Origin of the sequence: Caloramator sp. ALD01 (genome assembly GCF_000472625.1) — a bacterium.
In the GTDB taxonomy this organism is placed as follows: domain Bacteria; phylum Bacillota; class Clostridia; order Clostridiales; family Caloramatoraceae; genus Thermobrachium; species Thermobrachium proteoclasticum.
The window spans coordinates 115,344-173,014 of sequence record NZ_AXAA01000001.1; the positions used below are offsets into that span (position 1 = coordinate 115,344).

The 57,671-nt window shown below is 27.5% G+C and carries 65 protein-coding genes and 1 tRNA gene (1 of these 66 only partly in view); 24 read left to right on the forward strand and 42 right to left on the reverse strand.

Annotation, left to right across the window (positions count from 1 at the left end):
* From A3M9_RS0100615 to A3M9_RS0100715, 21 genes are all read left to right on the forward strand, one after another.
* Positions 1 to 29, forward strand: partial view of a pitrilysin family protein gene (locus A3M9_RS0100615; RefSeq protein WP_027307484.1) — the 3' portion only. It extends 1,231 nt beyond the left edge of the window; only the last 29 of its 1,260 coding nucleotides appear in the window; its start codon lies off the left edge, out of view; it ends in the stop codon at positions 27 to 29.
* Positions 30 to 32: 3 nt separating this feature from the next.
* Positions 33 to 473, forward strand: coding sequence for a dUTP diphosphatase (dut, locus tag A3M9_RS0100620; RefSeq protein WP_027307485.1), 441 nt, complete (start codon positions 33 to 35; stop codon positions 471 to 473).
* 44 nt (positions 474 to 517) lie between these two features.
* Positions 518 to 766, forward strand: a complete 249-nt coding sequence (locus A3M9_RS12875) for a YlmC/YmxH family sporulation protein (protein WP_035165593.1) — start codon at positions 518 to 520, stop codon at positions 764 to 766.
* 66 nt (positions 767 to 832) lie between these two features.
* A complete protein-coding gene (dapG, locus tag A3M9_RS0100630; protein WP_027307486.1) occupies positions 833 to 2,020 on the forward strand; it encodes an aspartate kinase in 1,188 nt (395 codons plus the stop codon).
* 216 nt (positions 2,021 to 2,236) lie between these two features.
* Positions 2,237 to 2,944 (forward strand): ClpP family protease, encoded by a 708-nt coding sequence (locus A3M9_RS0100635; protein ID WP_035165594.1) that lies wholly within the window; start codon positions 2,237 to 2,239, stop codon positions 2,942 to 2,944.
* Between the two features lie 68 nt (positions 2,945 to 3,012).
* Positions 3,013 to 5,241, forward strand: coding sequence for a DNA translocase FtsK (locus tag A3M9_RS0100640; RefSeq protein WP_027307488.1), 2,229 nt, complete (start codon positions 3,013 to 3,015; stop codon positions 5,239 to 5,241).
* A 176-nt stretch (positions 5,242 to 5,417) separates the two neighbouring features.
* A complete protein-coding gene (gene rimO / locus A3M9_RS0100645; RefSeq protein WP_341465366.1) occupies positions 5,418 to 6,761 on the forward strand; it encodes a 30S ribosomal protein S12 methylthiotransferase RimO in 1,344 nt (447 codons plus the stop codon).
* Complete coding sequence (gene pgsA / locus A3M9_RS0100650; RefSeq protein ID WP_027307490.1) at positions 6,745 to 7,278, forward strand: CDP-diacylglycerol--glycerol-3-phosphate 3-phosphatidyltransferase; 534 nt, start codon at positions 6,745 to 6,747, stop codon at positions 7,276 to 7,278. The genes rimO and pgsA overlap by 17 nt, the downstream gene beginning before the upstream one ends.
* 160 nt (positions 7,279 to 7,438) lie before the next feature.
* Positions 7,439 to 8,473 carry a recombinase RecA gene (gene recA / locus A3M9_RS0100655; protein WP_027307491.1) on the forward strand — a complete coding sequence of 345 codons (1,035 nt, stop codon included), beginning with the start codon at positions 7,439 to 7,441 and terminating at the stop codon, positions 8,471 to 8,473.
* Between the two features lie 57 nt (positions 8,474 to 8,530).
* Positions 8,531 to 9,154, forward strand: coding sequence for a regulatory protein RecX (locus A3M9_RS0100660; RefSeq protein WP_027307492.1), 624 nt, complete (start codon positions 8,531 to 8,533; stop codon positions 9,152 to 9,154).
* A 6-nt stretch (positions 9,155 to 9,160) separates the two neighbouring features.
* The gene (locus A3M9_RS0100665; RefSeq protein WP_027307493.1) at positions 9,161 to 10,144 is read left to right on the forward strand and encodes a metallophosphoesterase; all 984 of its coding nucleotides are present in this window, start codon (positions 9,161 to 9,163) and stop codon (positions 10,142 to 10,144) included.
* Positions 10,141 to 11,580: an AAA family ATPase gene (locus tag A3M9_RS0100670; protein ID WP_027307494.1), complete on the forward strand. Its 1,440-nt coding sequence runs from the start codon at positions 10,141 to 10,143 to the stop codon at positions 11,578 to 11,580. Before A3M9_RS0100665 ends, A3M9_RS0100670 begins: the two co-directional genes overlap by 4 nt.
* Before the next feature lie 3 nt (positions 11,581 to 11,583).
* Positions 11,584 to 11,823, forward strand: a complete 240-nt coding sequence (locus A3M9_RS0100675; protein WP_027307495.1) for a hypothetical protein — start codon at positions 11,584 to 11,586, stop codon at positions 11,821 to 11,823.
* Positions 11,824 to 11,832: 9 nt separating this feature from the next.
* The gene (locus A3M9_RS0100680; protein WP_027307496.1) at positions 11,833 to 12,489 is read left to right on the forward strand and encodes an ATPase; all 657 of its coding nucleotides are present in this window, start codon (positions 11,833 to 11,835) and stop codon (positions 12,487 to 12,489) included.
* Positions 12,490 to 12,662: 173 nt separating this feature from the next.
* Positions 12,663 to 14,204 (forward strand): ribonuclease Y, encoded by a 1,542-nt coding sequence (gene rny / locus A3M9_RS0100685; protein ID WP_035165621.1) that lies wholly within the window; start codon positions 12,663 to 12,665, stop codon positions 14,202 to 14,204.
* A 139-nt stretch (positions 14,205 to 14,343) separates the two neighbouring features.
* Positions 14,344 to 14,604: a stage V sporulation protein S gene (locus A3M9_RS0100690; RefSeq protein ID WP_027307498.1), complete on the forward strand. Its 261-nt coding sequence runs from the start codon at positions 14,344 to 14,346 to the stop codon at positions 14,602 to 14,604.
* Between the two features lie 147 nt (positions 14,605 to 14,751).
* Positions 14,752 to 15,123 carry a PadR family transcriptional regulator gene (locus A3M9_RS0100695; RefSeq protein ID WP_027307499.1) on the forward strand — a complete coding sequence of 124 codons (372 nt, stop codon included), beginning with the start codon at positions 14,752 to 14,754 and terminating at the stop codon, positions 15,121 to 15,123.
* Positions 15,124 to 15,139: 16 nt separating this feature from the next.
* Positions 15,140 to 16,333, forward strand: a complete 1,194-nt coding sequence (locus tag A3M9_RS0100700) for a pyridoxal phosphate-dependent aminotransferase (RefSeq protein WP_027307500.1) — start codon at positions 15,140 to 15,142, stop codon at positions 16,331 to 16,333.
* Positions 16,334 to 16,434: 101 nt separating this feature from the next.
* Complete coding sequence (gene purB / locus A3M9_RS0100705; RefSeq protein WP_027307501.1) at positions 16,435 to 17,874, forward strand: adenylosuccinate lyase; 1,440 nt, start codon at positions 16,435 to 16,437, stop codon at positions 17,872 to 17,874.
* A gap of 94 nt (positions 17,875 to 17,968) precedes the next feature.
* Positions 17,969 to 18,757 (forward strand): pyrroline-5-carboxylate reductase, encoded by a 789-nt coding sequence (gene proC / locus A3M9_RS0100710; protein ID WP_035165596.1) that lies wholly within the window; start codon positions 17,969 to 17,971, stop codon positions 18,755 to 18,757.
* 196 nt (positions 18,758 to 18,953) lie between these two features.
* Complete coding sequence (locus A3M9_RS0100715; RefSeq protein WP_035165597.1) at positions 18,954 to 19,943, forward strand: tyrosine recombinase XerC; 990 nt, start codon at positions 18,954 to 18,956, stop codon at positions 19,941 to 19,943.
* Between the two features lie 21 nt (positions 19,944 to 19,964).
* On the opposite strand, the gene A3M9_RS12880 is transcribed toward A3M9_RS0100715, so the two are convergent.
* Complete coding sequence (locus A3M9_RS12880) at positions 19,965 to 20,228, reverse strand: hypothetical protein (protein WP_035165623.1); 264 nt, start codon at positions 20,226 to 20,228, stop codon at positions 19,965 to 19,967.
* 64 nt (positions 20,229 to 20,292) lie between these two features.
* Entirely contained in the window at positions 20,293 to 20,580 is a 288-nt protein-coding gene (locus tag A3M9_RS12885) for a LysM peptidoglycan-binding domain-containing protein (protein WP_035165598.1), read from the reverse strand.
* 143 nt (positions 20,581 to 20,723) lie between these two features.
* Between A3M9_RS12885 and lexA the strand changes: the two genes are divergently transcribed.
* Complete coding sequence (gene lexA, locus A3M9_RS0100730; RefSeq protein ID WP_027307504.1) at positions 20,724 to 21,344, forward strand: transcriptional repressor LexA; 621 nt, start codon at positions 20,724 to 20,726, stop codon at positions 21,342 to 21,344.
* Between the two features lie 18 nt (positions 21,345 to 21,362).
* Here lexA and A3M9_RS0100735 read toward each other — a convergent pair whose 3' ends face one another.
* From A3M9_RS0100735 to miaB, 6 genes are all read right to left on the reverse strand, one after another.
* Positions 21,363 to 22,631, reverse strand: a complete 1,269-nt coding sequence (locus A3M9_RS0100735) for a methionine gamma-lyase family protein (RefSeq protein WP_035165599.1) — start codon at positions 22,629 to 22,631, stop codon at positions 21,363 to 21,365.
* A gap of 125 nt (positions 22,632 to 22,756) precedes the next feature.
* On the reverse strand, positions 22,757 to 23,008 hold the full coding sequence (gene hfq / locus A3M9_RS0100740; RefSeq protein WP_027307506.1) for an RNA chaperone Hfq: 252 nt from the start codon (positions 23,006 to 23,008) through the stop codon (positions 22,757 to 22,759).
* Between the two features lie 36 nt (positions 23,009 to 23,044).
* Positions 23,045 to 23,992, reverse strand: a complete 948-nt coding sequence (gene miaA, locus A3M9_RS0100745; RefSeq protein ID WP_035165600.1) for a tRNA (adenosine(37)-N6)-dimethylallyltransferase MiaA — start codon at positions 23,990 to 23,992, stop codon at positions 23,045 to 23,047.
* Between the two features lie 8 nt (positions 23,993 to 24,000).
* Positions 24,001 to 25,890: a DNA mismatch repair endonuclease MutL gene (mutL, locus tag A3M9_RS0100750; RefSeq protein WP_027307508.1), complete on the reverse strand. Its 1,890-nt coding sequence runs from the start codon at positions 25,888 to 25,890 to the stop codon at positions 24,001 to 24,003.
* A gap of 4 nt (positions 25,891 to 25,894) precedes the next feature.
* A complete protein-coding gene (mutS, locus tag A3M9_RS0100755; protein ID WP_027307509.1) occupies positions 25,895 to 28,507 on the reverse strand; it encodes a DNA mismatch repair protein MutS in 2,613 nt (870 codons plus the stop codon).
* A gap of 50 nt (positions 28,508 to 28,557) precedes the next feature.
* Positions 28,558 to 29,892 (reverse strand): tRNA (N6-isopentenyl adenosine(37)-C2)-methylthiotransferase MiaB, encoded by a 1,335-nt coding sequence (gene miaB, locus A3M9_RS0100760; RefSeq protein ID WP_035165601.1) that lies wholly within the window; start codon positions 29,890 to 29,892, stop codon positions 28,558 to 28,560.
* A gap of 146 nt (positions 29,893 to 30,038) precedes the next feature.
* Between miaB and A3M9_RS14545 the strand changes: the two genes are divergently transcribed.
* Positions 30,039 to 30,194 carry a hypothetical protein gene (locus A3M9_RS14545; RefSeq protein WP_156897850.1) on the forward strand — a complete coding sequence of 52 codons (156 nt, stop codon included), beginning with the start codon at positions 30,039 to 30,041 and terminating at the stop codon, positions 30,192 to 30,194.
* A 74-nt stretch (positions 30,195 to 30,268) separates the two neighbouring features.
* Here A3M9_RS14545 and A3M9_RS0100770 read toward each other — a convergent pair whose 3' ends face one another.
* From A3M9_RS0100770 to A3M9_RS0100780, 3 genes are all read right to left on the reverse strand, one after another.
* On the reverse strand, positions 30,269 to 31,087 hold the full coding sequence (locus A3M9_RS0100770) for a GNAT family N-acetyltransferase (RefSeq protein WP_027307511.1): 819 nt from the start codon (positions 31,085 to 31,087) through the stop codon (positions 30,269 to 30,271).
* An 8-nt stretch (positions 31,088 to 31,095) separates the two neighbouring features.
* A complete protein-coding gene (locus A3M9_RS0100775) occupies positions 31,096 to 31,617 on the reverse strand; it encodes a helix-turn-helix domain-containing protein (RefSeq protein ID WP_027307512.1) in 522 nt (173 codons plus the stop codon).
* A 117-nt stretch (positions 31,618 to 31,734) separates the two neighbouring features.
* Positions 31,735 to 32,793, reverse strand: a complete 1,059-nt coding sequence (locus tag A3M9_RS0100780) for a CotS family spore coat protein (RefSeq protein WP_027307513.1) — start codon at positions 32,791 to 32,793, stop codon at positions 31,735 to 31,737.
* Positions 32,794 to 32,915: 122 nt separating this feature from the next.
* Between A3M9_RS0100780 and A3M9_RS0100785 the strand changes: the two genes are divergently transcribed.
* A tRNA-Ile gene (locus tag A3M9_RS0100785) sits at positions 32,916 to 32,992 on the forward strand.
* A 145-nt stretch (positions 32,993 to 33,137) separates the two neighbouring features.
* On the opposite strand, the gene A3M9_RS0100790 is transcribed toward A3M9_RS0100785, so the two are convergent.
* The 31 genes from A3M9_RS0100790 to flgB all read right to left on the reverse strand — a co-directional run bounded on the left by A3M9_RS0100790 (position 33,138) and on the right by flgB (position 57,417).
* Complete coding sequence (locus tag A3M9_RS0100790) at positions 33,138 to 34,316, reverse strand: M20 family metallopeptidase (protein WP_051350529.1); 1,179 nt, start codon at positions 34,314 to 34,316, stop codon at positions 33,138 to 33,140.
* Complete coding sequence (locus tag A3M9_RS0100795) at positions 34,309 to 35,214, reverse strand: LD-carboxypeptidase (RefSeq protein WP_027307515.1); 906 nt, start codon at positions 35,212 to 35,214, stop codon at positions 34,309 to 34,311. Before A3M9_RS0100795 ends, A3M9_RS0100790 begins: the two co-directional genes overlap by 8 nt.
* Positions 35,189 to 35,578, reverse strand: coding sequence for a CDC27 family protein (locus A3M9_RS12890; RefSeq protein WP_035165602.1), 390 nt, complete (start codon positions 35,576 to 35,578; stop codon positions 35,189 to 35,191). The genes A3M9_RS0100795 and A3M9_RS12890 overlap by 26 nt, the downstream gene beginning before the upstream one ends.
* 57 nt (positions 35,579 to 35,635) lie before the next feature.
* On the reverse strand, positions 35,636 to 36,376 hold the full coding sequence (locus A3M9_RS0100805) for a flagellar hook-basal body protein (protein WP_027307516.1): 741 nt from the start codon (positions 36,374 to 36,376) through the stop codon (positions 35,636 to 35,638).
* A 12-nt stretch (positions 36,377 to 36,388) separates the two neighbouring features.
* A complete protein-coding gene (locus tag A3M9_RS14550; RefSeq protein ID WP_156897851.1) occupies positions 36,389 to 36,625 on the reverse strand; it encodes a flagellar basal body rod C-terminal domain-containing protein in 237 nt (78 codons plus the stop codon).
* Between the two features lie 197 nt (positions 36,626 to 36,822).
* Complete coding sequence (locus A3M9_RS0100815; RefSeq protein WP_027307518.1) at positions 36,823 to 37,140, reverse strand: flagellar hook-basal body complex protein; 318 nt, start codon at positions 37,138 to 37,140, stop codon at positions 36,823 to 36,825.
* A gap of 201 nt (positions 37,141 to 37,341) precedes the next feature.
* Positions 37,342 to 37,779, reverse strand: coding sequence for a DUF6115 domain-containing protein (locus A3M9_RS0100825; RefSeq protein ID WP_027307519.1), 438 nt, complete (start codon positions 37,777 to 37,779; stop codon positions 37,342 to 37,344).
* A gap of 9 nt (positions 37,780 to 37,788) precedes the next feature.
* Positions 37,789 to 38,520, reverse strand: coding sequence for a FliA/WhiG family RNA polymerase sigma factor (locus A3M9_RS0100830; RefSeq protein ID WP_035165603.1), 732 nt, complete (start codon positions 38,518 to 38,520; stop codon positions 37,789 to 37,791).
* 11 nt (positions 38,521 to 38,531) lie between these two features.
* Positions 38,532 to 39,197: a flagellar brake protein gene (locus tag A3M9_RS0100835; RefSeq protein WP_027307521.1), complete on the reverse strand. Its 666-nt coding sequence runs from the start codon at positions 39,195 to 39,197 to the stop codon at positions 38,532 to 38,534.
* Complete coding sequence (locus A3M9_RS0100840; protein WP_035165604.1) at positions 39,194 to 40,063, reverse strand: MinD/ParA family protein; 870 nt, start codon at positions 40,061 to 40,063, stop codon at positions 39,194 to 39,196. The genes A3M9_RS0100835 and A3M9_RS0100840 overlap by 4 nt, the downstream gene beginning before the upstream one ends.
* A gap of 2 nt (positions 40,064 to 40,065) precedes the next feature.
* Positions 40,066 to 41,118, reverse strand: coding sequence for a flagellar biosynthesis protein FlhF (gene flhF / locus A3M9_RS0100845; RefSeq protein ID WP_027307523.1), 1,053 nt, complete (start codon positions 41,116 to 41,118; stop codon positions 40,066 to 40,068).
* Positions 41,115 to 43,181 (reverse strand): flagellar biosynthesis protein FlhA, encoded by a 2,067-nt coding sequence (flhA, locus tag A3M9_RS0100850; RefSeq protein WP_027307524.1) that lies wholly within the window; start codon positions 43,179 to 43,181, stop codon positions 41,115 to 41,117. Before flhA ends, flhF begins: the two co-directional genes overlap by 4 nt.
* 15 nt (positions 43,182 to 43,196) lie before the next feature.
* A complete protein-coding gene (flhB, locus tag A3M9_RS0100855) occupies positions 43,197 to 45,011 on the reverse strand; it encodes a flagellar biosynthesis protein FlhB (RefSeq protein ID WP_027307525.1) in 1,815 nt (604 codons plus the stop codon).
* A gap of 4 nt (positions 45,012 to 45,015) precedes the next feature.
* Positions 45,016 to 45,285 (reverse strand): flagellar biosynthesis protein FliQ, encoded by a 270-nt coding sequence (fliQ, locus tag A3M9_RS0100860; RefSeq protein ID WP_027307526.1) that lies wholly within the window; start codon positions 45,283 to 45,285, stop codon positions 45,016 to 45,018.
* 8 nt (positions 45,286 to 45,293) lie between these two features.
* Positions 45,294 to 46,052 (reverse strand): flagellar type III secretion system pore protein FliP, encoded by a 759-nt coding sequence (gene fliP / locus A3M9_RS0100865; protein ID WP_027307527.1) that lies wholly within the window; start codon positions 46,050 to 46,052, stop codon positions 45,294 to 45,296.
* Entirely contained in the window at positions 46,049 to 46,375 is a 327-nt protein-coding gene (locus A3M9_RS0100870) for a flagellar biosynthetic protein FliO (RefSeq protein WP_027307528.1), read from the reverse strand. Before A3M9_RS0100870 ends, fliP begins: the two co-directional genes overlap by 4 nt.
* Positions 46,376 to 46,384: 9 nt before the next feature.
* A complete protein-coding gene (gene fliL, locus A3M9_RS12895) occupies positions 46,385 to 46,831 on the reverse strand; it encodes a flagellar basal body-associated protein FliL (RefSeq protein WP_051350530.1) in 447 nt (148 codons plus the stop codon).
* A 2-nt stretch (positions 46,832 to 46,833) separates the two neighbouring features.
* Positions 46,834 to 47,568: an OmpA family protein gene (locus A3M9_RS0100880; RefSeq protein ID WP_027307529.1), complete on the reverse strand. Its 735-nt coding sequence runs from the start codon at positions 47,566 to 47,568 to the stop codon at positions 46,834 to 46,836.
* Positions 47,561 to 48,370: a motility protein A gene (locus A3M9_RS0100885; RefSeq protein ID WP_027307530.1), complete on the reverse strand. Its 810-nt coding sequence runs from the start codon at positions 48,368 to 48,370 to the stop codon at positions 47,561 to 47,563. Before A3M9_RS0100885 ends, A3M9_RS0100880 begins: the two co-directional genes overlap by 8 nt.
* Positions 48,367 to 48,570 (reverse strand): flagellar FlbD family protein, encoded by a 204-nt coding sequence (locus tag A3M9_RS0100890; RefSeq protein ID WP_027307531.1) that lies wholly within the window; start codon positions 48,568 to 48,570, stop codon positions 48,367 to 48,369. The genes A3M9_RS0100885 and A3M9_RS0100890 overlap by 4 nt, the downstream gene beginning before the upstream one ends.
* A gap of 13 nt (positions 48,571 to 48,583) precedes the next feature.
* The gene (locus A3M9_RS0100895; protein ID WP_027307532.1) at positions 48,584 to 49,516 is read right to left on the reverse strand and encodes a flagellar hook-basal body complex protein; all 933 of its coding nucleotides are present in this window, start codon (positions 49,514 to 49,516) and stop codon (positions 48,584 to 48,586) included.
* A gap of 11 nt (positions 49,517 to 49,527) precedes the next feature.
* On the reverse strand, positions 49,528 to 49,962 hold the full coding sequence (locus tag A3M9_RS15045) for a flagellar hook assembly protein FlgD (protein ID WP_051350531.1): 435 nt from the start codon (positions 49,960 to 49,962) through the stop codon (positions 49,528 to 49,530).
* 14 nt (positions 49,963 to 49,976) lie between these two features.
* Positions 49,977 to 51,161 carry a flagellar hook-length control protein FliK gene (locus tag A3M9_RS0100905; protein ID WP_027307533.1) on the reverse strand — a complete coding sequence of 395 codons (1,185 nt, stop codon included), beginning with the start codon at positions 51,159 to 51,161 and terminating at the stop codon, positions 49,977 to 49,979.
* Complete coding sequence (gene fliJ / locus A3M9_RS0100910) at positions 51,158 to 51,598, reverse strand: flagellar export protein FliJ (protein WP_027307534.1); 441 nt, start codon at positions 51,596 to 51,598, stop codon at positions 51,158 to 51,160. The genes A3M9_RS0100905 and fliJ overlap by 4 nt, the downstream gene beginning before the upstream one ends.
* A 15-nt stretch (positions 51,599 to 51,613) precedes the next feature.
* Positions 51,614 to 52,924 carry a flagellar protein export ATPase FliI gene (gene fliI / locus A3M9_RS0100915; protein WP_027307535.1) on the reverse strand — a complete coding sequence of 437 codons (1,311 nt, stop codon included), beginning with the start codon at positions 52,922 to 52,924 and terminating at the stop codon, positions 51,614 to 51,616.
* Complete coding sequence (locus A3M9_RS0100920) at positions 52,924 to 53,676, reverse strand: FliH/SctL family protein (protein WP_027307536.1); 753 nt, start codon at positions 53,674 to 53,676, stop codon at positions 52,924 to 52,926. The genes fliI and A3M9_RS0100920 overlap by 1 nt, the downstream gene beginning before the upstream one ends.
* A complete protein-coding gene (gene fliG / locus A3M9_RS0100925) occupies positions 53,660 to 54,676 on the reverse strand; it encodes a flagellar motor switch protein FliG (protein WP_027307537.1) in 1,017 nt (338 codons plus the stop codon). The genes A3M9_RS0100920 and fliG overlap by 17 nt, the downstream gene beginning before the upstream one ends.
* A gap of 5 nt (positions 54,677 to 54,681) precedes the next feature.
* Positions 54,682 to 56,241: a flagellar basal-body MS-ring/collar protein FliF gene (gene fliF, locus A3M9_RS0100930; protein WP_027307538.1), complete on the reverse strand. Its 1,560-nt coding sequence runs from the start codon at positions 56,239 to 56,241 to the stop codon at positions 54,682 to 54,684.
* A 22-nt stretch (positions 56,242 to 56,263) separates the two neighbouring features.
* Positions 56,264 to 56,557 carry a flagellar hook-basal body complex protein FliE gene (fliE, locus tag A3M9_RS0100935; RefSeq protein WP_035165607.1) on the reverse strand — a complete coding sequence of 98 codons (294 nt, stop codon included), beginning with the start codon at positions 56,555 to 56,557 and terminating at the stop codon, positions 56,264 to 56,266.
* 9 nt (positions 56,558 to 56,566) lie between these two features.
* Complete coding sequence (gene flgC, locus A3M9_RS0100940; RefSeq protein WP_027307540.1) at positions 56,567 to 57,001, reverse strand: flagellar basal body rod protein FlgC; 435 nt, start codon at positions 56,999 to 57,001, stop codon at positions 56,567 to 56,569.
* 11 nt (positions 57,002 to 57,012) lie between these two features.
* Positions 57,013 to 57,417, reverse strand: a complete 405-nt coding sequence (gene flgB, locus A3M9_RS0100945) for a flagellar basal body rod protein FlgB (protein ID WP_035165609.1) — start codon at positions 57,415 to 57,417, stop codon at positions 57,013 to 57,015.
* Between the last annotated feature and the right edge of the window lie 254 nt (positions 57,418 to 57,671).

Consider the following 57,671-nt stretch of genomic DNA (forward strand, 5'->3'; position numbering starts at 1 on the left):
AAAAATATAAAAAGTTGATTTGGGGGTAGAAAATGAAGCTTAAGATAAAAAGACTTGAAAATGCTAAAGATTTGCCACTTCCAAAGTTTATGACTGAAGGATCCTGTGGTATGGATTTATATGCAAATGTAGAAGAGGATTTGGTTATTAAGCCTATGGAAATAAATCTTATACCAACAGGAATTTCAATAAGTTTACCAAAGGGATATGAAGCACAAATTAGACCAAGAAGTGGCTTGGCTCTAAAGAATGGTATAGCATTAGTTAATTCACCTGGTACAATTGATAGTGACTATAGAGGCGAAATAGGTGTGATTATAATAAATTTAGGCAGGGAACCCTTTGTAGTAAAAAGGGGAGATAGAATTGCTCAAATGGTAATAAATCAAGTCGTTATTCCAGAGATAGAGGAATTAGAAAATTTAGATTGTACTTTAAGAGGAGAAGATGGTTTTGGATCAACAGGTCTATAAACCATCTTTTTTCATATAATTATATAGTAAAGGGGGATGAGTATATGAGTAAAAGATTTTCAGATTTGATGGAACTTGAAATTATTGATGTATCGGAAGGAAGTAAATTTGGCACAATTGGTGACTGTGATATTGTTTTTAATAGGTTAACAGGTGAGATTGAAAGCTTAATTACAGCATCAAATTTTTCACTATTTTCATTTAAGAATAGAGATTATATGGAGATTCCTTGGAATAAGAGAATAAATGTATTCGCTAAAACAATTCTTTTTGATTTAAAGACTAAATTTTGATAACAGATTTTAAATATAATTAGTATTATATAGTAGTGTTATCAAATGGCTAGAGGAGGCCCTGCTATGAAAATTATTGTTCAAAAGTTTGGAGGCACTTCAGTTTCAACACATCAAAGAAGAGAAATGGTTGCGGACAAAGTATTAGATGCAATAAAAAGGGGGTATAAGCCTGTAGTAGTTGTTTCAGCGATAGGTAGAAAGGGTGATCCCTATGCAACTGATACACTACTATCATTGCTTGATAATGAAAAAACATATTTAGAAAAGAGAGAATATGATATATTGATGTCTTGTGGTGAGATTATTTCTTGCGTTGTGTTATCAGAAGTTTTATCAAAAAGAGGGTTAAAGGTAAGGGTTTTAACTGGGGGACAGGCTGGAATTGTAACAAATGATAACTTTGGAAATGCTGAAATTTTAAGAATAGATACAAATAGAATTATTAACACTATAAATGATGGTTATATTCCTGTTGTGGCTGGTTTTCAAGGTATGACTCAAAGTGGTGAAATTACAACATTGGGTAGAGGAGGTAGTGACATAACAGGTACAGCACTTGGTGCTGCATTAAAAGCTGATTTTGTAGAGATATATACAGATGTAGATGGTATTATGACTGCTGATCCAAGAATAGTTAGCAACGCACATTTAATTGAAACTATGAGCTATAATGAAGTCTTTCAGTTTGCAGATCAAGGAGCTAAAGTTATTCATCCAAGAGCTGTTGAGTATGCTATGAAGTCAAATATACCTGTATATATAAAAAATACGATGAGTGATAGTAGAGGAACCCTAATTACAATTTCACGTGAAAATATTGGAAGAATTATAACTGGCATAACACATATGTCATCAAGAACACAAATTAGTATAGAATATGATGAAAGTTGCCAAAATGCTGATGATATTTTTGAAGTATTGGCAAACAATAAAATAAGTATTGACTTAATAAATGTATTTCCAGATTATAGAGTGTTTACAGTAAATTCAAAACAAGAAGAAAGTGTCATAAAGATATTAGAAATGCTAAAAATAAAATATAAAGTAGTGTCAAATTGTAGTAAAATAGCAGTTATAGGAAATGGAATGCGTGGTACACCTGGAATTATGGCAAAAATACTAAAGGCATTAAAGGAGAGAAATATAAAGGTATTACAAACTGCGGATTCACATACAACTATATGGTGCTTAGTTAAGGAAGAAGATACTGAATCAGCTATAAAAGCTCTACACGAGGCATTTGATTTGTAATAATATTTAAGAGGTCTCTACATTGAATTGTAGGGACCTTTACTATTGTTATTCATTTTTCAGTGAATTTCTTCAAAGCGTATAATTTTTGTATATAAATATTTAGTCAATTTATATTTATTGTCTACTAATAAAAGAGGATAATTTTTATCACTTGTTAGTTTAAAGGATTATAAATTAATTTTATGTTGGTTAGACTAATAAAGAGGTGATGGTATGAGTTTTATAATAAAAAATGAAGAGCCTGATGATAATAAAAACAAAAAGGACGCTAATGAAGTTGAAAATATAAAAGAATTAGGAAATTATCCTCCAGCACCATTTACTTCTGACATTTTTACTATGACGATTATAGGACAGATAGAAGGACATACAGTATTACCTCCTCAAACTAAATCAACAAAATACGAACATATATTTCCTCAACTTGTTAATGTTGAGGAGAACCCTAATATAAAAGGACTTTTGGTTATTTTGAATACTGTGGGAGGGGATGTTGAAGCAGGACTTGCGATAGCTGAAATGATAAACAGTATTACAAAACCAACTGTTTCACTTGTAGTTGGTGGTGGACATAGTATAGGTGTTCCTCTTGCAGTAGCGACCGACTATTCATTTATATCACCAACAGCTACAATGATAATACATCCTATAAGAATGAATGGTTTAGTAATAGGAGTTCCACAAACATTTGCCTATTTTCAAAAAATGCAGGATAGGATATTAAGTTTTATCACAAGAAATAGTAAAGTTTCTAAAGAAAAGTTAAGAGAGTTAATGCTTGAGACAGATGAGCTTTTAAATGATATGGGTACCATACTAATAGGTAATCAGGCAGTTGAATTAGGTTTAATAGATGAAGTTGGTGGAATAGGTGAAGCATATAAAAAACTGAGAGATATGGTTGATAGAGCAAATGCATAAAATAGCATTTGCTTTTTTTTGTTAATATGTTATATTTCTAAATAGGAGAAAGTTTAAGAGGTGATAGGATGGCAAGGAAAAATAAAAGAATGGTAAGCAATAATAACAATAATGTTAAAAAAGAAATATATGGTGTTGTGATTTTTGGTATTTCTTTAATTATTGGCTTAAGCATCTATATTAAACCTTCAGGTATTGCAGGAATAATTATTAGAGATTTTGTATTGGGAATGTTTGGACTTGGTGCCTACATATTTCCGTTATATTTTTTATTTGTAGGCCTTATATTTATAGTAAAGAGGGGTAAGATTAAGGTTAATAACAAATTTTACTATATATCATTATTATTATACATAATAAATGTTATGTTAACAGTACCATATTCTTCAGAAAACACTAATGGGAAGTTTTTAAATAAATTAAAAGATTCATATTTGAACGGAATTGATAATAAAGGTGGCGGAATTATTGGTGAATTATTGGCAACACCGATGATATATGCTTTTGGAAAAGTAGGTACATACATCATATTAGTATGCATATCAATTGTACTTATTTTATTAATAACAGAGAGATCTATATTAATACCTTTAATTACTAATATTAAATTGATGTTTATAAAAATGAAAAATAAAAAAGAAATAGTTATAGATGAAGCTGATAAAAATGAAAATAAAAAATATGATAATAAAGATAGTATTGATGTAAAAGACATTAAAGAAAATATAGAAAAAATTGATAAAAAGATAAAAATAGTTGATTTTTTAAAGGATACTAAAGATTCAAAACAAGAACAAAATGATAAAAAAGAGAAGGAAACAGCAGTCGATAATCTTAATGAAGAAATAAGTAAAGGAAAAAATAATATAATTGATTATAAATTTCCACCATTAGAGCTTCTTTATGAAAATAAATATAAAGGGCAACTACAGGATAAGAAGGAATTATTACAAAATGCAAAACTATTAGAGGATACATTAAATAGCTTTGGAGTTGATGCAAAGGTAATTCAGGTAAATAGAGGACCGTCTGTAACAAGATATGAGATACAACCAAATGCAGGTGTTAAAGTTAGTAGGATAGTAAATTTAGCGGATGATATAGCTTTAAATTTAGCAGCATCATCGGTAAGAATAGAAGCACCTATTCCAGGTAAATCTGCAGTTGGAATAGAAGTTCCTAATAAGGAAGTTGTCCCAGTAACATTACGAGAGGTATTAGAATCAAGGGAATTTATAGAATTTAAATCGAATCTATCTTTTGCATTAGGAAAAGATATAACAGGTAAATGCATCGTAACAGATTTATCTAAGATGCCGCACTTACTGATAGCAGGTGCAACTGGTTCAGGAAAGAGTGTTTGTATAAATACTTTAATTACAAGTATTATATATAAATCATCTCCAAATGATGTAAAGATGTTACTTATTGATCCTAAGGTTGTTGAATTATCAGTTTATAATGGAATACCGCATTTATTGATACCGGTAGTAACAGAACCTAAAAAAGCAGCTTCTGCACTTTACTGGGCAGTAAATGAAATGACCCAGCGATATAAATTGTTTGCTGAAAATAATGTAAGGAATATTGAAGGTTATAATAAACTAATGGAAGATATTGATTCGACTAAAAAGTTACCACAAATTGTTATAATAATTGATGAATTAGCAGATTTAATGATGGTATCCCCTAATGATGTAGAAGACGCAATATGTAGACTGGCTCAAATAGCAAGAGCAGCAGGTATGCATTTAGTAATTGCTACACAAAGACCATCTGTTGATGTAATAACTGGTGTTATTAAAGCCAACATTCCATCAAGAATTGCCTTTGCAGTATCAAGCCAAGTTGATTCAAGAACTATATTAGATATGGCTGGTGCTGAAAAATTATTGGGAAGAGGAGATATGCTCTTTATGCCAATTGGTGAAAGTAAACCAATAAGAATTCAAGGTGCTTTTATTTCTGATAAAGAAGTTGAAAATATTGTATCGTATCTAAAGAATAATAGTAGTACAGACTATAAAGAAGAGATAATAGATGATATTGAAAAAAATATTAATAGTTCATCAGATGGTAATGGAGAATTTGAAGATGAACTTTTAGACGAAGCAATAAATATTGCGGTTGAAAGTGGTCAGGTATCAGCATCAATGTTACAAAGAAGACTTAGAATAGGATTTAATAGAGCAGCAAGGTTAATTGAGGAAATGGAATTGCGGGGAATAATAGGTAAACAAGAAGGAAGTAAACCAAGACAAGTACTAATTTCTAAACAAGATGTAGAAAAATATTAATATATATTGTAAATCAACCTCATATATTATAAAATATATGAGGTTGATTTTTGTCGTATAAAATCAAAATATAATAAAAGAAGTAAAATAAATAAAAATGGAGTAAAAATGAGTAAAAAGGAGATAATATTAAATAATTAGCAATAATTGCCCAGGAAATAGAAAAGGAGTTGATTTTGATGAAATATAAAGTCGGATTGATTTCGTTAGGCTGTGATAAGAATAGAGTTGACGCAGAGGTTATGTTACACGAATTGAAGCAAAATGGATTTGAGATTGTAAATGATGAAAAGATTGCAGATATTATTATAGTAAATACCTGTGGTTTTATAGAATCTGCTAAGATGGAATCAATAGAAACAATATTGGAAATGGCACAAAACAAACAAGAGGGTAATTGTAAAGCTGTTATAGCAACTGGATGTATGGCAGAAAGATATAAGCAAGATTTACTTAATGAAATGCCAGAATTAGATGCTGTGGTTGGTACAGGTAATTATCAAAATATAGTTGAAGTTGTTAATAATATATTAAAAGGAAATAATAAGATTGTAAAAGTAGGAAATATAAATTATAATTTAGAATATAATGAAAGGATTTTATCTACACCTAATCACTATGCATATTTAAAAATTGCTGAAGGATGCAATAATAATTGTAGTTACTGTATAATTCCTCAATTAAGAGGCAGATATAGAAGCAGAAAAATTGAAGATATAATAAAAGAGGCAAAACAATTAGCAAATATAGGTGTTAAGGAACTAATTATAGTTGCACAAGATACAACTATGTATGGAATAGATATATATAAAAAGAAATCATTGTCAATGTTATTAAAGGAAATTGAGAAAATTGAAGGCATAGAATGGATAAGGGTAATGTACTCATATCCAGAGGAGATAGATGATGAACTTATAGAAACTATAAAAAATAGTCAAAAAATATGTAGATATTTTGATATGCCAATACAACATATAAGCGATAAAATATTAAAGTTAATGAATAGAAGGACAACAAAGCAAAAAATATTAAATGTAATAGATAATATAAGAAAAAACATTCCTGATGCAGTAATTAGAACTTCATTGATAGTAGGTTTTCCAAATGAAACTGATGATGATTTTAATGAATTAGTTGAATTTATAAAGGAATATAAATTAGATAGAGTGGGTATTTTTGAATATTCACAGGAAGAAGGTACAAGAGCAGCATTGCTTGATAATCAAATAAGTGATGAAGTTAAAACTTATAGAAAAGAAAAATTAATGAAAATCCAAAGCAAAATTGCTTTAGAGAAAAATATGAAATTAATTGGAAATGAAGTTAATGTAATTATTGATGGTAAAACAAATGAAGGAATGTATTTTGGAAGAACATATGCTGATGCTCCAGAGATTGACCAAACAGTTTATTTTGATGCAAGTAAAGATTATAATAGAGGTGATATTGTTAGTGTAAAAATAACAAAGGCTTATAATTATGATTTATTAGGAGTTGATGTTAATGAATTTAGCAAATAAGATAACAATATCAAGAATATTTTTAGTTCCACTATTTTTATTTTTTCTATTAGTTAAAATACCATATGGTAATTGGATTGCAACAATAATATTTATAATAGCAGCTTTAACTGATAGTTTAGATGGGTATATAGCAAGAAATAGAAATCAAATAACTAAATTTGGAAAATTCTTAGATCCATTAGCTGATAAACTTATAGTTACTGCCGCATTAGTTGCTTTAGTAGAACGTCAGATAATACCGTCATGGCTTGTTGTGATAATTCTTGCTCGTGAATTTGCAATAACAGGATTAAGAGCGGTGGCTGCTTCTGAAGGGAATGTTATTGCTGCAAGCAACTGGGGAAAACTTAAGACTGTCACTCAAATCATAGCAATAATTGCTGCTCTAATTGAGTTAAAATATAAAGAATTTAATATATACATATATTTGATGTATATAGCAACCATTATAACAATTATTTCGGGTATAGATTATATTAAAAAAAATAGAAAATTTATAAATTCAAAGGAATAAGAGTAACCTTATTTTACTCTTATTCCTTTTATTATTAAAATGTTATTATGTAATATATGACAATATCAAAAGTGATAATGAATACAAAAATAATAATATTGACCAGCAGAAAAAAATGTTATATAATAAGAACAGATGTTCGGGAAAGGAAGGATAAAATATGAATGAAAAACAAAAAGCATTGGAATTAGCGTTAAGCCAAATTGAAAAACAATTTGGAAAAGGTTCAATAATGAAGTTAGGTGAAAATTCAAAGTTAAATGTTGAAGCAATTTCAACAGGTTCTCTTGATTTAGATATAGCATTAGGAATTGGAGGAGTTCCAAGAGGAAGAATAGTAGAAATATATGGACCAGAATCATCAGGTAAAACAACAGTAGCTCTTCATATAGTTGCTGAAGCACAAAAAAATGGAGGGACTGCAGCTTTTATAGATGCAGAACACGCATTGGATCCTACATATGCAACAAAGCTTGGTGTAGATGTATCAAATTTAGTGGTATCTCAACCAGATACTGGAGAGCAAGCACTTGAAATAGCTGAAGCATTAGTAAGATCAGGTGCAATTGATGTCATTGTTATTGACTCTGTTGCTGCATTAGTACCAAAGGCAGAGATTGAAGGCGAAATGGGAGATGCCTTTGTAGGATTACAAGCAAGGCTAATGTCACAGGCATTAAGAAAATTAGCGGGGGCAATAAATAAGTCAAAGTGTGTAGCTATTTTTATAAATCAATTAAGAGAAAAAGTAGGTGTAATGTTTGGTAGTCCAGAGACCACTCCAGGAGGTAGAGCACTAAAATTTTATGCATCTGTAAGGTTAGATGTTAGAAAAGTGGATTCAATAAAGCAAGGTGAAGATGTTTTAGGAAGTAGAACAAGAGTTAAGGTTGTAAAAAATAAAGTAGCACCTCCTTTTAAGCAAGCAGAATTTGATATAATGTATGGTGAAGGTATATCAAAAGAAGGAAATATTTTAGATGTGGCAGTAAATAACAACATAATACAAAAGAGTGGTGCTTGGTTCTCGTATAAAGATATAAAGCTTGGTCAAGGAAGAGAAAATGCTAAGAATTATTTAAAGGAAAATCCTCAAGTAGCTTTAGAAATTGAAAATACAATAAGACAAAAATATAATCTACCTTTAGCAAATTCAGCAATTAATTCAAATTTAGATAATAAAAGTGAAGAGTAGTATCTGATAAACATCCCTTTTGGGATGTTTATTTTCGATTATAAAGGAGTTGTTAGAATGCAAATAACAGGGATTGAAAAACAAAAGAAAAATAGTGAAAGATATAATATATACATAGATGGAACATATAGTTTTTCGGCTGAATTGGAGGATATAATAAAGTATGATATAAAAATTGATAGAAACATAAGTGAGAATGAATTATCAATATTAATACAGAAATGTGAAATAAATAAAGGATATAGATATGCTTTAAATTTGTTGAATGTAAAGGATTATTCAAAAAAAGAATTTATTGATAAATTAAAACAAAAAGGGTATAGTGAAAAAAGTATAGATATTATTATTAATAAACTTGAGGAGTATGGGTTGATTGATGATTTTAAATATGCCAATAAATATGTCAGAAAGAAAATAAATATGAATAAGTTAGGTAAATTAAGAATAATAAATGAGTTAAAATTAAAGGGGGTAAATAATAATATAGTTGAAAAGATTAATTTTGATGAAGATAAAATGTTAAACAATGCATATAATTTAGCTATTAAGAAATTAAAAGGAAATAAAAACGAAAATGAAGACTTAACGAAAGTAGCAAGGTTTCTATATTATAAAGGATATACAAATGAAGAAATAAAGAAAGTATTGAAAAAAATAGATAAAGATATAGAATGGGAGTAGATGTTAATGAAGTTTTTGTTTTTTACAGACACACATATAAGGGGAACCAATCCAAGAGCCAGATTAGATGATTTTGAGAAAACTTTATATAATAAGTTTGAGGAATTACTTAGTTATGTTAGATTAAATAATATAGATTATGTTTTATTTGGTGGAGATTTATTAGATAGGCCTGATGTTTCACTTTCTGTTATGCAAAAATTTATAGATGTATTAAATAAATTTCCAAAGCCTATTTATATGGTATTAGGAAATCACGATATATATGGACAAAATCCTAACACTGTAAATAGAACAATTATTGGAATTCTAGAAACTTTAGGTATAGTATGGATTTTAGATGATAAACCCGTGGAATTGAATGATGGTAAAGTAAAGATAAAAATTACTGGTTCAAGCTTTACATATGATATTGATGTAGATTCATCTAAGAGCAAATATATTACTAATAAAGGAGAATGTGATTATCTAATACATATTGCACATGGAATGTTAATGGAAAAACCATTTATAAAGGAAGTTCCCCACACAACAATAGATGAAATTATTCAAAGAACAGAAGCAGATATTACATTATGTGGTCATTATCATACGGGCTATGGAATAATAAAGATTGAAAATAAATATATTGTTAACCCTGGAGCAATTGTTAGAATAAATAATAGTTTAGCAGAAATAAAGAGACAGCCCAGTTTTGCAGTAATAGATATCAATGAAAATATATCCGTATATATTGAAAAATTAAAGTCAGCACCAAGGGGTGAAGATATACTTGATAGAAGTTTTATAAAAATACAGGAACAAAGGGAGATATTGTTCAATAATATAATTCAAACAGTTAATACTTATGGTGAATTTGAAATGTTAAGTATTAATCAGATAGTTGAGGAAGTCGCAAAGAAGGAATCTATTCCTGACGAAATAAAAAAAGAGGTTTTGGATAGATTAACAAGGGCCCATATAATTTTATCAAAAGAGGTGGTAGATTGATTTATATAAAATCAATTGAAATTGAAAATTTTCAATCACATAAGTACTCAAAACTTGATTTAAGTGAGAACCTAAATGTTATTGTAGGTCCTTCTGACAATGGTAAATCAGCTATTATAAGGGCGTTAAAATGGTGCCTTTTTAATGAACCAAAGGGTTCAGAGTTTATAAGATTTGATTCTAATTATTGTAGAGTAACTTTAACTTTATCGGATGGGGTTAAAATAATAAGAGAAAGAACAAAAACTAAAAATTCATATAGATTAATAAAGAACGGAGAAGAATCGGTTTTTGAAGGATTTGGTAATGATATACCATTAGAAATTTTAGAGGCTCATAGGATAAGAAAAATAAAAATTGATAAAGATAACGACTTGTGTTTGAATTTATCAGAACAATTAGAGGGACCATTTTTATTGAGTCAACCTAATTCTTTTAAATCAAAGGCAATAGGTAAGATTGTAGGGCTTAATATAATAGATGAAGCTATTAAAGATATAAATAAAGACATAAATTTAATTCAAAGTGATTCAAAAGTTATAAAGGACAATTTAAGTGAAATTAATAAAAAGATAGATTCTTTAAGTTATGTAAATGAGTTAGAGAGATATATAATTAAAAAAGAAAAAATATTGAACCAATTAAAAGAAAAGGTAGACTTATTAGATAAAATTAAAAAACATTATGAAACATTAAATCAATTAAATATTGAGATTACTGAAGAGAAAAAAATAATTGAAAAACTTAAATTAATAGAAAATTACGATTTAAATCTTTTAGAGAAAAAAATGTCTAATTTTATAAAACTAAAAAATATATATTGTAATATAACCTTAATCAATAATGATATTTTAAAACAACAGGAAATAATACAAAAAACAACTAATATAGATGTAGCAAATTTGCATATAACAAAATTAGTTGAATTAATACAAAAATATGTTGTTTTATATCAGATAAAAGAAAAGACTATTGTATTAAATGATGAAATAAAATTAAATGAGAAAATTGAACTTAATACAAGGAATGTTCCAGTAATAAATGAAATAGTACAAAAAATAGATCATATATTGATTAAATATAATCAAATAACAGATAAGTATAATAAATACAACGCTTGCATGATGTCTATTGCTAAAGGAAATGAATATATGAGAAAGTTTGATAAAATAGATAAATTAAGCGATACTATAAATTATATCGAAGAAAAAATATTAAAATTTAAAAATATTTTAGCATATGGCGAGAATTATAACGCTATTAAAAAAGAAATCATAGATTTATCTTTAGATTATAAAAGATGTAATGTTGAAATTTCAAATTTTATAAATAGTTATAAAAGTATATTAAAAGATATAAATGTTTGTCCTGTGTGTGGAAGTGAAGTTGACGAGTCAAGGATTGATAAAATTTTAAGTATAATTGAGGAGGAATAATATATGCATAACTACGAAGAGAAGTTAAACGATTTAAAACGCAGACTTGAGTATGCGAAAAATAAAAGAATAAAGGCAGAGACAAGATTAGAACAGCTTCAGATACAAAAAAGAGAATTAATGAATGAAATTAAAAAGTTAGGATTTGAACCTGATAATTTAGAACAAGAAATAAAAAACTTAGAAAATGAAATATTAAGTTTAATTAATGAAGCTGAAAGTTTAATGCCAAAGGATATATAGGGTGATAATATGTGGTTACAAAAATTAAATAATTTAGATAAAATGTTCGAAGAAGAGAAAAAAAAATATTATGAACTAAAGGGGCAATTGCAGGCCTTAAATAATGAAAAAAAAGCTTTAGAAGAAAAATTAAAAGTATTGGAAAAACGTGAGCTTACATTATTAGAATCAAGAAGGTTACTTCAAAATGTATCTGAATATGCAAGAAATCAATCCAAACAACAAATAGAATATATTGTTACAAATTGTTTGCAGTATATATTTAATTCAAATATTGAGTTTAAAATAGAGTTAAACGAAAAAGCAAATAGGAATGAAGCAGATTTTTTTGTTGTGACTCCTTTAGAAAATGGACAAAGTGTAACAACTAAGCCTGAGGTATCAAGGGGTGGAGGAGTTGTTGATATAGTTTCTTTGGCACTTAGGATAGCACTATTAGAGGCACATAATCCAAAGATAAATGGGCCATTAATATTGGATGAACCAGCAAAACATGTTAGTGAAGATTATGTAATAAACGTTGCTGAATTTTTAAAACAAGTTTCTAAGATGTTTAATAGGCAAATTATTATGGTAACACACAATACACACCTATTGGAGTCTGCTGATAAGAAATATAGAGTAGAGTTGATAGATACTGTTAGTAGTGTTACCCCTGTAACTTGACATAAAATTAAAACTATAATAAAATAAATACAAATAATGGTTTAATTTTTCGTTAATTCTTGCTTCTATTTTAAATTAATTAAAGAGTCTCTTGTTGATTAAACCTTATTAATTTAAAAATAACTATTTGTTATACAATAAATATTGTTTGACTGTAGAGGGAGGTGTTGTGTATAGATACGCTTGTTTGGCTTTTATTAATTGGGGCTACAGGAGTGATAGCCTTCTTTTTAGGCTATTTTATTAGAAAGAATATATCAGAAAAAAAGATTCAATCAGCTGAGGAATTGGCTAAAAAAATTGTATCAGATGCAGAAAAAGAAGCAGAATCAAAGAAAAAAGAGGCTATGCTTGAAGCAAAAGAAGAAGTTCATAAGTTAAGAAATGAATTTGAAAAAGAAGTAAGAGAAAGAAGAAATGAAATTCAAAGGATGGAAAGAAGATTAATTTTAAGAGAGGAGACTCTCGATAAAAAGGTAGAAACTTTAGAAGCAAGAGAAGAAAGTTTAGTAAAAAAACAACAAGAAATTCAAGAATTACAAGAAGAGATGAATGAAATTTATAAAAAACAAGTTCAAGAACTTGAAAGAATTGCTAATCTAACAACAGAAGAGGCTAAGGAAATAATTCTAAATAATGTTAGAGAAGAAGTTAAACATGATGCAGCAATGTTAATAAAGGAAATAGAAACAAAGGCAAAAGAAGAAGCTGATAAAAAGGCAAGAGAAATAATTGCTTGTGCAATACAACGATGTGCTGCAGATCACGTTGCTGAAACTACTGTTTCAGTTGTAAGTTTACCAAATGATGAAATGAAGGGTAGAATAATTGGAAGAGAAGGTAGAAATATTAGAACATTAGAAACATTAACAGGTATAGACTTGATAATTGACGATACGCCTGAAGCAGTAATATTATCAGGTTTTGACCCAATAAGAAGAGAAGTTGCAAGACTTGCATTAGAAAAACTTATAGCAGATGGTAGAATTCATCCTGCAAGAATTGAAGAGATGGTTGAAAAGGCTAAGAAAGAAGTTGAAAATGATATTCGTGAACAAGGCGAACAAGCTACTTTTGAAACAGGTGTACATGGTTTACATAGTGAATTAATTAGATTGCTTGGTAGACTGAAGTACAGAACAAGCTATGGACAAAATGTTTTAAAACATTCTATAGAGGTTTCTTATTTAGCTGGATTAATGGCTTCTGAACTTGGAGCTGATGTTGCATTAGCAAAGAGAGCTGGTCTATTACATGATATTGGTAAGGCCTTAGATCATGAAATAGAGGGACCACATGCATTGATTGGTGGAGATATATTAAAGAAATATAACGAATCTCCAGCAGTTATACATGCGGTATCCGCACATCATGGTGATTTAGAACCACAGACCATAGAGGCCATATTAGTTCAAGCTGCAGATGCAATTTCAGCAGCAAGACCTGGAGCAAGAAGAGAAACACTTGAGGCATATATAAAGAGATTAGAAAAATTAGAAGAAATAGCAGATTCCTTTGAAGGGGTAGAAAAATCCTATGCTATTCAAGCTGGTAGGGAAATTAGAATTATGGTTAAACCTGAACAAATATCCGATGCTGATGTAATACAGATAGCAAGAGATATTGTAAAGAGGATAGAAAGTGAATTGGAGTATCCAGGTCAAATAAAGGTTAACGTTATAAGAGAAATAAGAGCAATAGAATATGCAAAATAATAAGGATAGTTTTAAACTGTCCTTATTATTTTTTATTTGTAAATAGTAAAATAATTTGTAAATTTAAGAAGGATTTTTTAATTACGTGTAGAATATAGAATATTAGAAAAACAATATGCAACATTAAGGAGGTACTAAAATGGAAGTATTAAAGGTTTCAGCAAAATCAAATCCAAATTCTGTAGCAGGTGCTTTAGCAGGTGTTGTTAGGGAAAAGGGAATTGCTGAAATGCAGGCAATTGGTGCAGGAGCAATTAATCAAGCAATAAAGGCGGTTGCAATTGCAAGAGGATTTGTTGCACCAAGTGGAATTGATTTAATATGTATACCTGCATTTACTGATGTCAATATTGATGGAGAAGAAAGAACAGCAATAAAATTCATAATTCAACCAAGATAATATTTTTAGATGGAGAGTTTAGCTCTCCATTTTTATTTTGTACAAAAAATGAATGAAAAATTGCAAAATTTATAGACAACTTGCGATATTAATGTTATATTTATTATATAGAAAATAGGAATTGTATAATTAAAGAGGTGGAAATTAATGTCTAATGGTCAAGCAAGAAATAGACAGTTACCAAGTAAATTTAATACTACTACTATAGTTAAGTTATTTATCTTGCATTTTTTGAATAATAAAAATTGTTATGGCAATGAACTTATTGATTTAATAGAAAATAGTTTGAATTACATATGGAAGCCAAGTCCAGGGATGATATATCCATTACTTAGAGATATGGAAGAGAATCTATTAATTGAAGGATGGTGGGAGGAGCCTGACAAGAAAACAAAGAGAATTTATAGAATAACTGATAACGGTAAAAAACATTATGAGATTATAAAAAACATAAATAAGCCATTGATTGAAGAGTCAATGTATATTTTAAAATATACATTAAAGACTATATATGAGTGATTTTGGGAGGGATATTATGGAGTTATCAAAAAAAGCAAAACAAATTGCCCCATCTACAACTTTAGCAATTACAGCCAAAGCAAAAAAGATGAAGAGTGAAGGAATAAATGTTATTAGTTTTGGTGCAGGTGAACCAGATTTTGATACACCACAATATATTAAAGATGCAGCAATTGATGCAATTAATAATGGATTAACAAGATATACTCCAGCTTCAGGTATAATAGAATTAAAAGAAGCTATATGCAATAAACTAAGAAAAGAAAACGGATTAGAATATAGTGCTAATGAGATTGTGATTTCTAATGGAGCAAAACATTCAATATATAATGCACTTATGGCTATATGTAATCCTGGAGATGAAGTAATAATACCAGTACCGTATTGGGTAAGTTATCCTGAACTTGCAAAATTGGTTGATGCAATACCTGTTTTTATACATACAGACGAAAAAAATCAGTTTAAAATTAATATTGAAGAATTAAAAAATAAAATAACACCTAAAACTAAAGCAATTATTATAAATAGCCCAAGTAATCCTACTGGAACAGTTTATACAGAAGAAGAACTAAGCAAAATTGCAGAGATAGTAGTCGAAAATGATTTGATAGTTATATCTGATGAAATATATGAGAAGTTAATTTATGATGGATATAAACATATTAGTATTGCTTCTTTAAATAAAGATATAAAAGAAAGAACTATAGTTATTAACGGTATGTCAAAGGCATATGCAATGACAGGATGGAGAATAGGTTATACTGCATCAAATAAGGAAATTGCTTCATTGATGGCTAATATACAAAGTCATGCTACTTCTAATCCAAATACAATAGCTCAGTATGCGAGTGTTGAGGCATTAAGGGGAAATCAAAAAGAAATTGAAATTATGAGAAAAGAATTTGAAAAGAGAAGAAATTTTATGGTTGATAGAATAAACAAAATTTCTGGTTTAACTTGTGTGAATCCATTAGGTGCCTTTTATGTGATGGTTAATATAACGAATTTAAAGGGAAAAATGTTTAATGGTAAAAGTATATTAACATCTTTAGACTTTGCAAATGTATTATTAGAAGAAGAAAAGGTTGCAGTAATTCCTGGTGATGCCTTTGGTGATGATAATTATATCAGATTATCATTTGCAACATCGTTAGAACAAATTAAAGAGGGATTGGATAGGATTGATAGTTTTATTCAAAAAATAAAGTAGGAGAAATACTCCTACTTTTTATATTTTATTAATTATGTTATAATAGAAATACGAAATAAAATATCAATATAAATGATAACATTCGTAAGGAGGCGTAAATTATGGATGAAAGACAGTTATATATTAGTCCTTTAACAAAAAGATATGCAAGTAAAGAAATGTCTTATTTATTTTCAGATGAAAAGAAGTTTAAGACTTGGAGAAAATTATGGGTTGTATTGGCTGAAGCTGAAAAGGAGCTTGGGCTTTCAATTACTCAAGAACAGATAGATGAATTAAAGGCAAATATTGATAATTTAAATTATGAGGTGGCTGAACAGAAGGAAAGAGAAACTAGACATGATGTTATGTCTCATGTATATGCTTATGGGGAGCAATGTCCAAAGGCAAAACCTATAATTCATTTAGGTGCAACAAGTTGTTATGTTGGTGATAATACAGATGTTATAATAATGAAGGAAGCATTGGAGCTTATTAGAAAGAAATTAATTGCCTGTATTAAAAATTTAAAAGAGTTTGCTTTACAATATAAGGGATTACCTACATTGTCATACACTCATTTACAACCAGCACAGCTTTCTACTGTAGGTAAAAGGGCTTGCTTATGGTTACAGGACTTGGTTATGGATTTAGAACAAATAGAGTATTGTATAGAAAATCTTAAACTTTTAGGAGTTAAAGGTACTACTGGAACGCAGGCAAGTTTTTTAAAGTTGTTTAATGGTGATCATAACAAAGTAAAACAACTTGATGAAATATTATGTAAAAAATTGGGTTTTGATAAAAAATATTTTAAGGTAACAGGACAAACTTATCCGAGAAAACAGGATGTTTTTGTTTTAAATGTCTTATCAAGCATAGCACAAAGTGCCTATAAATTTAGTAATGATATACGTATACTTCAAAGTTTTAAAGAGATAGAGGAACCTTTTGAAAAAAATCAAATAGGATCTTCGGCAATGCCATATAAAAGAAATCCAATGAGGTCAGAAAGAATATCAGCATTGGCAAGGTATGTGATAGTTAATTCAACAAATGCTGATATAACAGCATCAACGCAATGGTTTGAAAGAACGTTAGATGATTCAGCAAATAGAAGATTAGTATTAGCAGAATCCTTCTTAGCTGTAGATGGAATATTAAACTTGTATATAAATGTTACTTCTAATTTGGTTGTTAATGAAAAAATAATATTAAAAAGAGTAAGGGAAGAATTGCCGTTTATGGCAACAGAAAATATTTTGATGGAATGTGTTAAAAAAGGAGGAGACAGACAAGAATTGCATGAGAGGATAAGAGTGCATTCTATGGATGCTTCTAAAAATATAAAGACTTATGGTGGAGAGAATGATTTATTAGAGAGGATTATAAATGACCCTGTTTTTAATTTAGATAAAGATGATTTAGACGATATAATGAACGAAAATAACTATATTGGACGTTCTAAAGAACAGGTAGATGAATTTATTTGCGAAGTAGTTGAACCAATAATAAAAAAATATGAAAATATAGAAAAAATAGAGGCGGAAATAACTGTTTAAGCGACTAATAAAGTCGCTTATTTTTATTTCTTTTAATTTGAATTGCTTTTTATTATAATTAAAATAAGAAAGTTTATATATACGGAGGTGTAAAATGATAGGATTTATAGGTTTTGGTAATATGGCGACTGCTATAACTAAAGGTTTGATTAATAAAGATGCAGACATTAATAATAAAATCTACATTTATGATGTAGATAAAACTAAATTGCAAAATGCATACAAAACGTTTAAGGTTAATATATGTGCAGATTATAGTGATTTGTTTAAAAAATGTAAATACATATTTTTGGCCGTTAAACCAAATGTTTATAAAGATATTTATAAAATAATAAAAGAAAATTATTCTGACAATACAATTTTAATTTCAATGGCAGCAGGCGTAACCATTGATGAAATTAATAAAAATACTAATTGTAATAAAATTGTTAGGATAATGCCTAATGTTGTAGCACTTATTAATGAGGGTGTTACTGCAGCAACATTTTTAAACATATGTGAAGATGAAAGAAAAGAAATTATAAATATTTTAAATGCAATTGGTAAGGTTGTAGAAATGGATGAAAAAGATATAAATAAATACTCGGTTTTGTGCGGAAGTGGTCCTGCGTTTGTGGCTGAATTTATTGAAGCTTTAGTTGATGCAGGAGTTTATATTGGTGTTCCTTACAAGGAAGCTTTAAATGCAATTTGTGATACTATCATTGGTACTACAAAAATGTTACAAAATAACGGAATAAATACTTGCGATTTAAAATATATGGTTTGTTCTCCGGGAGGCACTACTATTGAAGGTATTAGAACATTGCAAAATGAAGGTTTTAAATCTGCTGTAATTGAAGCTGTTATAAATACATATAACAAAAATTGCAATTTAAGGTGATGTTATGATTAGAATAATATTATTTATATTATTTATTTTATTTTATTTATGGATTCAAAAGGAATTTATATTAACATTAGGAAAAAAGAATAAGTCTAAAAACAAATAGTTGCTTATTAATAATAAAATCTAAATAACAATTTCGCTAAATTGATATTTAGCGAAATTGTAATAATGTTTTTTGAGGGGGGTTGAAATGAATATTTGGTCAATTTATGATAAAGAATGCCCAATTATTTTGAATGATTTTCTGGCATATTTGATTAATGTTAAGGCAAAATCCTATAATACTGTTTTAGGATATAAAGTAGATTTAAAATTGTTCTTAAAGTATATAAAGTATATTAAAAATATACCAAATAACACTGAAATAACAGTTGATGAAGTTAATATTAATGATATAGATGTTGAATTCATAAAAAGCATAACATTATATGACATATACTCTTTTATTAATTACATAACTTTAGAGAGACAAAATAGCAGCTATGCAAGGGCCAGAAAAACAGCAGCTATTAGAGCTTTTTTTAATTATCTTGAGACCAAGGTTAAATTAATAAGTGAAAATCCTGCAAAGGAGCTTGAAAGCCCTAAGATATCAAAAAGACATCCTGTTTATTTGACTTTAGAACAAAGTAAAAAGTTAATAAACGTTATTGATGGTAAACATAAAGAGAGAGATTATGCAATGATAATGCTATTTTTAAATTGTGGATTAAGATTATCAGAATTGGTTGGAATTGATATTGATAAGATAAAGGGCGATATATTAACTGTTATAGGTAAAGGTAATAAAGAAAGAACAGTTTATCTTAATCAAGCTTGTATAGAAGCTATAAACAGATATTTAGCAGTAAGACCCGTTGATGCTAAAGATGAAAAAGCTTTGTTTTTAAGTGAGAGAAAAACAAGAATAAATAAAAGAACAGTAGAAATTATTGTTAAAAAATATATCGAAAAGGCTGGTTTAGGAAATGAAAAATATACTCCACATAAATTAAGACATACTGCTGCAACCTTAATGTATAAGTATGGTAATGTTGATATAAGGGCACTACAGCAAATATTAGGTCACGAAAGCGTTTCAACAACACAAATATACACACATATAGACGATGAAAAATTAAGGATGGCTGTTAATGCAAATCCTTTGTCAAATATTACGGTTGAAAAAAAGGAAGAGTAAAATTACTCTTCCTTTTTTACTCTATTCTATTTCATCTATGTATATACTGTCTTTTAAAATAGAATAATCATCTTCTTGTTCCAATATTTCTTCATCGTAGATATAATCGTCATAATCCTCTTCTTCAATTATTCCATCAATATGTATCTCCTTGTAATCGTATTTGTTAACATCAAGACACTGCATACAATTATCACAAATTTTATTTGGTGCTAAATCACATATATTACATTCATTGCAGTTTATACATTGTTTACTTTTTTCAATAATACATTTTTTTAGCATAATTGATTAACTCCTTTTTTATAAAAAATATAAAATCTAATTTTATATTTTTATATATAATTATCTATTTGTCAATAGGAACTTTTAATGTTTGCCCAGGGAAAATAATACAATCGTTTAAATTATTAATTTTTCTTATTTCATAAACTGTTTTTCTTACATCTTTATCTTTTGGTGTATATTTAATTGAAATATTCCATATTGTATCGCCTTTTTTAACTACAACTTCTTCGTATGAGATAGTTTTGTTTTGTGTTTTGTTTTTATAATAACTTGAAACCTTTGAAATGGATATTGAAATTATTAAAAGGAATAATAATAAAGATATCGATGTTTTTAAATGTTTTTTCATAAACAACACCCTCCAAACATATGTTCTACATAAATTTTAATACAAACATATGTTCGTTGTCAATATTATCGAACATCAGTTTGAAACTTTTTTGGTTTAATGATATAATAAGATAAAGACAAAATTTAAGGGGTGTAGAATAAATGCTAATTAATGGTTTAAGTGATAAACAGCAAAAGATATTAGAATTTATAAAGCAGGAAATTGCAACAAGAGGATATCCCCCTTCTGTTAGAGAAATTGGCTTAGCAGTTGGATTAAGATCAACTTCTACTGTACATGCACATCTTGAAAAACTTGAAAAAAAAGGACTTATAAGACGTGATCCTACAAAACCAAGAGCTATTGAGATTCTAAATGAAAATCTACTTGAAGATAATAGTGATATAATGAAGGTACCTATAGTTGGTAGTGTATCGGCTGGAAATCCTATATTAGCCTTCGAAGAAGTTGAAGATTATTTTCCATTACCATTAAATTATTTTAATAAAAATACAGAGGTTTTTTTATTAAAAATTGAAGGGGAAAGTATGATTAATGCGGGTATATTAGATGGCGATTATGTTATAGTAGAAAGACAGCCGGTTGCAAAAAATGGAGATATTGTTGTTGCACTAATTGAAGATTCTGCTACTGTTAAAAGATTTTTTAAAGAGGATGGTTATATTAGATTGCAGCCTGAAAATTCACATATGGAGCCAATAATAGTTGATAATTGTACTATTCTTGGTAAGGTAATAGGTGTTTTTAGAAGATATAAATAGGCCAACAAATTTGTTGGCCTATTTATATATATTTGATAATGCCTTCATAACTCCTATTTTTGAGTGTTCGTAAGTTAGTCCACCTTGAACATAAGCAATGTATGGTGGTCTTATAGGTGCATCTGCACTTAATTCAATAGATGAACCTTGTATAAACGCTCCAGCAGCCATTATAACTGGATCTGAATATCCCGGCATATCCCAGGGTTCACATTCTACAAATGAATCAACAGGGGATCCCTTTTGAATACCTTTGCAAAAATTTATTAATAAATTAGCATCATTAAATTTAATAGCCTGAATTATATCGCTTCTTTTTTCGTTATATTTAGGAGAAACTTCATATCCGGCTAATTCCATTAACTTAGAACAAAAAATTGCACCTTTTAAAGCTTCTATTGTTATATGTGGTGCTAAAAATAATCCCTGTAATATTTGTCTAATAACACCAAATGTAGAACCACAGTCTCTTCCAAGGCCTGGTGCAGTTAATCTATAAGAAACTAATTCAATTAAATCTTTTCTTCCTACAATATAACCTCCAGTAGGTGCAATTCCTCCACCTATATTCTTAATTAATGAACCGGCAACCAAATCAGCTCCAACATCAGTTGGTTCTTTTAAATCTAAAAACTCGCCATAACAATTGTCTACAAATATAATAATATTTGTATTGACTTTCTTTATTTCTTTTATAGCAAATTCAATATCAGTAATAGTTAGGGCTGGCCTCCATCCATATCCAGTGGAACGCTGCATTGAAATTACTTTTATTGTTTTATCTTTTTTTATTTCTTCTATAACCTTATTTATATCAATTTTGAAATCTTTATTTAAATCAATTTGTTTATAGTTTATGCCATATTCTCTTAAAGAGCCCATACCACTTCCCTTCAAACCTATCACTTTTAATAACGTATCATATGGTGTTCCTGTAATGGACATTAAAGTATCACCAGGTCTTAATACGGCTTGTAGTGCTGCAGCAATTGCATGCGTTCCTGAAACTATATGAGGTCTTACAATTGCATCTTCAGCATTAAAAATATCAGCGTAAATTTTATCTACTATATCTCTTCCTATATCACCGTATCCATAACCTGTACTAAAGGTGAAATGAGAATCGCTTAATTTTTCTTTTTGCATTGCATTTAATACTTTAAGTTGATTGTATTCTTTTGTTTTATCTAATTCCTTAAAAATTGGAGAAATTATCTCCTCAGCCTTTGTTGATAATTCAAGAACTTCCTTTTTTATTCCATTTAATATGTATAGTTCTTCAAGCATTATATTATCCTCCCTCCTTTAAACATAGATATTCTATCATTAATTTACTAAAAACTCAAATAATCAACATAATAAATATTATGTAAACAATAATCTAAATAAATAACAAAGCCTTTTAAGCTTTGTTATTTATTTAGATTGCTATTTAATTCATCTTGATTATACAATATAGGTTTAGCTGGTGTTACTGTTGTAACAGAATGTTTATATACTAATATTTGCTTTCCTTCTGATTCTAATATTATTGTAAAGCTATCAAATCCTCTTACTAAACCCTTTAATTGAAAACCATTAACTAAATGAATTGATACTGGAATTTTCCCCTTTCTTGCATTGTTTAAAAATACATCTTGTAGATTATTAACACTTTTTGCCATACTATCATCCTCCAATATAATTTTAATTAATATATTCTATAAGAATTTTAATTTTCCTTCTATATATCCTAACATATTTGAGAGTATTTCGTCGAGTTGCTTATTGTATACATCTATCCAATATATGCGAGTATCTTTTCTAAACCACGTCAATTGTCGTTTAGCATATCTTCTTGAATTTTGTTTTATAATATTTTTAACATCTTCTAATGAAATCTTACCATCTAAATAATCAAAAACTTCTTTGTACCCTATTGCCTGCATTGATTGTAAATCTCTTGAATAACCAAGACTTAGAAGTAACTTAACTTCTTCTATTAATCCCTTATCGAACATTATATCTACTCTTTTATTTATTCTATCATATAATACATCTCTTGGCATATCAAGACAAAAATAAGCAAAATCATAGTCAGGTTCATTTTGTTTTGTTGTACTTTGATAATCTGATATTCTTTTGCCTGTATTTTTAAATACTTCTAATGCTCTAATTACTCTTTTTACATTATTAGGGTGTATATTGTTTGCTGCATCAGGGTCTATACTTTTAAGCATATCGTGTAAATATTTTGGACCATATTCTTTTGATATATTTTCAAGATGTTCTCTATACTCTTTATCCGGTGCACTATCACTGAAATTTAAACTATATGTTAGGGAATTTATATATAAACCAGTACCACCGACAACTATAGGTATTTTACCCTTTGAATATATTTGTTCGATAGCGTTATCTGCATATTGTTTAAAAAGGGCAACACTAAATTCTTCATTAGGGTATATTATATCAATAAGGTGATGTTTTATACCCTGCATTTCTTCTTTAGTTGGTTTTGCTGTTCCAATATCCATATATTTATATATCTGCATTGAATCTGCGGATATAATTTCTCCATTTATTTTTTTTGCTAATTCTATCCCAAGGTTTGTTTTGCCTGACGCAGTAGGACCAGCTATAATTATTATTTTTTTCTTTTCTTTCATAATATCACCTACATTATTCTTTTAAACTTCTTTTCTAAGTCTATATATTCGAATTTTATCATTGTTGGCCTTCCATGTGGGCAAGTAAATGGGTTTTGGCATTTACTAAGTTCTTTAATTAGATTTAATATTTCTTGATAATTTAATTTATCTCCTGCTTTAATTGCGTTTTTACAAGCCATAGTATATATAATTTTTTCTATTGCATTTGTATTTAACTCTATTCCATTATTAATATTTAAAAGTATTTCTTCTATAAGTTGCTTATAATTTTTAATTTTTATATTATTAGGAACTGTTCTTAAGGATATTGTAGTTCCACCAAAATCTTCGAAGTCAAATCCTAATCTATTTAATAATGATGTATTATCGAATATTTTTTCTTTATCACTCGGTGAAAATTCAAGTATAATAGGTGATAATAGTATTTGTTTATTTAAATTACCACAATTATATTCATTTAAATACTTTTCAAATAGAATTCTTTCATGTGCTGCATGCTGATCAATTAAATAAAAACCTTCAGATGCTTCTGCGATAATGTAAGTAAAATGCAATTGCCCAACAACAGTTAACAATGGGAAGGATGTATTAGTTTTTATAGAATGCTGATGATTATTATCTACATCTATTTTGGTGTCAGTTTTTATGTTAGTTGAAATAACACTTTGTTTTTCATCTATATTAGACTCTTCTTTTGATGAATCTAATTCATCTATATCAAAATTAATCTTTTTGAACTTATCTATTTTTTCTATATTAAAAGATGTCTGGACATTATAATTATTATCAATATTTTCTCTAAATATACTATTTTTTTCATTTAAGCTATTTTTATAATTATTATCTAATGAAAACTGAAATTTACTATTTAATATATTATCTTCAATTTTATAGGAAGGAATAAAGTCTTTTTTTAGCAGGGATTCCTTTATACAAGAGTATACTTCTTTAAATATTTTTTGCTCATCAGAAAACTTTATTTCTGCTTTAGTAGGATGAACATTAACATCAATAAGTTCCGGATTAATAAAGATATTAAGAACAAATAAAGGAAATTTATTTATTGATAACATAGACTTGTAGGCATTCTCAACTGCAGCGGTAATGGTCTTATTTCTAACGTGTCTTCCATTTACGAATATAGACTGATAGTTTCTATTACTTTTTTCAAGTTTACTATTACCTATAAAACCTTTTAAAGTTATTGTTTCTTTAGTTGAATTAACTTCAATTAAATTATCAAATACATTTTTACCCCAAATTATATAAATAACATTTTTTAAGCTTCCATCCCCAGTTGTAATAAATACGTTTTTTTTATTGGCTATATATTTAAAAGATATTTGAGGATGAGATAAAGCCAAATTTTGCATTATTTCTGTTATATTTGCTTGTTCTCTGGATGGAGATTTTAAAAATTTTAATCGTGCTGGAACATTATAAAAAATATCTTTTATTGTAATTGTTGTACCATCAGTGCTGCCACAATATTCCTTCAATACAATTTTACCGTTTTCTAAGTAAGCCTTTATACCAAAATCAGATATATTTGTTTTAGTAATTAATTCTACTTTAGATACAGCTGCAATACTTGCAAGAGCTTCTCCTCTAAAACCAAGAGAAGTTATTTTAAATAAATCGTGTTCATCTTTAATTTTACTTGTAGCATGCCTCATAAATGCTTTTTCTATATCGTCTTCTTTTATTCCTTTACCGTTATCAGATACACGAATGAGGGATATACCGCCATTTTCTATCTCTACAATTATTTCAGAAGCTCCAGCATCTATAGAATTTTCGATTAACTCTTTAACGATAGATGCAGGTCTTTCAATTACTTCTCCAGCAGCAATTTTATTAATTAAATCATTGCTTAATATATTTATATCACCCATTTAATCAGCTCCTAATTTTTTTTACTCTATTAACTAAATCGTAAATATAATTAAATGCTTGCATAGGAGTCATATTTAATATATCTAATTCTTTGATTTCGTTTATAATTTCATTTTCTTTATAATTAAATAGCGTTAACTCCACTTTTTCTGCTGCAATTTCTTTTTCATTTTCTTTTATTTTATTATTATAATTAAGCTTATCATTTAAAATATTTTTTGAAATGTGAATTTCCTTAGAATTTTCTAATTCTGATAATATTTCCTTAGCTTTTTGGATTACTTCATCAGGTAGGCCTGCAAGTTTGGCAACTTCTATTCCATAACTTTGATCTACTTTACCGCGTTTGATTTTGTGTAGAAATATAACCTTATTATCAAATTCTTTAACTTCAATTGAATAGTTTTTAATACAACTATATTTATCTTCAAGTTCAGTTAATTCGTGGTAGTGGGTTGCAAAAAGAGTTTTTGCTTTAATTTTATTTGCAATATATTCAACAACAGACCAAGCAATGCTTAATCCATCAAATGTACTAGTTCCTCTACCCACTTCATCTAAAATTAGCAAACTATTTGAGGTTGCATTTTTCAAAATATATGATACTTCACTCATTTCTACCATAAATGTACTTTTACCAGAAGATATATCATCAGAAGCTCCAATACGAGTAAATATCTTATCTACAATTGGTAAATTTGCACTTTTAGCTGGAACATAACAACCTATCTGTGCCATGAGGCTTATAATAGCTACTTGTCTCATAAAAGTAGATTTACCTGCCATATTAGGTCCAGTGATTATTAAAATCATATTATTACTTTTATCAATAAAACAATCATTTGGTACAAAAGGTTCATTTATCATTTTTTCTATAACGGGATGCCTTGCTTCCTTTAAAGATATAATACCATCATTATTTAGAGATGGTTTAGTATAATTGTTTTCTATTGAAACTTTTGCGAAGGATTGAATAGTATCTAATATAGCCAATTGTTTAGCAACTTTTTGAATTCTACTTGATTGATTAGAAATTTTGTTTCTAATATCTACAAAAAGTTCATATTCTAATTTAAGAAGGTTATCCTCAGCGTTTAAAATTGTATTTTCTATTTCTTTTAACTCTGGAGTAATAAACCTTTCTGCGTTTGCTAAAGTTTGTTTTCTAATATATCTATCTTCTGGTATATTAGATAGATTTGCCTTAGTTACCTCTATATAATATCCAAAAACTTTATTGTATCCTACCTTTAATGATTTTATTCCAGTCGCTTCTTTTTCTTCCAAACTTGCTATCCAATTTTTACCTTCTGTTGATGCTAATCTATATTTATCAACTTCTTGATTATAACCTTTTTTAATTATATTGCCTTCTTTTATACTAATTGGTGGGTTATCATCTATTGATATATCAATTAAGTTATAGATATCTTCTAATGTATCAAAATCAGTATATATACCTTTAAGTAAGTTTGACTTAAAACTTTGAAGAGTTATTTTAATATTAGGTAATTCAGATATTGAATTTTTTAAAGAAACAAGATCGCGTGCGTTGGCAGAACCATAAACTATTTTTGAAATAAGTCGTTCTATATCATATATCTTTTTTAAGGATTCTCTTAAATTATCTAAATGGTATATATTATTAATTAGTTCTTCAACGGCATCAATTCTATTTTTTATTTCTGTGATGTCAGTAAGTGGTGCTTCAATCCATCTTCTTAAATTTCGAGCTCCCATTGAAGTTTGAGTTTTATCTAATATCCAAAATAGTGATCCTTTTTTAGTTTTATTAATAATTGTTTCAGTTAGCTCAAGATTTCTTCGAGTGCTGCTATCTAATAACATATAATTATTTATTTGATATTTTATAATGTCATTTATATTACCTAACATCGACTTTTGAGTATTTTTTAGATATTCAAATAGTGTTAAACTACTGTCTAACTCTAATTCATTTAAAATACTTATTTTTTCACCAAAATGGTTTTTAAATTCTGTGAAATTTTGGCTTTCATCAACTAATTCTATCAATGAATTAAATTTTTCTTTTATAGAATTTATTAAGATATCATTATTTTTTACATCTATTATTAATATTTCTGATGGCTTATATTTAAATAACTCATCAATAATTATATAGATATTATTATTTTCCATAGAAGTAACTAAAAAATCACCTGTTGAAACATCACATATAGATATGCTAAAACCTGTACTGATCCTTTTAATACAGGATATATAGTTATTTTTATCATCCTCTAACAAATTTCCTTCAAGTAAAGTTCCAGGAGTAACTATTTTTACGATTTCTCTTCTAACAATGCCCTTTGCTTCATTAGGATCTTCTACTTGTTCACATATTGCCACTTTATATCCTTTTTCTATTAGTTTTGATATATAGGTTTCAGCAGAATGATAGGGAACACCACACATTGGTGCTCTTTCTTCTAATCCACAATCACGACCTGTCAAAGTAAGTTCTAATTCCTGAGATACAATTTTAGCATCTTCAAAAAACATTTCATAAAAATCGCCTAAACGAAAAAATAATATGCAATCTTGGCAGGATTGTTTTATTTCTAAGTATTGTTGCATCATTGGAGTTAATCCCAAAATACATACCTCCTTAAAAAAATGGCATATAGCCATAGACTAATATGCCGTTATCTTATTAATTCAACGAATTCACCTATCAAAATAAAATTCCTTGGTTCAGTGATTTTAACGTTAACAAGCTTACCAATTAAGTTTTTATCATTAGAATCAAAGTGAACTAACTTTCCTGTTCTTGTTCTTCCAGTAAGTTTAGATTCATCAGTTTTGCTTACTTCTTCTACTAATACTTCAACTATTTTATCTTTATACGAAGCATTTTTTTCTTCGATTATTTTATTTACTACTTCAATTAACCTATTAAATCTATCATGTTTTATATCTTCAGGTATTTGATCTTCATATTCTGCAGCAGGTGTACCTTTTCTAATAGAGTATATAAATGTAAAGGCTGAATCGTATTGAACTTTTTTGACTAAGTCAAGTGTTTCTTGAAAATCTTCTTCTGTTTCACCAGGGAAACCAACTATTATATCGGTAGTTATAGCTACATTAGGTATATGTTTTTTTATTGAATTAACCAATTCTAAATACTGTTCTTTTGTATATTTTCTATTCATTTTATTTAATATCCTTGTACTACCAGATTGAACAGGTAAATGTATATGTTCGCAAAGTTTATCACATTCTTTAATTGCAAGTATTACATCTTCTGTTAAATCCTTAGGATGAGATGTAGTAAAACGTACTCTTTCTATTCCATCTATTTCGTTTACCATTCTTAATAATTTTGCAAAACTCATATTATCAAGATCTTTTCCATATGAATTAACATTTTGTCCAAGTAAAGTTATTTCTTTATATCCCTTAGATGCTAAATCTTTTATTTCATTAATAATGGCTTCAGGTTTTCTACTTCTTTCTCTTCCTCTCGTATAAGGAACTATACAATAAGTACAAAAATTGTTGCATCCGTGCATTATTGTTACAAAGGCCTTTATATCGCTTTTCCTTTCAACTGGTATACCTTCTAATATTTCTCCTTCTTGATCCCATACTTCTATGATATTTGTATTTCCTTGCTTAACATTATTGATTAATTCAGGTAGTCTATGTATATTATGAGTTCCAAATATAATGTCAACATATGGGTATTTCTTTTTAATTTCATCTGGTACACCCTTTTGTTGCATCATACAACCACCTATACATATTATTAAATCTGGATTTTTAGACTTTAAAGCTTTTAAATGACCTATATTACCGTATACTTTAAGCTCAGCATTTTCTCTTACTGCACACGTATTAAAAATAATTATATCTGCATCCTCACGATTTTCGGCTTCAATATATCCAATTTCTTTAAGCATACCAGCTATTTTTTCTGAATCTTCTTCATTCATTTGGCAGCCCCAAGTTTCTATAAGATATTTTTTATTATTCATATGTATCAACCTTCCTTATTAGATATTGATATTTTGCAAATATATATTATACTACAAAATTCGATAAAAAAACATATAAACATAAATAAATTTATTTAAAATAAATTGAATAAAATATTGGAATAATAATAAAGAGAGGTGATAGTATGTATAATGCCAAAGATAGAGATAATGAGGCTTTAAAAGGGAAGGTTTCTTATACTTTAGAAGACAGGAAATATTTTAAACACGAAACTATACATAATGATGGTGTTGGGTTCTATGCAAATGTTCATAACAAAATACAAAAAAATATTAAGTAATTTTTGATTTGTATTACGAAATAATCATATATGGATAGTGAACACTAAAAAGCATACAGAGATTTGTAATCACCCTATATGCTTTTTAGTGTTATTGTATTATAAATTTCATAAAATCCTATTTTTTTATATAAATTTATTGCTGGAATATTATAATTATCCACATTTAATCGTAATATCTTAATTTCATTTTTTTTCTTAATATCATTTAAAACATAGTTTAGAAACATATTACCATAACCTTTACCTCTATATTCATCTATTATTCCAAAGTTAACTAAATAGTAGAAGCGTTTATCTTTTATGATTTGTCCATATCCAATTGGTCTATTATTATTAAATAAAACATAACAATAATCTTTTAAGAAATATCTACTATTTAGTTCTTTATATAGATAATTTTTATCAATTGGTCTTCTTTTTTTATCATTCGAATTAAAAATTGAATTTTGTATGTCAATTCTTAAATCTATATTTTTACTTATATCAATAGTTGAGATTTTTATATCGTTGGGGATACAGATGGAGTTAAAGTTTAAAAAATTATTTAATTCTAATTCCATTGTTTTAAAGTTTTTTTGCATAATGTATTTATTAGAATTATCTAATTTAATGTTGCTATTTATATATTTTATCTCAAAATTTAATTTTTTGTTATTATAATGATTAATTAAAATATTTATTATTTCATTAATAGAGACTGATGAATCTTTAATGAAAATGTAAACTCTACTGTTTTTATTAATACCTCTTATTCCTTCATCGATAACAAAATACGAAGTATTGAAAAATAAATTTGCTATAGATAGCTCAAATATATTCTTAAAATTATAAAAGTTTATAAATTCATTATTAGCTAACAATCTAAATAAATTAAATGATTTTATTACCATTTTGTCACCTATTTTCTAAATAATTTGCTTAATATTCCTTTTTTTGTTTGTTTTTCGTATTTTAATTTTTCTTTAAGTTCTATGATTTCATAACACTTTTGCTTTAATTCCATTTTCAATTTCATATTCTCACTGATCAATATGTCGCGTTCTTTACTAAATACATTTTTATCAATTTCTTCTAACTTTTGATTAATAGCATTTAATTTTTCTTCTATTAATTTTATTTTATCTTGATCATTTTCATCAATATCATTATCATTAAAAGCAACTGCTGCATCAAGGGAAGTTATAGCAGTTTCTTGGTTCATAAGTATTTTTTTTATTTGTCCATTAGTCAGTCCTTTTTCTTGTAAATTTTTTATTTGTAATAATATATTCAAATCATTTGGAGAAAATATTCTTCTACCCTTAGTATCCCTTTGAATATTTAATTCGAATTCTTTTTCATAATAACGTATAACTGAGTCTTTATACCCAGTTAATTGACATACCTCTTTAAATGTATAATAGTTCTTTTTTTCTTCCATAATACCACCTCTATTATTTTATTCTTCACTGTTTATTTATTTCCTTTTAAGTATTTATACAAAAATTATTTCAATTTGCGACAACAAAAAAATATCCAAATAGACATTTTAATCTATTTAGATATTTTTATTGATATAATACTTATCAAACTCATCAATGAAATTTAATATGGACAAATTATTATTAATTATTTTTTTTAATCTTCTTATATAATAAGATTCATAAAGATTTTTTTTCTTATCATACTTTTTATTTCCTAATTTCCAGAACTTATGAGGGTAAATGATTATTGATAGTAATAACTTATAATCAATATTATTACCATAGCATTTACAATACTTATCAATTAATAATTTTGCTTTGTCAAATTGCCAATTATAAGACTTTCTGTACATCAATCTTTGAATAAATTTACCTAAATCATATTCAACTGTTTCATATATTATTTTATCAAAATCAATAAGATATAAAGTATTATCTGACTTTATAATATTTTGATAATAAAAGCTGTTATGACATATAACTTTGTTTTTAATTGCATTTTTATTTAAATTACGATAGTTTGAATTAAGTAGATATATTAAAGATTTTTCTGCCAGTGCCATTTGAGTATCGAATGTTTCAATATATAGTATATCAAAATAAGACATAATTTTTTTACTCATAATTAAGTTTTTATATCTTATAATATCATCCTTCTTTTTAATATACTCTTTAATTAATTTGGCTTCTTCATATGGTAATTGTTTAGAATTAAATCCTAATGCTTTCCTATGAAATTCACATAATAGTATAATTGAATTTAATGCATTTTCTATTTCATCTATTTTACATTCATTTCCTTCAATCCAATTAGTCAAATAATAATATTTATGTTTATTGACATTAAAATAAAATTGGTTTTGATTATCTTTAATTAATAAAGGACAATTTAAAAATCCCTTCTCTTTTAAATACAATAAAAAAGATGAAAGCCACTTAAATCTACTAAAGTTATGATTTACTTCTTTCAAGCAAAAAATATTGTTCCTATCTGATATTAATTTATAAACAGACCTTTTCTTTTCAAGTTCTTTAATTTCAATACCATATTTGTTTTTTATAGTATTGATTATTTTATTTAAATCTATAGTTTTTAAATCCATAGTCTTTAAATCCATAGTCTTTAAATCCATAAATACCCCTTTTTGTTTAGTTATATATTAAATTATATTCATTTGATAAACAATTTTATAATAAAATATTTAAAAAATGCTTGACATTATAATATGAATTTTTTATAATTAAAATAGATTTTGGGCCTTTAGCTCAGCTGGCTAGAGCAACCGGCTCATAACCGGTCGGTCCGGGGTTCGAGTCCCTGAAGGCCCACCATAGGAGAGCAGTAAGCTCTCTTTTTTATTTGCACTAATATACTATATAGTCAAAGTGAAATAAAATAATCGTCATAGAGTATTAATTATAAAAGCCACTATTTATGTAAATTACTGTGATTCACTTATTAAAAGAGCTCTAAAATTTAGAGCTCTATTGTTTCATTCATAATAAATTTTTGAACTATAGAACATTGTATTCCACATCCGATCCATAAACATTCTTCATCTATATCAAAATAACTTCCGTGAGCTGGATGAACTATACCTTTATTTATATTTCTACATCCTAATTTATAATAAATTCCAGGTATTTTTTCTGTATAGTACGCAAAATCCTCTACCCCCATACTTGGATAATCTAATTTTTTTATAGTAAAGTAATTTGAGTTTTCTTTTTGTATTTTATTTAGAGTTTCAATAAGATTATTATCATTACTAAAGGATGGATAACCTTCTATTATATTTATTTCTATATTACATCTAAAAGTTTCTGCTGTTAAATTAACTATTGATGTAAATCTATCTAATACTTGCTTTCTTGTATTATTTCCTAAGGTTCTTATAATTCCCTCTATAATTACTTCTTCTGCTATTGCATTAGGTGCTGTTCCACCATTTATTTTACCAATGGTAATTACCGCACTTTCAAAAGCAGAAATTTCCCTTGATATAATTATTTGTAGATTGTCAATTATTTTTGAAGCAGCAACTATTGGATCAATTCCATCTTCAGGATGTGCACCATGAGCCCCTTTACCCTTAATAGTTATTTTAAAAGGATTTGATGCAGCACTCACAATTCCGCTGTTTATACCTATAATTCCAGTATCTAATGTTTCTTCTACGTGTAGAGCACTTATAAAGGATACATTGTCTATAGCACCATAATCAATCATATCCTTTGCTCCACCATCAGTCTCTTCAGCTGGCTGGAAAATAAATCTTACTTTACCATTTAATAAATGCTCATATTTTTTTAATAGAATACAAGTTCCTAATTGTATTGATGTATGTGCATCGTGTCCACAAGCATGCATTAAACCTTTATTTTTAGATTTATATGGAACATTTTTTTTGTCTTCTATTGTTAAAGCATCCATATCAGCCCTTAAGGCTATAATCTTTTCTCCTTTGCCAACTTCAGCCACAATACCACAATTTTCATAACGTTTATAGCTTATATTGTAATTAGTTAATATACTTTCAATAAAATCAGCTGTATTTTTTAAGTCCCTATCTATTTCAGGATGCATATGTAAATATCTTCTATACTCTATTAGTTTATCTTGAATTTTTTTTGATTCTGCAAAAAAATTAATCAATGAAAACCTCTCCTTTATTTATTATTAATTTATTGTCAATAATTTTAGCAGTAATATTTAAGGGAAGCAACTTATTTGTATAGTCATGTCCACTTTGTAAACCAAAATATATTGGCTTGGTGGTAAGTTCCTTTATATATTCATAAATATATTCAAAAGAAAAACTCCTATTTTTATCTTCAGGATTGCAATTTGTAAAGCTTCCTAAGATAATTCCTTCCACCTCATTTAAAATATTTGAATGATATAATTGGTTTAAAAATCTATCTATTTTATATGGCTCTTCGTTAATTTCTTCAATAAATAATATGGAGTTTTTAAATTTATATTGATATTGTGTACCAATCAAGGAACAAAGAACACACAGATTTCCACCAACTATTTTTCCTTCAATATTACCTTCTCTTATAGGAGTTAGGGCATAGTTTAATTTATCAATTCTTCCCTCTAAAAATTCAAATAATAGGTTGTAGTTATCATTATTTTTAAAAATATCATAACTAAACATTGGTCCATGAAAAGTAGGAAAATCTAAATGAGAAAAAGATGCGTGAAGTGATGTTATATCGCTATAACCTACAAAAATTTTTTTGTTATTTTTTATAACATTGTAATTAATTTTATCTAAGAGCCTGATGGTTCCGTAACCACCGCGAATACAAAATATTGCTTTTACTTCTTTATCTTTAAATGCATCTATCAGGTCTTCTACTCTTTTATTATCTTCTCCAGCAAGATAGCCGTATTTAGAATTAATATTTTTACCCAATTTAACACTATATCCAAATTCATTTATTATTTGGATTGATTTTTTTATTAATTCATCATTAAATATTGCACCAGCGGGTGCTATAAGTGAAACTTTATCCCCTTTATTTAGCTTTTTTATTAAACTCATTTTCCCCTCCATATATTATTAAATTAAATAAATTTTTTTCTATATTATTTAATTTATCACTATTTATTGCTGATACTCCCTCTTTTATAATTCTATAACAAGATTTATAATCCTTTTTTTTATAGTAACAATAAGCTAAATTTATATATGTATTTTCATAATATTTATTTAAATATAATGATTTTTTTAGAAATTGAATAGCATCCGTGAATTTATTTAATTCTATGTAGCATACACCAATATTGTAATTTATCAGATAATTGTTTTGCTGTTCTAAAACCTTTAAAAATAAATTTAAAGCCTTTTTATAATTTTTTTGTTCGTATAGATTAATAGCTTCTAAATACAAATTATATGAATTCATATCAAAACCCCTTTAAAGCTTTTTTTAAAATTATATACTTTAAAGGGGTTTTTTATACTATTTAGATCTTAAATTGTTTGTCATTTGCCACATTTCTTCAGAAGTTTTTAGTGCTCTTGAATTTAGTTCAAATGCTCTTTGAGTGACTAAAAGGTCTGTTAATTCTTTTGAAATATCTACGTTAGATTTTTCAATATAACCTTGTTTAATTGAAGAATTTATAGGTTTTGGATTAATACCTTTAAATAGGCTATTTCCTATAGGATATAGATTATCTTCACTATCAAAATCGTAAATATCTATTTTGCCTATTATATTTTCGTTGTATAAAATATCGCCATTTTCTTTAACAGATATTTTGTCATAGTCTATATTATCTTTTGTGTTTAATGATATATCTAATTTGTTACCATCAGAATCAACTAAATTATTATTAGCATCTATATAAAAATTACCTTTTCTTGTATATAATTCATTACCTTTACTGTCTATTAATCTAAAGTATCCTCTTCCTTCAATAGCAAAATCTAAATTTCTGTCTGATTTTTCAATAATTCCTTGAGAATCATCTCTAATAAATCCGCTTATTCGAGAACCACTTCCAACAAACTTTTCTTTTTCATTTTCAGTTACTGGTACACCTAATCTATTAACATTTTCAACTAATATATCTGAAAAATTAACATCGACACGCTTATAGCCATTTGTATTTATATTTGCAATATTATTTGATATAGCATCTATTCTTGTTTGATTAGAATATAGACCAGATGTACTGTTCCAAATTGATCTTAGCATTTGATCACCTCATTATCTATTGACATTGCCAACTTCATTAACTGTTTTTCCAAGTGTATCGTCGATGGATTGTATTACTTTTTGATTTGATTCATAGTTTCTCATAACTGAAATCAATTCTGTTATCATTTCAATAGTATCAATGTTAGCTTTTTCAATTTTGTTTTGATGTATAATAGAATTATTATCAATTTCTACATTTGTAGAAGAATACATATTTTCATTTTCTTTTTTCATATCGCCCTTCACAATGTATAGTCTATAATTACCACTAGTAGTATTGATCTGATTATTGTTAAATTTAAAATTATTGCTATCAATTTTTATAAAAACTTTTTGATTATTTTCATCAAGCCCCAAAACTCTCTTATTGTCAGTAGTAGTCAAATAACCATCTTTGTCAATTTTAAATCTACCATTTCGTGTATAATATTCCTTATTATTATCTAAAACTGTAAAAAACCATCTCCTTCAATTGCAAAGTCAAGGTTTCTACCTGTTTCTTCTAAAATTCCTTGAGAAAAATCTGTTTTTGTTTCATCAAGTCCAATGCCCATAGGCATTGTGCCAAGAATTTGTTTAAAATTTGTATTGCCAACTTTTTTATCGTAATTTTGTAAAAGCACCTCGTTAAAGGATTTAAAGCAAATTTTATCGTTCTTAAAACCAGGATTATTTATATTTGCAATATTGTTACTTAAGTTTTCCTGTTGTATTTGTCTTAAAATTAATCCGCTTGAAGCAATATAAAGTCCTCTTATCATTTTCCATCCCCTACTTTTTTTCAAAATATGATTTAATTTCATCTGGATATAACATACCTAAGTCTCTTGCCATTTTTTCAATCTTGTATCTTGGTATATTGTTATATGAATATGTTAACATAAGAAGAGTTGCTATTACAATACCAATTCCCAGACCAAGAACAAAATCTTTACTTTTGAAATAAGTTTTTATTATATTTATTATTTGTTTAATCCTAATCTTAATAAAACTTCCCCCTTTCCTATTCTAAGGGTTGAGGATATTTCTTCAATAGACAAACCTTTATTATATAATTCCTTTATTTTATCATTTAAGTTTTCACTTTTATCTTCAAAATTTTGATAGGTATCATTAATTCCTATTTTTTCTTTGTTATTTAAAGAACTTAAAATGTTATTATAATTGCTTTGTATATCTTCTATTTTTAAATTTAGAGCAAAAATAGACTCATTTATATAGTTTATATTTTCTTTAAGTTCATTGATATCTTTTTTATATAAATCTAATTCACTTTTTGTATAATAATTTTTAAATACATTTTTATTATTTTGAATATTTTTTGAATAGTGTGCTTTAATACCTAATCTGTATGAATAATAGATTAAAGAAGCACCTAATATAATTAATACTAAAGGCATAGTTCCTCCTTAGTCTAAATAACTTAACTTTTTCATATTTTCTCTTAATCTTATTATGGCTCTGCTATGCAATTGTGATACTCTTGATTCAGTGATTTCTAAAATTTTTCCTATTTCCTTTAGAGTTAATTTTTCATAATAATATAATTGCAGAACAAGCTTGTCCTTTTCAGGTAGCATATTAAGTGCCTTTTTTAAAGTAGTTAACATTTCTTCTTCTTCAAATATTTTATCAGGCTGAGGACTATTTTCATTTTCTATCATATTTTTAAATTGTATATCTTCATCATCAGATTTATAAAATATATCTTCTAATGATATAACAGATAAATAGTTAATATAGGATTCAGTAGTTCTAATATCATTTACAGATACACCAAGATAGTCGGCTAATTCTTTTTCTGTAGGTTCTCTGTTTAATTTTGATTCTAAATTTTCTCTTGCTAAGTTAAGCTGAGTTAATTTAGAAAAAGCACTTTTAGGCATCCAACTAATTTTTCTTAATTCATCGATAATAGCACCTTTAATTCTTAAGGTAGCATAGGTTTCAAATTTTATTCCTTTTGTTGGATCGAACTTTTCAATTGCGTCTATCAAGCCTATAATACCATAACTTACTAAATCATCGAATTCAATTCCAGGGGGAAAACCTATAAGAAGCCTTGATGCTATATATTTAACATAGGGAATATATTTTAAAATCATTTCTTCTCTTTCATCAAACTGCTTATAACACTTCAATAAAATCACTCCTATCTAAGCAGTTTACTTTGTTCACGTAATTTATTAAATATAAATTGTATTATTTTATCTCTAGTTTTTTCTTCTATACCTTCATACTTCAATGCTAACTTAAATTTATTTTTTTCTTCTGTATTTTCAATTCTTACTACAGAGCATAAAATATTTATTTCTTGTGGTATATTAATAGATATTATTACATACTCACCAGGATTGTGGATCTCGTTTGAAACAATTTTGATTCCACCACCGCTTATATCTAATGAAACTGAATTTATTAATCTTGAAAAATATCCAGAAGGTACATCCCTTAAGGATGTGTATATCCTATCTTTAGGTAGCCCATAATATCTAATTGGCATTGTAATAGGTAGTCTGAAATATTCTCTTCTTTGGACTCTCTCTATAACTTCTGGTAAACTTAAAACTAACAAATTAATGTTTTCTTCTCTTTTCTTTCCTAAAACTACAGATTTGCATTTTACAATATCTCTTTCTGTTGTAACATAAAATTCTATTACACTGCCTGAATGTATAAGAAGTGGTTTATTATGATGAATAGGATAGCTAATACACATACCATCCTTATTTATATCCTGAACAATACTTTTATAGGTAACTTCATCATCTATAATTTCGATGTTTTGATTAATTTTTAAATTAATAGATAAGTTCATTTCCCCACCGCCTTAAATAATTTTGTTATATAATCTTTAAATGAAGTATATTTATTTTTGTTATTTTCTTCAATACCCATTATTTTAGCAACGATTTTGTTTATACATAGTGAAAATTCAGTGTTTGGATGTTCCGATACATAAGGTGTTTGTTTTTTAATAGCTTGTCCTATTTTTATATCTTCCACAATATATCCTAAGTATTTAATGTTTTTACCAATAAAAGTTTTAACAGTATAACAAATTTTATTAAATGTTTCTTCGGCATCTTGATTGTTTTTTGCTCTATTTACAACAATATTAATGTTTGAATTTAAATTATTTAAATAAATAATTTTTATAAGGCTATAGGCATCTGTTAGTGCAGTAGGTTCAGAATTTGTGATAACAATAACTTCATCAGCTATTTCAATAAATTTTAATACATTTTCTGAAGCACCTGCACCCGTATCTATAATTAAGATATCATAATCATTTAATTTGTCAAATTGTGATATTATTTGATTTTTTTTATCTTCATCAATAGTATAAATTTTACTTAAACCAGAACCACCTGGCATTATTTCGACACCATCTATTGTTTTTAAAATAATTTCATCAATTGATTTATTTCCTTCTAAAACATCTATTATACTAAATTTTGACATACATCCAAACATTATATCGACATTTGCCATACCGAAATCGGCATCAAGAACACAAACTTTTAAACCTCTTTTAGAAAGAGCAGTAGCAAAGTTAACAACAAAGCTTGTTTTGCCAACTCCTCCCTTTCCACTTGATACTGTTATTACTTTAAACCTTTTTTGTTGCAATTCTTGTTTCTTTCTTTCTACTAATTGTCTTAATCTTTGTGCCTGATCCATGGCTATTCAGCCTCCAAAATCATGTTTATTAGTTTTTCTTTTTCTGCTTCTTCAATATCATCTGGAACATTTTGGCCTGTTGTTATATAAGATACAGGAACATTTGCATAATATATTGTTGTTAAAATAGAACCATAATAACTGGTTTCATCTATCTTAGTTAAAACTATACTGTTATAATCTAACATTTTATAATCTTCTACAATACGTTTTATGTCCTTTTCCTTTGTAATCATACTTATTACCAAATGAACATAATCTGGATTAATTTCTTGAATTAGTCTTTTTGTTTCTTGAATTTGCATAACGTTTTTGCTGTTTCTTCCTGTTGTATCTACCAAGATTATATCACAATTTGTCATTTCAGATAATACTTTTTTAATTTCATTTATGGAATATATTACACTAAAGGGTATACCTAATATTTCAGCATATGTTTTTAACTGTTCAACGGCACCAATTCTATAGGTGTCTACAGTAATAAGTCCAACTTTTTTATTTTTATAAAGCGAAAACAAGCTGGCTAATTTAGCTATAGTTGTAGTCTTCCCAACACCAGTTGGACCAACAAAGACATGTATTTTCCCATCGTCGAATTTATTTGTTTTAATTATTGTATTTAAAAAAGTTTTAAATTCATTTTGATAAATCTTTTGATTCATTTTTTTGCCTTGATTTTTTTGTTTTATAGAATCAATTATTTCAGTTGCTATTTCCTCTGGAACACCAGAATTAATTAGGTTTTGTTTGAACTTGTTTTTATTAACTTCACTTTGTTTATTTGTCTGTTTTATTGATTGATTATTTATGTTTTCTATTAAATATTTTAATTCTTTAATTTCCTTTTCAAGTTCAATTGTTTTAATCGTAGATTCTTTTTGTTTTTTATCATCTACTGCTGCTGTTACTTCAATTTTCTTAGGCTTAAAAAAACCTAATATACCTTTTTGTCTAATTTTACGTTGACTTACTATTACTGCATCATTTCCTAATTCGTAGCGAATTCTTGTCATTGCTTCGTTCATATTATCAACTATATATCTTTTAATTATCATTGTAATGTCACCATCCCTATGGTTTCTATTTGTATGTCAGTTGGTATTTCATTCATAGATAAAACTTGAACTTGAGGGAATACCATCTCTATCATTCTTCTAAAAGCTGGTCTTATTTTTGGATTTACTAAAATCACAGGGATATCATTATTAAATTGATTTAATTCAATGTTATCCTTAATAGAATGATAAATTTGTGTAGTTATATTAGGTTCTAAAGCTGGATATGATCCCTGTAATGATTTATGAATGTTTTCAGAAATCATATTTTCTAAATTTATATCTAAAGTAATAACACGAATTACTCCTTGTTCATCAATTAAATTACGGCATATAGTTCTTGATAATGCGATTCTAACATATTCTGTTAAAAGTTCAGTATCTTTAGTTAAAACTGCATTATCAGCTAATGTTTCTAAAATTGTAACTAAATCCCTTATTGGTACTAATTCGCGTAATAGGTTTTGAAGAACCTTTTGAAGTTCACCTAAACTCATAAGATTTGGAATTAATTCTTCAACTACTGCAGGATAGCTTTCCTTTATATTATCAATTAATAATTTTACTTCTTGTCGACCTAATAGTTCGTATGAGTGTTTCTTAATTATTTCACTTAAATGAGTTACAAGTACAGTTGTAGGATCAATAACTGTAATACCCATAATTTCAGCTTCATCTTTTTTATTATCAGGAATCCATACAGCAGGTAAGCCAAATGCTGGTTCTATAGTTTTGATACCATCAATAGGTAATCCTTCTCCAGAGGCATCTATTGCAAGAAAATGATTACATAATATTTCACCTTTACCTACTATTGTACCTTTTATCTTTATTCTATATTCGTTAGTAGCAAGTTGTAGATTATCTCTTATTCTTATTGGTTGAACAATAATTCCAAGTTCAACAGCACACTGACGTCTTACCCCTGCAATTCGGTCTAAAAGATCACCGCCTGAAGATATATCAGCAAGAGGAATTAAACCATAACCTATTTCAATTTCAAGTGGTTCTACATTTAACAAATGTAGAACATTTTCTGGTTCTCTTGTTGGAGATGCTTGTATTTCAGAAGTTGCTACTTCACTTAATATTTCCTGATTTTTCTTTTCTTTAGATAGAAGATATGCAGAAAAACCAGTTGCTCCAGACATAATTAAAAATGCTGGTGCTGGTAAATTGGGTATCCAGGCCATTAAAAACATTATAAAGCTTGCAATTGCTAATACTTTAGGATACGAGGTAAATTGTGTTGAAAGTTCTTTACCTAATGAAACATCACTTGATGTTCTTGTTACTATAATACCTGATGCTGTAGATATAAGTAATGCTGGAATTTGACTTACAAGTCCATCTCCAACTGTTAAGAGTGCGAAATGTTTCAATGCCTCAAGTGCAGGAAGACCTAAAAATATCATTCCAATTATTACTCCACCAATAAGGTTTATTATTGTAATGACAATTCCTGCAATCGCATCTCCTTTTACAAATTTACTAGCACCATCCATTGCACCATAGAAATCAGCTTCCTGCTGAAGCTTTTTTCTTCTTATTTTAGCTTCTTGTTCAGTTATAATTCCTGCGTTTAAATCAGCATCTATACTCATTTGTTTTCCTGGCATTGCATCAAGTGTAAATCTTGCAGATACTTCAGCAACTCTACCTGCTCCGTTAGTAATAACCACAAATTGAATAACAATTATTATAATAAATAAAATAAAACCAACAACATAGTTTCCACCAACGACAAAATTACCAAATGCTTCTATTATTTTTCCTGCTTCTCCACGTCCTAATATTAATCTTGTGGATGAAATATTAAGTCCTAACCTAAATAATGTAGTCACTAACAGAATGGTTGGGAAAGCAGAAAATTCAAGTACATCTGTAGTAAACATAGTTAAAAGAAGAATTATTAATGAAAAGGTTAAGTTCGCAGCAAGAAGAATATCTAAAACAGTTGGTGGCAATGGAATAATAATCATAAAAATTATAAGAACCACAAGTAATGAAACTATAACATCCAGATATTTTTTTATAATATTATTATTTTTATTGAAGTCCATTATATTTCACCCTCACTATTTCTTTAAGCTATAGATATATGCTATAATCTCAGCAACCACTTGGTATAGTTCAATAGGTATCTCATCATTTATTTCACATTTATAATAAAGACTTCTTGCAACCTCTTTGTTTTCTATTATAGGTACATTAGCTTTATTAGCAACTTCTTTTATTTTTAAGGCTAAAAAGTCACTTCCTTTTGCAATTACTTTAGGTGCACCACTTTGTCCCTTTTCATATTTTAATGCAACAGCAAAGTGTGTTGGATTTGTTACAACAACTGTTGCCTTTGGAACTTCGTGCATCATTCTTCTCATTGCTATTTCTCTTTGTTTTTGTTTTATTTTAGATTTAATTTGTGGATTCCCTTCAGTCTGCTTCATTTCTTCCTTTATTTCTTCTTTAGACATTCTTAATTCTTTTTTTAGCTGACGTTTTTGTATTACAAAATCAATTATTCCAAGTATAAATAATATAAAAACAAGCCTAATTAATTGACCATTTATTATTTTTGATGCAAAAGGAATAATACCCTCTGGATTTAAATCAGATATTTTTAATATATCAAATATCACAGAAGAAACATATTTGTAAGAATAATAGGCAATAACTGATATTTTTGCAATTGATTTAAATAGTTCTATAAATGAGCGTTTTGAAAAAAATCTTTTAAAACCATTAATCGGGTTTAACTTAGATAGCTGTGGTTTTAATCCTTCCTTCGAGATAATAAGTCCAATTTGAGCAATGTTAGATATAATACCTAATATCATAACCGTAAAAACAATTGGCATAGAAGCAATAAGCCCATTTTTTATCATAAATAAAACTATAGACATTATGGATTTATAGGTTAGTTCATTTTTGTTAATTAGACTAAAACTTTGATTTATAAATGCTCTGCCATATTCAAAATAAAAATCAGATAATATTATTAAAATTACTGTTGCTCCCATTAAGATAATAGATGAAGTTAAGTCTATACTCTTTGCAACCTGCCCTTTTTCTCTTGCTTCCTTTAGTTTTTTAGGTGTAGGTTCTTCTGTTTTATCATCTGTAGCTAAAACAATTACAGGGAACAAACTAAAAAATTTTAAAAAATCGCCATTTAATCCTTCAAATAATTTTATATACATATGAATTAGGCCTCCAAGAATTGTAGAAATTGATAAAAGGCCTACAATAACCTTGATTGGCATACCTAAAATAAATACATTTATTTGTGGTACTGCACGTGCAATAAGTCCCATTGTAAATTCAGTTATAAATAAAACTAATACAATAGGTGCAGCAAGTTTCACTCCTAAATAAAAACTTTTACTAAAAAAATAAATAAAGGATATAAAAATTTTTTCATTATTTAAGAAAAAACCTAACGGTATGACTTCAAAACTTTTAATAATTGCCGATAATATAATATGGTGAAAATTAAGTGTAACAAATATAGCTAAAGATAACCAATAAAAAAATCTCTCGATGTTAGTTGATGTACTATTAGTGTTTGGATCATAATATTGAGACATTGTAAAACCAATTGAAAAATCAATAAACTGCCCCGATATTCTGATGGCATTAAATACAAATAAAGCTATATAACCTATAAAAAGTCCAATTATTATTTCATTTAATATTAGTATAAATAAATCAAAGTTGCTATTTATACTAATATTAAATGGCAAATTGTATATTGAAACAACTAAACTGGATAAGATTAATGAAAATCCTATTTTAACTATATTTGGTATACTTCTTACTGAAAAGAATGGAGCTACAATCATCATTGCTGTTATTCTAATAATAATTAAAAAGTAAATAATAAAATTTTGCATTATATCACCTAATTATATATAACATACTATTTATCATAGTTTCTATAAAATTTACTAAAGTATTCAACATCCAGGGCCCAAGTAATAGTAATACAAATATAATAGCTAACATTTTAGGTACAAATGTTAATGTTTGTTCTTGTATTTGAGTAACTGCTTGGAAAATACTAATTATAAGTCCTATAATCATAGAAACTAATAAAATTGGTGCAGCTACCTTTAATGCGGTAAAAATAGCTTCTTTTCCTATATATTGAATAAAATTTTCACTCATAAAATCACCTACATAAAGCTTTCGATTAATGTTTTAACGACTAAATGCCATCCGTCTGCTAATACAAATAGTAGTATTTTAAACGGAAGCGAAATTGAAACAGGAGGTAACATAAACATACCCATTGACATAAGAACACTTGCCACTACCATATCTATAACAATAAAAGGAACATAGATTAAAAATCCCATCTGAAAAGCAGTTTTTAATTCACTTATAACATAGGCTGGTATTAAAATGTTAAAAGGTACATCATATTTATTAGAAGGCTTTTGTAGCCCACTGTATTTATAGAATAGTGCTAAATCTTTTTCTCTGGTTTGTTTCAACATAAAATCCTTCAGTGGTTTACTGCCTATATCTATTGCTTCACTTTGAGTTATTTTACCTTCAACATATGGTTTTATAGCATCATTGTTTATTTTTGTATATACTGGTGACATAATAAAGAAAGTCATAAATAGTGCCAAGCCTATAAGAACCTGTGTTGGAGGCGATTGCTGTGTTGAAAGTGCATTACGTAAAAAACCAAATACAACAATTATTCTTGTAAAAGATGTCATTAAAAGTATTATTGAAGGAATAAAACTTAAACTTGTTAAAAGGATTAATAATTTTATATTATCAACATAATCCTTTGGATTTGTTGCGTTATCTACAGATATATTTACTTTTGGAACAGTCAAATTGACTGGTTGAGCATAGGCAATACCTGAAAATAAAAAAATAGTTAATATTAAGAATATAACTTTTACTTTCCTTTTCATTCTTTATCTTCCCTCTTTAAATTTAAGTTGTATTTCATAAAATTCAATAAATTAAATCCCCTATCTTCTTCATTTAATTCTAATGGATTTTCTATTTCAAATAGAATTTTAGATTCATTGTTGTTTGTAGACATAACATATGTTTTGTCAATTATTTTAATTAATAATATATAACTATTTGGAGCTATTTGAACTCTATCTATTACCTTAATATGTTTTGATTTATATTGATAATTATTTAATATTTTGGTTGTTAAAACAATTAAAAGAAGAATAAAGGGGAGTATTAATAGTATTTTAAAGGCATAAATTATATAATTCATATCATTCACCTACTGAATTATTATATCTTGAATATATATATTTATTATTTCTCCATTAGTCAAGTTGCTATTAATAGCTTTTATTAATTCTTTTTTAATATTATCTATGTTGTTAGAATTGAAGTCTGCAGTTTTCTTTTTTCTTAGTATCTCTATAATAACATCTCTTATTGCAGGTACTTTATTTGGTAATTCTTTATCAAGTTTTTTGTTTTTCTTATCATATGCTAATGATATAGTTATTCTTATATACGTTTTATCTTCATCTGATAAATTTACAACAAATTCCTTTAAGTCCATTATTTTTTCTTCAACCTTTATGTTAGTTTGAGTAGATGAGTTTGTTTTGTCCTTAAAGAATATAAAATAACCAAGGACAATTCCAAGTCCTATAACTAATATTAACGTAATAACTACTAATAAAACTAATAATTTATTTCCCTTTTGTTCACTCATTTTTACTTGCTCCCCTTATCCTTTGTTAGAATTAATATATTTACTCTTCTATTTTTTTTCCTTCCTTCAGGTGTATCGTTAGAAGCTATTGGTCTAAATTCTCCACACCCTACAGATTGAATTTTTTTAGGATCTATTCCCTTCGATTCAACTAAAAAACGTGTAACTTTAACTGCTCTATCTGCTGACAGTTCCCAGTTTGATTTATAGTAACCTGTGTTTATAGGAACATTATCAGTATGACCCTCTACAATTATTTCGTTTGTATATTTTTTTAGTATATCTGCTATTTTGGATAGGGTCTGAATACTTTCTTCCTTCAATACAGCCTTACCTGGATCAAAAAGTATTTTTTCTTGAAGTTCAATAATTACTCCCCTTACATCTTCCTTTATTGTTATTTTAGTTTTCAGATTATTTTGTTCAATTTCTTTAGATATTGCATTGAAAAGTCTTGTTGTTTCACTACTTTCAAGTTCAGATCTATTTTTAATTCCATCTCCAGGGTTTTGATTTATTGGGACTGGGCCTAAATTTCCACCATTATTAATTACACCTGTTTTTCCACCAAGTGCTTTAGCTAATGACCAGGATATTTCCTTAAATTTAATTGCATCTATTGTAGAGAAGGAATATAGAAGAACGAAGAAGGTTAGAAGTAAAGTCATAAGGTCGGCATATGTTGTTAGCCATTCGCCTCCTCCCCCAGATTCTTGTTTCTTTTTTCTTCTACTCATTTTCAGTCACCGCATTTCCTTGTATTATATTTTCTTGATATCTTTTTCTCTCAGTTGGTGAAAGATATGTTTTTAACTTATCCTCCAATATTCTTGGGTTTACACCTGACTGAATTGTTAAAATCCCCTCAAGCATCATTTCTCTTCTATTGGATTCTATTTCACTTTTTAGCTCTAATTTATTTGCTAATGGAGTAAAAACAAGGTTGGCTAAAAGTGCACCATAAAAGGATGTAATAAGTGATACTGCCATTGCAGGCCCAAGCTTTGATTGATCTTGAAGTTGAGACAACATTTGTATAAGTCCAATCAGGGTACCAATCATACCAAAGGCTGGTGCTAAGCTTGCCCAAGCTTTTAATACAGCAATACCGCTTTGATGCCTTTTTTCCATTTCTCCTATTTCTAACTCAAGAATGTCTTTAATAGTTTCAGGTTCAAGTCCATCAACTACCATTTGAATTCCTTGTTTTAGAAAGCCATCTTCAATTTTAGAGATTTCATCTTCTAATGATAATAAACCATTTCTTCTTGCTTTTTTTGAAAGCTCAACGAATGTTATTATTAATTCATCTGCTGGTGTATGTTTATCTATAAAGGCATTTTTTAATACTGCAGGTAGCCTTTTTACAGTATCAAAGGGGAAGGATATAATAACTGCAAAAAGAGAACCAAAAACCGTTATAAAAAGTGAAGGTGCATCCCAAAACGTTTTTAAACTTCCACCCTGAAGCATACCAAATATAACGGCAGCTGTTCCTAAAAGTAGACCTGCAGCAGTTGAAAAATCATTCTTTTTCATTTTATTACCTCCGGTCTTGTTGACATATACGCTATCTTAAATTGAATGATTCTTTGAATTATAGTTTGAGGATCTTCAATGACTACATATTTCTTATTTGTTGTAGTTGTAATTACTGTATCAGGAGTAACTTCAATTTTTTCAATAAGATCACAGTTTAAATAAAATTCTTTATTGTTTAAACCTGTTAACTTGATCATACCTTATACCTCATTATCTCTTTAGGTTTAATAGTTCTTGTAATAATTCATCAGAAGTAGTAATGGTTCTTGAGTTAGCCTGAAATGCTCTACTTGTTACAATCATTTCAGTAAATTGTTCTGCTAAATCAACATTAGACATTTCAAGCAGACCCTGTTGAACTTTACCATAACCCGATGATTTTGGTAATCCAATTTTTGCATCTCCTGAGTTTGCTGATACACTGTAGGTATTACCACCCATTTTCATTAAACCTGCAGGGTTTTGAAATGCAGCAAGTGTTACTTTTCCTATTGTAATAGTTTTGTCTCCATAGATTCCCTTTATTGTACCATCTTCTGATATAGAAAAGCTTGTCAATTTAATAGGTTGTTCTGAACCTCCTATTGTAGCTTCTAATGGGATATAAATATCTTTTAATTGATCAAGAGTTGTATCTGCTGTTATTTCTTCAGGTTCTAATGATTCTTCTCCAGGAGTAAAATCTGGAGTTCCTTCTAATTTTCCTTCATTTAGTTGTATACTTGTATTTAGAACACCTCTAACATGTAAGCCTTCTGATGTAACTAATGCTCCATTTTTATCAATGGTAAAGGAACCATCTCTCGTATATCTCGTTTCCAATCCGTCACTTACAATAAAGAAACCATTACCTTCAATTGCTAAATCTGTTGCTCTTCCAGTAGGTTGAAGAGCACCTTGATTCATATTTGTATCAATACTTGCAATTGTTGTTCCTATACCTACTTGTTTTGCATTAGAACCACCAAAATTATTAGTTGGTTCATTTGCACCTTGAAGTGTTTGACTAAGCATATCTTTAAATGTCACTCTACCAGATTTAAACGCTATAGTATTAACATTTGCAATATTATTACCAATAACATCCATTTTGATTTGATTAGACTTCATTCCACTTACCCCTGCAGATAATGATCTTAGCATTTTATCTCCTCCTATTTATTTAAATTTTCGTCTTTTGTACTATCTTCTTTTAAAAATGAGTTTATACTAATTACATCATCAAGATTATATTGATATCCATCAGAAATTAAGTATACATTATTTCCAATTACTTTTGTTGATTCAATAAATACTTTTTTGATTATATTGTTTTCGATAACCTCTACTTCCTTTCCGATCATATTTATTGCTTGACTAAATCTTTGTGATGCATATAGTTTTTCCATAGTGGAATTAAGATTTTGCATTTGTTCTAAAGCTGAAAATTGTGCCATTTGTGCTACATATTCTGTATTATCTTTAGCATTTAAAGGGTCTTGATTTGACAATTGTACAGTTAAAATTTTTAAAAAAGCATTCTTATCTAATATTGAGTTTTTATTTCTTATGTTAAGGTTAGAATCATTTAAAATTTTATTGATTTCCATATTACACCACCTTTTTATTCATCTTCAAGTATAAATTTGTTATTATGATTTTTCTTTTTTTGATTTTGATTTTTGTTACTATTATGGTTATTATTATGATTATCCGTTTGTACATTTAGATTTATTTCTTTATATTCATAGCTATTATTATATATTTGTTCCCTTAAATAACTTATATTTTCTTTCAGTAAGTTAGCAACTTCCCTATTATTTGCTATTATTAATCCATTAACATTACCATTATCATAGGAAATTTTAATGTTTATTTCCCCAAGTTCTCTTGGTTTAAGATTTATTTTTAATTCATATATATCTTCGTTTTTTATATTTCTAATTTTACTTGCAACTATGTTAAAAATTTCATTTATTTTTTCAATTTGATAAAAACTACTGTTAGACATAATAAAGTTTTTATTATCTACTTTTACTGTATTTATAAAATTATTGTCATTTAATAATTGAGACTCAGTAATAGGTAATTCATCAACTAAAATGGATTGATCATCTAAACTTTTTAAGATGTCTACATTATTTTCTAATTCGTCAAATATTAATTGATTCATATTCTTATCATTTTGGATCTTAAATGAGTACCTTGGCATAATGATATTAAGCTCTTGTGTTAAAGGATTAATTTCTTCCTTTTTCACTATATTATTGATTAAATTTCTTACTTCATTTAAACTTAAAAAGGTATTGTTTGTTTGTATTTTTTCACTTTTATTTATTAGTAAGTTATTAAATATATCATTATCTTTAATGTTATTATATTTAACATTTCTGTAATCTAAAGGAATATTTTCAAAAGTAGTAGGATTAAATTCAGTATTAGTTAAATTTAATCGATTTTTATTTTGTGTTTCCATTGTATTTATTTCTATGTCACTATGTTTTACTTTGGTTTGTTGTTGGAGATAAAATAAAATAATAGATAATTCTTTATAATCATTTTCGTTTAGATTCAATTTTTCATTATTAAACTCAAATAAATTATCATTGGAATTATTCATTAAATACAACAATTTTTTTATTTTATCTAAAACATCATTTTTTAAGTTAATTTCATTTATTTGAGGTATTTCAGTATTAAGTACATTTAATAATAAATCATTAAAATTTGATAATTCTTTTGGTTCATAGTTAGAAAAATTACTATTAATAAAATTTGGGGTTGATGCTTGAATTTTATCTATTTTCATATAATCCCCCCATTCTTTTTAAAATAGTTGATTATTGCCATTTCATCAATTATTTTATTTTCAATTTTATTTAATTCAGATAAGAATTCGTTATAAGATTTTTCCTTTAGATTTTCTAATACCTTTCTTTCCTTTGTGGCATTTATTAACTGTTCCTTTATTTTTTCAAGTTCATTTTCTAATATAATAAGGTTTTTTTGTTCTTCAATGAGTTTGCTTTCTAAATAATTTATATAACTAATATAATTTTTCAAATCATAGCTAAATGCTGAATTAATTTTATTATTTTTGCTAAAATTTATTTTTTCTTTTATATTTTCTATATGATCTTTTTTTATCTTTATCTTATTCAAATATTCAGACATTTCTAATTTGAGAGAGTCTTCTCTTTTACATTTTAATTCCAATAGCTTTTCTAATTTAAATTTATAGTTCATATTTATGACCACCTATCAATTTATCGAATTTAACATTTCTAAAACTTCAGCAAATCTATGATGTTCATTCATTTTCTGTCTTAAGAATCCATTTATTTTATCATTTAAAGCTATTGCTCTATCAATCTTGTAATTACTACCTTTTTGATAAGCACCGACATTTATTAAATCTTCAGATTCTTTATAAATTGCAAGAAGATCTCTTAATTCACTTGCCTTTTGATAATGGTTTTCTTGTGCTATTTGAGGCATCAATCTCGATATACTTGATAATATATCAATTGCAGGGAAATGGTTCATTGAAGCTAATTTTCTTGATAAAACTATATGACCATCTAATATACCTCTTACTGCATCAGCAATTGGTTCATTGAAATCATCACCATCTACTAAGACTGTGTAAAAGGCAGTGATAGAACCTTTATTTGAATTACCTGACCTCTCTAAAAGTCTTGGTAACATTGCAAAAACTGAAGGGGTATAGCCCTTTGTTGTTGGTGGTTCTCCAATAGTTAGACCAACTTCACGTTGTGCCATTGCAAAACGAGTAACAGAATCCATCATTAACATAACATTTAGACCCTGATCTCTAAAATATTCAGCTATGGCTGTAGCAGTAAATGCCCCCTTTAATCTAAGTAGAGGAGGTTGGTCTGAGGTGGCAACTACAATTACGGATTTTTTTAAACCCTCTTCACCAAGATCTTTTTCTATAAATTCTTTAACTTCTCTTCCACGTTCACCAATTAAACCTATAACGTTAACATCAGCTTCACTATATTTTGCAATCATACCTAAAAGAGTACTTTTACCAACTCCAGAACCAGCAAAAATACCAACTCTTTGTCCCAAACCACAAGTTAAAAATCCATCTATTGCCTTAACTCCTGTTGGAATTATGTCGGTTATTCTTTTTCTTTGTAGGGGGTTTGGAGGGTCAGAGTCAAGATTATACTTTGCTTCATACATTATGCTTGAACCATCAAGGGGTCTTCCTAAACCATCAAGTATTTTACCAAGTAATTGTTTTCCAACTGGTACCTGCAGTTGACTACCAGTTGGAAAAACTAAAGAACCTGTAGATACACCTGTTAAATCTCCTAAAGGCATTAACAAAATACCTTTATCTGTAAAACCTACAACTTCAGCTTGTACATATTTACCATTTAATAATTTTATATTGCAAAGTTCACCTATAAAGGCGTTTATCCCTTCAACTTCTATTGTTAATCCAACAACCTTTTTAACCTTACCTATAAATTTCATTGTTTCTGTGCCTTTAATCTTTTTAATAAGTTTATCATAATCAAGCTGAAACATTGACATCATTCCTTTAATAATTTATTTAAAATTGTTTTTAGTTGAGTTTCAACTGTAGCGTCTATTATACCATTATTTGTTTCTATATATATATCACCATTTTGAAGATTTGAATCTGCAACAATTATTAATGCACTGCTTGAATCAATAAATTGCTCTAATTCTTCTTGCCTTAATTTTAGAATTTTATAATCATTAATTGATGTTTTTAAAATTATATTGCTTTTTTGTTTTACTTTTGAAAGAGCCTTTTGGGCACAATTTATAATAGCCTCACTACTAATAGATAATTCTGATTTTAAAACTTCCTTTGCTATTTCTACTGCTAAATTGATTATGTCGTTTTTTGATTTTTTGACATAACCATTTACTTCAGTGTATATTCCTTCTAAATATTTATTTGCTTCTTCAATTATTTTATATGCTTCTCCCTTTGCTTCTAAAATAGCCTTGTTGTATCCGTCATTATAGCCTTTAGTTAAACCTTCTTTATAACCTTCTTCCTTTGCATCCTCTAAGATTTTTTTAGAATTTTGTTTTGCATTGTTTATTATTTCTAAAGCATTTTTATTGGCTTCATTAATTATTTTTTTAGCATCAAATTCTGCCTGTTTTTTGATTTCTTCAACTATTTCTTCTATATTTATTTCATCTTTGTTTTTTATATTAGTATTAATAAATTTATCAATAGATGGTGGTGATAGTGTAATCTTATCGCTAACAGAAGTATGTTTAATAACGTTATACGATAATTGCATCATCACCACCCCTTGACATTACAATTTCTCCAGCTTCATCTAATCTACGTATTATAGACACAATCTGTTGTTGTGCCTTTTCAACATCTATTAGTCTAACAGGCCCCATAAATTCTAAGTCTTCCTTTAATGTTTGTGCAGCACGTTTTGACATATTACTGTAGATTATATTTGAAACGTCTTCTGAACATCCCTTAAGAGCAAGGGCAAGCACCTTCATATCAACTTCTCGTAGTATTCTTTGTATTGAAGCGTTATCAAGTGTAATAATGTCTTCAAATACAAACATACTATCTCTAATCTTTTCTGCAAGTTCTGGTTGATACCTATCAAGTTCTTCAATTATTGACTTTTCTGTAGTTCTATCTACATTGTTTAATATATCTACTAATGTTTGTACACCACCGATGGTTGCAAAATCAGAACGTACAACATTTGATAGCTTTTTTTCAAGGATTTCTTCAACTTCTTCTATAACTATTGGTGATGTATTGCTCATTGTTGCAATTCTTTTTGCAACATCAGTTTGTAATTCTTCAGGAAGTCCTGATAAGAGCTGTGCTGCTTTTTCAGGTTGCAAATAGCATAAAATTAAAGCAATAGTTTGAGGATGCTCGTTTATTATTACATTCAATAATTGTTGTGCATCTGCTTTACGAGCTATTGAAAATGGTCTATATTGTTGTGTAATTTCAGAAACCTTTTCTATAATCTCCATTGCCTTTTGTGGACCTAATGCTTTACTTAGCAGATTTTTAGCATAATCAAATCCACCCTCTATAATATAATCCTTTGCTTTATTCAAATTAACAAATTCTTGTAATACTTCCTCACGTAATTCTTTTTTAATTTTTTGCATATTTGCAATTTCAAAAGTAATTTTTTGTATATCATTTTCAGGCAATTTTTTTAATATTGGAGCTGAAGCATCAGGACCTAAAGTGATAAACAATATGGCTGCCTTCTGTACACCAGTTAATTTATCCTTATCTTTTGCCATAATTATCACCTCTCATCCTCTGCTAACCAAGTTTTAACCAGTTCAACAACCTGTTCTGGTTTCGTAGAAGCATAGTTTTTAATTTCCTTTTCAAGATTCATTTCTTGTTCTGTATCTTCAAGAACAGGTTCATAGGCAATAGGTTGTTTTTGTATTACATCTCCTATCAGCATATCTATTTGATTTTGTTCTATTTGTTCAACATTTTTCTTATTTTTCTTTTTATAAATAAGTGCTATAACCAATAGAACTATAAGCCCTGTTACTGCTTCTCCAATCATAATATAAGTTTTTCTTTTCTTAGCTAATTCTTCTTGTTTTTTCATCTCTTCTAAATCAGCTTGTGCCTTCTTTTTATATTCATCATTAAAGGCTAATGCTTCAATATTAATTACGTCCCCTCTTTCTTCTGATAAACCTGTAGCAGCTGAAACTATATTTCTAATTGACTGCTTTTCAAGTTCACTTAAATTACCATCAATTACTACAGAAACAGTTAATCTCTTTATTTCACCTGGTGCCTTTATTATCTTCTCTTCAGTTTGTCCAATTTCATAGTTAGTAATTTCTTCTTCTCTATTAGAAACTGATGATTGATTATTGTTCTGAAATGTATTTGACATATTATTATTTATTGGACTCCCTGCTGCACCTTGAGAATTTGAGTCGTTTGAATTTTCTTTTATTTTATGCTGACTTCTTATTATAGAATCCTTATCATATTTGATGGTTGATATTTGTCTTGAGTCAAAATCTAAATCAGCATTTATCTTTACAGTTACTTTATCCTTTCCAAAAACCTTTTCAAGCATATTTTTAACATCTGATTGAAGATTTTTTTCAAATTGATTCTTAAACTCCTGTTGCTTTGTTGAAGTTATGATTCCATTTTGTTCATTTTCAAATATATTTTCACTAAGAAGATTCATATTATTATCTATAATTTCAACATTTTCTTTAGGTAAGTTCTTAACACTTGCTGAAATTAAAGATATTATTGCCTTAACTTGTTCTGGACTTAATTTGCTGTTTCCTTTTAATTTTAGAGTAACAGATGCCCTTGCCTTTTCTTCATCTCTTGTAAAAACTGAATCTTCAGGTAAAACTAAATGGACTCTAGCCTTTTCTACTTCATCAAACCCCTGAATTGTTCTTGCAAGTTCACCTTCAAGTGCTCTTTGATACATTATTTTAGCTTCAGTATCAGTAACACCGAATTTATTTTGGTCAAATAATTCAAATCCCTTTAAATTTGAAGGTAATGTTGTGTCAGAAAATATTGACAATCTAAGTTCTTCTACTTTTTCTTTTGGAACTAAAATTGAATTTCCTTCAATTTTATATTGTATTTTATCGTTTTTCAATTTTTCTATTACCTTAGAAGAATCTTGAGGTTCTAAGTTTGAAAAAAGCACATCGTATTCTACTCTATTTGAATATATTGCAAATATTACACAAGAAATTATAAGACCAGTTAAAATAATGATTAATGAAATTTTTTTTGATTTTGATAAGTTCTTCCATTTATCACCTACACTTTTAAAGAAATTAAGAACTTTATTCATTTTTAGCACTCCTTTATGTTAACTATACCTGAATTCTATTTATTTCTTGATAAGCTTCAACAAGTTTATTTCTTATTTGAACTGCTAATTCCAATGAGAGTCGTGCCTCTTCGACAGTAAGCATAACTTCGTGAATATCCTTTGCATCACCCTTTATTAATTCAATTGTCTTATTTTCAGCATCTAATTGTTTTTCATTAAGCTTGTCTAACTTTTCCTTAATTATATTAGAGAAATCAATGTTATTGGTGTTGTAATTTGATTGCTTATTAACTATATTGTTGTCTATCAAAAAATTAACTTTATCTATTGGCATTTATATCACCTACTTTCCAATTTCTAATGCTTTAAGTGCCATTTGTTTTTGTGAGTTTAAAGCTGTAACATTTGCTTCAAAGGCACGTGTTGCAGTGATAAGATCAACCATTTCATCTAAAATATTTACATTTGGCATTAAAACGTAACCATTGCTATCAGCGTCTGGATGATTAGGATTATAAACTTTTTTAAAAGGTGAATTGTCTTCAATTATTTTATCAACTTTTACACCATTGTATTTTGTAGATGAATTGCCATTTATATTATTTATTTGTCTTTCAAGATTTTCTTTAAATGTTACTATTTTTCTTTTATATGGTCCACCATTTTCAGTTCTTGTAGTTTCAATATTTGCTATATTATTTGAAATAATGTCCATTCTTAATCTTTCAGCAGCAAGACCACTTGCACTTATTCTCATTCCTGTAAAAATATTGTTCATATCATCACCCCTTATTTACCGCTAATAACTGTTCTTCTCATTGCAATTCTTGAATTAGCTTGACTTACTAAAGCATTATACAGTATTTGATTTGCAGCTAAGTTTGCCATTTCTATGTCAATGTCAACATTGTTTCCATCTAATCTTAAAGAGTTTGATTTGTCCTGTATTATTTCATATTTTATATTTTCAATTGATTTTCCATCATTTATGTGTCTGCTGTTTGTTGTTTTTAAGTTTATCGAAGTGCCATCTAATGCACTTTTTAAATTTTCCTCAAAAACTACCCTTTTCGCCTTATATCCCGCTGTATTTATATTGGCTATATTATTAGAAATTGCTCTTCCTCTTTCGCTTGTTGCATCTAATCCTTTTTTTATTAAGTAATATGACAAATTATCTATATTTTTTATCATACATACACTCCTTTTTGAGTATTTCCACTTCTATATAACAATTTATTACATATTATATCATAAGTCAACATAAATTACGTTAAATTAATAAAAATCACATATTAAATTTATTATTTAATATGATTATATATCATATTAAATAATTAGCTATATATATTTTATATTAAACTTTACTATTTGAAAAGTAAAAATTACAACAAAAATAGGCTCTATTTTACAATAGAGCCTCAGGCTGTTGAAAAAGTTATATATTG

Coding starts and splice junctions, on each gene's coding strand:
- A3M9_RS0100665 (WP_027307493.1), top strand. CDS start 9,161: ATGAAGTTTTTGTTTTTTACAGACACACATATAAGGGGAACCAATCCA.
- fliE (WP_035165607.1), bottom strand. CDS start 56,557: ATGCCAATAGATAAAGTTAATTTTTTGATAGACAACAATATAGTTAAT.
- A3M9_RS12880 (WP_035165623.1), bottom strand. CDS start 20,228: ATGCTAAAAAAATGTATTATTGAAAAAAGTAAACAATGTATAAACTGC.
- recA (WP_027307491.1), top strand. CDS start 7,439: ATGAATGAAAAACAAAAAGCATTGGAATTAGCGTTAAGCCAAATTGAA.
- fliP (WP_027307527.1), bottom strand. CDS start 46,052: ATGAAAAGGAAAGTAAAAGTTATATTCTTAATATTAACTATTTTTTTA.
- hfq (WP_027307506.1), bottom strand. CDS start 23,008: ATGGCAAAAAGTGTTAATAATCTACAAGATGTATTTTTAAACAATGCA.
- A3M9_RS0100805 (WP_027307516.1), bottom strand. CDS start 36,376: ATGCTAAGATCAATTTGGAACAGTACATCTGGTCTATATTCTAATCAA.
- A3M9_RS0100715 (WP_035165597.1), top strand. CDS start 18,954: ATGAATATTTGGTCAATTTATGATAAAGAATGCCCAATTATTTTGAAT.
- A3M9_RS0100700 (WP_027307500.1), top strand. CDS start 15,140: ATGGAGTTATCAAAAAAAGCAAAACAAATTGCCCCATCTACAACTTTA.
- flhF (WP_027307523.1), bottom strand. CDS start 41,118: ATGATAATTAAAAGATATATAGTTGATAATATGAACGAAGCAATGACA.
- dapG (WP_027307486.1), top strand. CDS start 833: ATGAAAATTATTGTTCAAAAGTTTGGAGGCACTTCAGTTTCAACACAT.
- A3M9_RS14545 (WP_156897850.1), top strand. CDS start 30,039: ATGTATAATGCCAAAGATAGAGATAATGAGGCTTTAAAAGGGAAGGTT.
- A3M9_RS12875 (WP_035165593.1), top strand. CDS start 518: ATGAGTAAAAGATTTTCAGATTTGATGGAACTTGAAATTATTGATGTA.
- A3M9_RS0100735 (WP_035165599.1), bottom strand. CDS start 22,631: ATGCTTGAAGAACTATACATATTAAATGGAATAAAAAAGGAAGTTCTT.
- mutL (WP_027307508.1), bottom strand. CDS start 25,890: ATGGGTGATATAAATATATTAAGCAATGATTTAATTAATAAAATTGCT.
- flgC (WP_027307540.1), bottom strand. CDS start 57,001: ATGAACAATATTTTTACAGGAATGAGAATAAGTGCAAGTGGTCTTGCT.
- fliL (WP_051350530.1), bottom strand. CDS start 46,831: ATGAGTGAACAAAAGGGAAATAAATTATTAGTTTTATTAGTAGTTATT.
- A3M9_RS0100770 (WP_027307511.1), bottom strand. CDS start 31,087: ATGGTAATAAAATCATTTAATTTATTTAGATTGTTAGCTAATAATGAA.
- A3M9_RS0100825 (WP_027307519.1), bottom strand. CDS start 37,779: ATGCCTTTAGTATTAATTATATTAGGTGCTTCTTTAATCTATTATTCA.
- fliG (WP_027307537.1), bottom strand. CDS start 54,676: ATGGCAAAAGATAAGGATAAATTAACTGGTGTACAGAAGGCAGCCATA.
- A3M9_RS0100885 (WP_027307530.1), bottom strand. CDS start 48,370: ATGAAAAAGAATGATTTTTCAACTGCTGCAGGTCTACTTTTAGGAACA.
- A3M9_RS0100635 (WP_035165594.1), top strand. CDS start 2,237: ATGAGTTTTATAATAAAAAATGAAGAGCCTGATGATAATAAAAACAAA.
- A3M9_RS0100840 (WP_035165604.1), bottom strand. CDS start 40,063: ATGGATCAGGCACAAAGATTAAGACAATTAGTAGAAAGAAAGAAACAA.
- purB (WP_027307501.1), top strand. CDS start 16,435: ATGGATGAAAGACAGTTATATATTAGTCCTTTAACAAAAAGATATGCA.
- fliJ (WP_027307534.1), bottom strand. CDS start 51,598: ATGAACTATAAATTTAAATTAGAAAAGCTATTGGAATTAAAATGTAAA.
- A3M9_RS0100920 (WP_027307536.1), bottom strand. CDS start 53,676: ATGCAATTATCGTATAACGTTATTAAACATACTTCTGTTAGCGATAAG.
- A3M9_RS15045 (WP_051350531.1), bottom strand. CDS start 49,962: ATGGAAATCAATAAAATTTTAAATGATTCTAACCTTAACATAAGAAAT.
- A3M9_RS0100795 (WP_027307515.1), bottom strand. CDS start 35,214: ATGAGTTTAATAAAAAAGCTAAATAAAGGGGATAAAGTTTCACTTATA.
- A3M9_RS0100640 (WP_027307488.1), top strand. CDS start 3,013: ATGGCAAGGAAAAATAAAAGAATGGTAAGCAATAATAACAATAATGTT.
- fliQ (WP_027307526.1), bottom strand. CDS start 45,285: ATGAGTGAAAATTTTATTCAATATATAGGAAAAGAAGCTATTTTTACC.
- flgB (WP_035165609.1), bottom strand. CDS start 57,417: ATGATAAAAAATATAGATAATTTGTCATATTACTTAATAAAAAAAGGA.
- A3M9_RS12885 (WP_035165598.1), bottom strand. CDS start 20,580: ATGAAAAAACATTTAAAAACATCGATATCTTTATTATTATTCCTTTTA.
- fliI (WP_027307535.1), bottom strand. CDS start 52,924: ATGTCAATGTTTCAGCTTGATTATGATAAACTTATTAAAAAGATTAAA.
- A3M9_RS0100780 (WP_027307513.1), bottom strand. CDS start 32,793: ATGGATTTAAAGACTATGGATTTAAAGACTATGGATTTAAAAACTATA.
- A3M9_RS0100890 (WP_027307531.1), bottom strand. CDS start 48,570: ATGATCAAGTTAACAGGTTTAAACAATAAAGAATTTTATTTAAACTGT.
- A3M9_RS0100905 (WP_027307533.1), bottom strand. CDS start 51,161: ATGAAAATAGATAAAATTCAAGCATCAACCCCAAATTTTATTAATAGT.
- dut (WP_027307485.1), top strand. CDS start 33: ATGAAGCTTAAGATAAAAAGACTTGAAAATGCTAAAGATTTGCCACTT.
- fliF (WP_027307538.1), bottom strand. CDS start 56,241: ATGAATAAAGTTCTTAATTTCTTTAAAAGTGTAGGTGATAAATGGAAG.
- A3M9_RS0100895 (WP_027307532.1), bottom strand. CDS start 49,516: ATGCTAAGATCATTATCTGCAGGGGTAAGTGGAATGAAGTCTAATCAA.
- A3M9_RS0100880 (WP_027307529.1), bottom strand. CDS start 47,568: ATGAGTAGAAGAAAAAAGAAACAAGAATCTGGGGGAGGAGGCGAATGG.
- A3M9_RS12890 (WP_035165602.1), bottom strand. CDS start 35,578: ATGAATTCATATAATTTGTATTTAGAAGCTATTAATCTATACGAACAA.
- A3M9_RS0100660 (WP_027307492.1), top strand. CDS start 8,531: ATGCAAATAACAGGGATTGAAAAACAAAAGAAAAATAGTGAAAGATAT.
- flhA (WP_027307524.1), bottom strand. CDS start 43,181: ATGGACTTCAATAAAAATAATAATATTATAAAAAAATATCTGGATGTT.
- A3M9_RS0100775 (WP_027307512.1), bottom strand. CDS start 31,617: ATGGAAGAAAAAAAGAACTATTATACATTTAAAGAGGTATGTCAATTA.
- A3M9_RS0100815 (WP_027307518.1), bottom strand. CDS start 37,140: ATGATAAGAGGACTTTATATTGCTTCAAGCGGATTAATTTTAAGACAA.
- flhB (WP_027307525.1), bottom strand. CDS start 45,011: ATGCAAAATTTTATTATTTACTTTTTAATTATTATTAGAATAACAGCA.
- A3M9_RS0100870 (WP_027307528.1), bottom strand. CDS start 46,375: ATGAATTATATAATTTATGCCTTTAAAATACTATTAATACTCCCCTTT.
- pgsA (WP_027307490.1), top strand. CDS start 6,745: ATGAATTTAGCAAATAAGATAACAATATCAAGAATATTTTTAGTTCCA.
- miaA (WP_035165600.1), bottom strand. CDS start 23,992: ATGAAAGAAAAGAAAAAAATAATAATTATAGCTGGTCCTACTGCGTCA.
- A3M9_RS0100835 (WP_027307521.1), bottom strand. CDS start 39,197: ATGAACTTATCTATTAATTTAAAAATTAATCAAAACATCGAAATTATA.
- A3M9_RS0100675 (WP_027307495.1), top strand. CDS start 11,584: ATGCATAACTACGAAGAGAAGTTAAACGATTTAAAACGCAGACTTGAG.
- miaB (WP_035165601.1), bottom strand. CDS start 29,892: ATGAATAATAAAAAATATCTTATAGAAACTTGGGGCTGCCAAATGAAT.
- A3M9_RS0100695 (WP_027307499.1), top strand. CDS start 14,752: ATGTCTAATGGTCAAGCAAGAAATAGACAGTTACCAAGTAAATTTAAT.
- A3M9_RS0100690 (WP_027307498.1), top strand. CDS start 14,344: ATGGAAGTATTAAAGGTTTCAGCAAAATCAAATCCAAATTCTGTAGCA.
- A3M9_RS0100680 (WP_027307496.1), top strand. CDS start 11,833: ATGTGGTTACAAAAATTAAATAATTTAGATAAAATGTTCGAAGAAGAG.
- proC (WP_035165596.1), top strand. CDS start 17,969: ATGATAGGATTTATAGGTTTTGGTAATATGGCGACTGCTATAACTAAA.
- lexA (WP_027307504.1), top strand. CDS start 20,724: ATGCTAATTAATGGTTTAAGTGATAAACAGCAAAAGATATTAGAATTT.